At 76.9% G+C, this 57,066-nt stretch carries 49 protein-coding genes, 2 tRNA genes and 1 pseudogene (1 of these 52 only partly in view); 16 read left to right on the top strand and 36 right to left on the bottom strand.

Annotation, left to right across the window (positions count from 1 at the left end; all coding sequences use genetic code 11):
* Positions 1 to 61, top strand: partial view of a lipopolysaccharide biosynthesis protein gene (locus ACI8AC_RS03330; RefSeq protein ID WP_456895165.1) — the 3' portion only. Its footprint begins 1,463 nt before the window's first position; the window shows 61 of its 1,524 coding nt (coding positions 1,464–1,524); its start codon lies off the left edge, out of view; its stop codon occupies positions 59 to 61.
* 40 nt (positions 62 to 101) lie between these two features.
* Here the strand turns inward: ACI8AC_RS03330 and ACI8AC_RS03325 are convergent, their stop codons facing one another.
* The 13 genes from ACI8AC_RS03325 to ACI8AC_RS03265 form a co-directional block, all read right to left on the bottom strand.
* Positions 102 to 830, bottom strand: coding sequence for a polysaccharide deacetylase family protein (locus ACI8AC_RS03325; protein WP_456895163.1), 729 nt, complete (start codon positions 828 to 830; stop codon positions 102 to 104).
* The gene (locus tag ACI8AC_RS03320) at positions 827 to 1,837 is read right to left on the bottom strand and encodes a glycosyltransferase family 2 protein (protein WP_456895161.1); all 1,011 of its coding nucleotides are present in this window, start codon (positions 1,835 to 1,837) and stop codon (positions 827 to 829) included. The genes ACI8AC_RS03325 and ACI8AC_RS03320 overlap by 4 nt, the downstream gene beginning before the upstream one ends.
* Positions 1,838 to 1,842: 5 nt before the next feature.
* Complete coding sequence (locus tag ACI8AC_RS03315) at positions 1,843 to 3,990, bottom strand: glycosyltransferase (protein ID WP_456895159.1); 2,148 nt, start codon at positions 3,988 to 3,990, stop codon at positions 1,843 to 1,845.
* 239 nt (positions 3,991 to 4,229) lie between these two features.
* A complete protein-coding gene (locus ACI8AC_RS03310; RefSeq protein WP_456895158.1) occupies positions 4,230 to 8,495 on the bottom strand; it encodes a PKD domain-containing protein in 4,266 nt (1,421 codons plus the stop codon).
* A gap of 211 nt (positions 8,496 to 8,706) precedes the next feature.
* Positions 8,707 to 9,387: a hypothetical protein gene (locus ACI8AC_RS03305; RefSeq protein ID WP_456895156.1), complete on the bottom strand. Its 681-nt coding sequence runs from the start codon at positions 9,385 to 9,387 to the stop codon at positions 8,707 to 8,709.
* Positions 9,384 to 10,133, bottom strand: a complete 750-nt coding sequence (locus ACI8AC_RS03300) for a CDP-alcohol phosphatidyltransferase family protein (protein WP_456895154.1) — start codon at positions 10,131 to 10,133, stop codon at positions 9,384 to 9,386. The genes ACI8AC_RS03305 and ACI8AC_RS03300 overlap by 4 nt, the downstream gene beginning before the upstream one ends.
* On the bottom strand, positions 10,130 to 11,383 hold the full coding sequence (locus ACI8AC_RS03295) for a DUF1972 domain-containing protein (RefSeq protein ID WP_456895152.1): 1,254 nt from the start codon (positions 11,381 to 11,383) through the stop codon (positions 10,130 to 10,132). Before ACI8AC_RS03295 ends, ACI8AC_RS03300 begins: the two co-directional genes overlap by 4 nt.
* A 147-nt stretch (positions 11,384 to 11,530) precedes the next feature.
* On the bottom strand, positions 11,531 to 12,997 hold the full coding sequence (locus ACI8AC_RS03290) for a sugar transferase (protein WP_456895150.1): 1,467 nt from the start codon (positions 12,995 to 12,997) through the stop codon (positions 11,531 to 11,533).
* Between the two features lie 180 nt (positions 12,998 to 13,177).
* Positions 13,178 to 13,765: an aminoacyl-tRNA hydrolase gene (gene pth, locus ACI8AC_RS03285; protein WP_456895148.1), complete on the bottom strand. Its 588-nt coding sequence runs from the start codon at positions 13,763 to 13,765 to the stop codon at positions 13,178 to 13,180.
* A 62-nt stretch (positions 13,766 to 13,827) separates the two neighbouring features.
* Entirely contained in the window at positions 13,828 to 14,535 is a 708-nt protein-coding gene (locus ACI8AC_RS03280; RefSeq protein WP_456895146.1) for a 50S ribosomal protein L25/general stress protein Ctc, read from the bottom strand.
* Between the two features lie 368 nt (positions 14,536 to 14,903).
* A complete protein-coding gene (locus tag ACI8AC_RS03275; RefSeq protein ID WP_456895144.1) occupies positions 14,904 to 15,887 on the bottom strand; it encodes a ribose-phosphate diphosphokinase in 984 nt (327 codons plus the stop codon).
* A gap of 43 nt (positions 15,888 to 15,930) precedes the next feature.
* A complete protein-coding gene (gene glmU / locus ACI8AC_RS03270; RefSeq protein ID WP_456895142.1) occupies positions 15,931 to 17,406 on the bottom strand; it encodes a bifunctional UDP-N-acetylglucosamine diphosphorylase/glucosamine-1-phosphate N-acetyltransferase GlmU in 1,476 nt (491 codons plus the stop codon).
* A gap of 76 nt (positions 17,407 to 17,482) precedes the next feature.
* A tRNA-Gln gene (locus ACI8AC_RS03265) sits at positions 17,483 to 17,555 on the bottom strand.
* 208 nt (positions 17,556 to 17,763) lie between these two features.
* Between ACI8AC_RS03265 and ACI8AC_RS03260 the strand changes: the two genes are divergently transcribed.
* On the top strand, positions 17,764 to 18,747 hold the full coding sequence (locus tag ACI8AC_RS03260; RefSeq protein ID WP_456895140.1) for an acyl-CoA desaturase: 984 nt from the start codon (positions 17,764 to 17,766) through the stop codon (positions 18,745 to 18,747).
* A gap of 41 nt (positions 18,748 to 18,788) precedes the next feature.
* Positions 18,789 to 19,376: a TetR family transcriptional regulator gene (locus ACI8AC_RS03255; protein ID WP_456895138.1), complete on the top strand. Its 588-nt coding sequence runs from the start codon at positions 18,789 to 18,791 to the stop codon at positions 19,374 to 19,376.
* Between the two features lie 22 nt (positions 19,377 to 19,398).
* Here the strand turns inward: ACI8AC_RS03255 and ACI8AC_RS03250 are convergent, their stop codons facing one another.
* The 7 genes from ACI8AC_RS03250 to ACI8AC_RS03220 form a co-directional block, all read right to left on the bottom strand.
* Positions 19,399 to 20,367: a 4-(cytidine 5'-diphospho)-2-C-methyl-D-erythritol kinase gene (locus ACI8AC_RS03250; RefSeq protein WP_456895136.1), complete on the bottom strand. Its 969-nt coding sequence runs from the start codon at positions 20,365 to 20,367 to the stop codon at positions 19,399 to 19,401.
* Complete coding sequence (gene rsmA / locus ACI8AC_RS03245) at positions 20,364 to 21,095, bottom strand: 16S rRNA (adenine(1518)-N(6)/adenine(1519)-N(6))-dimethyltransferase RsmA (RefSeq protein WP_456895134.1); 732 nt, start codon at positions 21,093 to 21,095, stop codon at positions 20,364 to 20,366. Before rsmA ends, ACI8AC_RS03250 begins: the two co-directional genes overlap by 4 nt.
* Before the next feature lie 142 nt (positions 21,096 to 21,237).
* A complete protein-coding gene (locus ACI8AC_RS03240) occupies positions 21,238 to 22,347 on the bottom strand; it encodes a ubiquitin-like domain-containing protein (protein ID WP_456895132.1) in 1,110 nt (369 codons plus the stop codon).
* Positions 22,348 to 22,695: 348 nt separating this feature from the next.
* A complete protein-coding gene (locus ACI8AC_RS03235) occupies positions 22,696 to 23,535 on the bottom strand; it encodes a hypothetical protein (RefSeq protein ID WP_456895130.1) in 840 nt (279 codons plus the stop codon).
* A gap of 98 nt (positions 23,536 to 23,633) precedes the next feature.
* Positions 23,634 to 24,518 carry a TatD family hydrolase gene (locus tag ACI8AC_RS03230; RefSeq protein WP_456895128.1) on the bottom strand — a complete coding sequence of 295 codons (885 nt, stop codon included), beginning with the start codon at positions 24,516 to 24,518 and terminating at the stop codon, positions 23,634 to 23,636.
* A complete protein-coding gene (gene metG / locus ACI8AC_RS03225) occupies positions 24,515 to 26,317 on the bottom strand; it encodes a methionine--tRNA ligase (RefSeq protein WP_456895126.1) in 1,803 nt (600 codons plus the stop codon). The genes ACI8AC_RS03230 and metG overlap by 4 nt, the downstream gene beginning before the upstream one ends.
* Positions 26,318 to 26,338: 21 nt before the next feature.
* The gene (locus tag ACI8AC_RS03220) at positions 26,339 to 26,977 is read right to left on the bottom strand and encodes a hypothetical protein (RefSeq protein ID WP_456895124.1); all 639 of its coding nucleotides are present in this window, start codon (positions 26,975 to 26,977) and stop codon (positions 26,339 to 26,341) included.
* A gap of 182 nt (positions 26,978 to 27,159) precedes the next feature.
* On the opposite strand from ACI8AC_RS03220, the gene corA reads away from it, so the two are divergent.
* Together corA and ACI8AC_RS03210 are read left to right on the top strand one after the other, a co-directional pair.
* Positions 27,160 to 28,281, top strand: coding sequence for a magnesium/cobalt transporter CorA (gene corA / locus ACI8AC_RS03215; protein ID WP_456895122.1), 1,122 nt, complete (start codon positions 27,160 to 27,162; stop codon positions 28,279 to 28,281).
* Between the two features lie 133 nt (positions 28,282 to 28,414).
* Positions 28,415 to 29,335, top strand: a complete 921-nt coding sequence (locus ACI8AC_RS03210; RefSeq protein WP_456895120.1) for an endonuclease domain-containing protein — start codon at positions 28,415 to 28,417, stop codon at positions 29,333 to 29,335.
* A 32-nt stretch (positions 29,336 to 29,367) separates the two neighbouring features.
* On the opposite strand, the gene rsmI is transcribed toward ACI8AC_RS03210, so the two are convergent.
* Positions 29,368 to 30,207, bottom strand: a complete 840-nt coding sequence (gene rsmI, locus ACI8AC_RS03205) for a 16S rRNA (cytidine(1402)-2'-O)-methyltransferase (protein WP_456895118.1) — start codon at positions 30,205 to 30,207, stop codon at positions 29,368 to 29,370.
* 104 nt (positions 30,208 to 30,311) lie between these two features.
* Between rsmI and ACI8AC_RS03200 the strand changes: the two genes are divergently transcribed.
* From ACI8AC_RS03200 to ACI8AC_RS03190, 3 genes are all read left to right on the top strand, one after another.
* Entirely contained in the window at positions 30,312 to 31,838 is a 1,527-nt protein-coding gene (locus ACI8AC_RS03200; RefSeq protein ID WP_456895116.1) for a dolichyl-phosphate-mannose--protein mannosyltransferase, read from the top strand.
* A gap of 52 nt (positions 31,839 to 31,890) precedes the next feature.
* Positions 31,891 to 32,685, top strand: coding sequence for an enoyl-CoA hydratase/isomerase family protein (locus ACI8AC_RS03195; protein ID WP_456895114.1), 795 nt, complete (start codon positions 31,891 to 31,893; stop codon positions 32,683 to 32,685).
* A 77-nt stretch (positions 32,686 to 32,762) separates the two neighbouring features.
* Positions 32,763 to 33,713 carry a PRC-barrel domain-containing protein gene (locus ACI8AC_RS03190; protein ID WP_456895112.1) on the top strand — a complete coding sequence of 317 codons (951 nt, stop codon included), beginning with the start codon at positions 32,763 to 32,765 and terminating at the stop codon, positions 33,711 to 33,713.
* A gap of 39 nt (positions 33,714 to 33,752) precedes the next feature.
* Here ACI8AC_RS03190 and ACI8AC_RS03185 read toward each other — a convergent pair whose 3' ends face one another.
* Positions 33,753 to 35,168 carry an aminotransferase class V-fold PLP-dependent enzyme gene (locus ACI8AC_RS03185; protein ID WP_456895110.1) on the bottom strand — a complete coding sequence of 472 codons (1,416 nt, stop codon included), beginning with the start codon at positions 35,166 to 35,168 and terminating at the stop codon, positions 33,753 to 33,755.
* Between the two features lie 109 nt (positions 35,169 to 35,277).
* Here ACI8AC_RS03185 and ACI8AC_RS03180 point away from each other — a divergent pair, with 109 nt between their 5' ends.
* Complete coding sequence (locus tag ACI8AC_RS03180; protein ID WP_456895108.1) at positions 35,278 to 37,509, top strand: putative bifunctional diguanylate cyclase/phosphodiesterase; 2,232 nt, start codon at positions 35,278 to 35,280, stop codon at positions 37,507 to 37,509.
* Between the two features lie 103 nt (positions 37,510 to 37,612).
* Here the strand turns inward: ACI8AC_RS03180 and ACI8AC_RS03175 are convergent.
* From ACI8AC_RS03175 to galU, 5 genes are all read right to left on the bottom strand, one after another.
* Positions 37,613 to 37,686, bottom strand: a tRNA-Ala gene (locus tag ACI8AC_RS03175).
* Between the two features lie 104 nt (positions 37,687 to 37,790).
* On the bottom strand, positions 37,791 to 38,516 hold the full coding sequence (locus ACI8AC_RS03170; RefSeq protein ID WP_456895106.1) for a hypothetical protein: 726 nt from the start codon (positions 38,514 to 38,516) through the stop codon (positions 37,791 to 37,793).
* Between the two features lie 156 nt (positions 38,517 to 38,672).
* Complete coding sequence (locus ACI8AC_RS03165) at positions 38,673 to 39,293, bottom strand: GNAT family N-acetyltransferase (protein ID WP_456895104.1); 621 nt, start codon at positions 39,291 to 39,293, stop codon at positions 38,673 to 38,675.
* Complete coding sequence (gene glp / locus ACI8AC_RS03160; RefSeq protein ID WP_456895446.1) at positions 39,293 to 40,687, bottom strand: molybdotransferase-like divisome protein Glp; 1,395 nt, start codon at positions 40,685 to 40,687, stop codon at positions 39,293 to 39,295. The genes ACI8AC_RS03165 and glp overlap by 1 nt, the downstream gene beginning before the upstream one ends.
* Before the next feature lie 40 nt (positions 40,688 to 40,727).
* A complete protein-coding gene (gene galU, locus ACI8AC_RS03155) occupies positions 40,728 to 41,645 on the bottom strand; it encodes a UTP--glucose-1-phosphate uridylyltransferase GalU (protein WP_456895102.1) in 918 nt (305 codons plus the stop codon).
* A 43-nt stretch (positions 41,646 to 41,688) separates the two neighbouring features.
* Between galU and ACI8AC_RS03150 the strand changes: the two genes are divergently transcribed.
* From ACI8AC_RS03150 to ACI8AC_RS03135, 4 genes are all read left to right on the top strand, one after another.
* Positions 41,689 to 42,282: a 5-formyltetrahydrofolate cyclo-ligase gene (locus ACI8AC_RS03150; protein WP_456895100.1), complete on the top strand. Its 594-nt coding sequence runs from the start codon at positions 41,689 to 41,691 to the stop codon at positions 42,280 to 42,282.
* A gap of 44 nt (positions 42,283 to 42,326) precedes the next feature.
* Positions 42,327 to 43,682: an SLC13 family permease gene (locus ACI8AC_RS03145; protein ID WP_456895098.1), complete on the top strand. Its 1,356-nt coding sequence runs from the start codon at positions 42,327 to 42,329 to the stop codon at positions 43,680 to 43,682.
* A gap of 80 nt (positions 43,683 to 43,762) precedes the next feature.
* Positions 43,763 to 44,947: a CaiB/BaiF CoA transferase family protein gene (locus tag ACI8AC_RS03140; RefSeq protein WP_456895096.1), complete on the top strand. Its 1,185-nt coding sequence runs from the start codon at positions 43,763 to 43,765 to the stop codon at positions 44,945 to 44,947.
* Positions 44,926 to 46,479 (top strand): carboxyl transferase domain-containing protein, encoded by a 1,554-nt coding sequence (locus ACI8AC_RS03135; protein WP_456895094.1) that lies wholly within the window; start codon positions 44,926 to 44,928, stop codon positions 46,477 to 46,479. Before ACI8AC_RS03140 ends, ACI8AC_RS03135 begins: the two co-directional genes overlap by 22 nt.
* A gap of 220 nt (positions 46,480 to 46,699) precedes the next feature.
* Here ACI8AC_RS03135 and ACI8AC_RS03130 read toward each other — a convergent pair whose 3' ends face one another.
* From ACI8AC_RS03130 to ACI8AC_RS03100, 7 genes are all read right to left on the bottom strand, one after another.
* On the bottom strand, positions 46,700 to 47,722 hold the full coding sequence (locus ACI8AC_RS03130) for an LLM class flavin-dependent oxidoreductase (protein ID WP_456895092.1): 1,023 nt from the start codon (positions 47,720 to 47,722) through the stop codon (positions 46,700 to 46,702).
* Positions 47,723 to 47,767: 45 nt separating this feature from the next.
* Positions 47,768 to 48,253 carry a MarR family winged helix-turn-helix transcriptional regulator gene (locus ACI8AC_RS03125; protein ID WP_456895090.1) on the bottom strand — a complete coding sequence of 162 codons (486 nt, stop codon included), beginning with the start codon at positions 48,251 to 48,253 and terminating at the stop codon, positions 47,768 to 47,770.
* Between the two features lie 55 nt (positions 48,254 to 48,308).
* Complete coding sequence (locus ACI8AC_RS03120) at positions 48,309 to 49,217, bottom strand: dioxygenase family protein (protein WP_456895088.1); 909 nt, start codon at positions 49,215 to 49,217, stop codon at positions 48,309 to 48,311.
* 75 nt (positions 49,218 to 49,292) lie between these two features.
* Positions 49,293 to 49,982: a TIGR04222 domain-containing membrane protein gene (locus ACI8AC_RS03115; RefSeq protein WP_456895086.1), complete on the bottom strand. Its 690-nt coding sequence runs from the start codon at positions 49,980 to 49,982 to the stop codon at positions 49,293 to 49,295.
* A gap of 102 nt (positions 49,983 to 50,084) precedes the next feature.
* Positions 50,085 to 53,510 (bottom strand): SpoIIE family protein phosphatase, encoded by a 3,426-nt coding sequence (locus ACI8AC_RS03110; protein WP_456895084.1) that lies wholly within the window; start codon positions 53,508 to 53,510, stop codon positions 50,085 to 50,087.
* A 338-nt stretch (positions 53,511 to 53,848) separates the two neighbouring features.
* A complete protein-coding gene (locus ACI8AC_RS03105; RefSeq protein WP_456895082.1) occupies positions 53,849 to 53,986 on the bottom strand; it encodes a hypothetical protein in 138 nt (45 codons plus the stop codon).
* Positions 53,987 to 54,034: 48 nt separating this feature from the next.
* Positions 54,035 to 54,289, bottom strand: a complete 255-nt coding sequence (locus ACI8AC_RS03100) for a hypothetical protein (RefSeq protein WP_456895080.1) — start codon at positions 54,287 to 54,289, stop codon at positions 54,035 to 54,037.
* Between the two features lie 291 nt (positions 54,290 to 54,580).
* Between ACI8AC_RS03100 and ACI8AC_RS03095 the strand changes: the two are divergent.
* Positions 54,581 to 54,724 (top strand): annotated as a pseudogene (locus ACI8AC_RS03095) (FmdB family zinc ribbon protein); the annotation flags it as partial.
* Between the two features lie 62 nt (positions 54,725 to 54,786).
* Here the strand turns inward: ACI8AC_RS03095 and ACI8AC_RS03090 are convergent.
* A complete protein-coding gene (locus tag ACI8AC_RS03090) occupies positions 54,787 to 54,975 on the bottom strand; it encodes a hypothetical protein (RefSeq protein WP_456895448.1) in 189 nt (62 codons plus the stop codon).
* A 112-nt stretch (positions 54,976 to 55,087) separates the two neighbouring features.
* On the opposite strand from ACI8AC_RS03090, the gene cpaB reads away from it, so the two are divergent.
* Positions 55,088 to 55,705, top strand: a complete 618-nt coding sequence (gene cpaB, locus ACI8AC_RS03085; protein ID WP_456895078.1) for a Flp pilus assembly protein CpaB — start codon at positions 55,088 to 55,090, stop codon at positions 55,703 to 55,705.
* 109 nt (positions 55,706 to 55,814) lie between these two features.
* Entirely contained in the window at positions 55,815 to 56,252 is a 438-nt protein-coding gene (gene mscL, locus ACI8AC_RS03080; protein ID WP_456895076.1) for a large conductance mechanosensitive channel protein MscL, read from the top strand.
* Between the two features lies 1 nt (position 56,253).
* On the opposite strand, the gene ACI8AC_RS03075 is transcribed toward mscL, so the two are convergent.
* The gene (locus ACI8AC_RS03075) at positions 56,254 to 56,958 is read right to left on the bottom strand and encodes a YbaK/EbsC family protein (protein ID WP_456895074.1); all 705 of its coding nucleotides are present in this window, start codon (positions 56,956 to 56,958) and stop codon (positions 56,254 to 56,256) included.
* Positions 56,959 to 57,066 lie beyond the last annotated feature (108 nt).

Here is a 57,066-nt window from a genome sequence, read left to right as displayed (position 1 = left end):
CACCGTCCGGGCGGACCTGGCCGGCGTGGTGGTGTGGGGGCGGCAGGTGGTCGGCCGCTGACCGCGCGCTGCCGGACCGATCGGGCCCGGCCGGGGGCTGCTCAGCCCGGGAACCAGGTCTCGCGCACCAACGCGCCCCGCTCCAGCGCGTGCTGCAGGGACCGCGCCGCCAGCCCGCGCTCGGCCCACCCGGCCAGGACGCCGGCGATGAGCTCGCCGCGGTCGAGCACCGGCGGCGGCCCGTCGCCGGCGCCGTCCTCGGGGCCGGCGAAACCGTCGTGCGCCAGCACGATCGCCCCCGGGCGCACGCCCTGCTGGGCCCGGGCGACCCGCTCGGCGTCCGGGACGTCCTTCCAGTCCCAGGTGGTGGGCCCCCAGAGCACCGGGAGCAGCCCGGCCGCGGTGGCCGCCCGCCAGTTGCGCACGGTCTGCCGGCCGTAGGGCGGCCGGGACCAGCGCACCGGCCGGCCGGTGACGTCCTCCAGCTCGGCCTTCCCGTCGCGCAGCGTGCGGGCCACCTCGTCCGCCGGGAGGGTCGGCAGCGCCCGGTGGTCGGCGCCGTGCAGGGCGACCTCGTGCCCCGCGGCGACGACCTCGGCGAGCAGGCCGGGGTGGCGGCGCACGCGGCCGAGCAGGACGAAGAAGGTCGCGGTCGCACGCGCGTCGGCCAGCGCGGCGAGCACTCGGTCGGTGCCGCCGGGCTCGGGGCCGTCGTCGAAGGTCAGCACGACCTCCGGGTGGTCGGTGCGCACCGACACGACCGAGCCGGCCAGCGCGCCGATCCCGCGGCGGACGATCCGGCGGGCACCCTGCACGACGGACGTGCTCATCCGGAGACCTCCCTCGACCACCGCCAGCGGCGCCCGCCGCGGGCGTACTCCTGGAACACCAGCCCGCAGGCCGCACCGCCCATCCCGGCTCCCCGGGCGACGGCGCGCAGGCCGCGGGCCCGGTGCCGATCCGAGTCGCAGGCGGCGCCCCAGGCCCAGCGCAGCGCGCCACCGCCGATCCGCAGCAGCCCGTGCAGCAACCCGCGGGCCCGCAGCCCCAGGCGCGCGGTGCGGCCCGCGGCCAGCCGGAGGTCGGTGCGGACGGCGGCGTTGCCGTGGCTCCAGGCCCGGGTCAGCACCCAGGTGCGGGTCATCCGCTCCCGGGAGACCTGGTCCACCACGACGGACTCGTCGCACCAGATCAGGTGTCCCCCGGCGCGGGTGAGCCGGCGGGTGAAGAGGTTGTCCTCCCCTCCCCCGAACCCAAGGTCGGCCGGGAAGCGGACGCCCAGCGCGCGGACGCGGGAGAGGTCGAGCAGCAGGTTGGAGGTGGCCGCGACCTCGACCGCGGTGCCGGTGGGCAGGCGCCGCCGGGTGAAGAAGCCGCCGGCGGCGATCCACGGGTCCAGCTCCCCGGCGGTCTCGACCCGGACCCGGCCGGCGACCGCCGCGGCGCCGGTCGCGGCCCAGGTGTCGAGCAGGGCGGCCAGCCAGCCCGGCTCGGGACGCTCGTCATCGTCGATGAAGGCCAGCACGTCGGCGTCCCGGGCCTCGTCGAGCGCCCGGTTGCGCACCGCGGCGATGCCGGGCGTGGGCTCGGCCACGTAGCGGAGGCCGGGGGCGGCCGCCGCGGCCGCCACCGCGGCCGCGCCACGTCGGGGATCGTTGTCGACCACGAGGACCTCGACGGCGGTGGCGCCGCCGCTCGCGGCCGCCACCTCGCCGGCCTGGGCCAGCAGCTGCGGCAGGAGCGCGGCGAGCTGCGCCGGACGGCGGTAGGTGGGCACCGCGACGACGACCCGCGCCGGTGCCCCGGCCGGGCGGGGGGGCGCCGCGGGAGCGGGCACGGCCGTCACCGGGAGCCGACCCCGGTCCGCTCCGCGCGTGCGGCCGGGCGGGTGCCGGGCCGGACGACGTCGGCCAGCCGCTCCCGGTAGCGGGCCGGGTCGTGTCGCGCACCGGCGGCGGCGGCGTCGGCCGAGGCCGCGGCGCGGACGGCGTCCCAGTCGGCCACCACCCGCTCGACGGCGTCGGCCCAGGCGGCGGGGCGGCCGGCGGGGACGACCTGCACCGCGGCGTACCCGCCGGCGGCCTCGCGCAGGCCGGGCAGCGCGCTGACCACGACGGGGCGGGCCGCCAGCACCGCCTCGACCGCGACGTTGCCGAAGGACTCGTCGACCACCGAGGGGACGAGCACCACGTCGGCGTCGGCGAGCAGCGGGCCGACGTCGGGACGGAACCCGAGCAGGTCGACCCGGTCGGTCAGCCCGGCGGCGGTGACCGCGGCCCGCAGCTCCGCCTCGAACCACTCGTACCCGGGGTAGACCGACCCGGCCAGCACCAGCCGGGCGTCGACCCCGCGGTCGAGCAGCTCGCGCAGCGCGGCGACCGCCACGTCCGGGCCCTTGCGCGGCGACAGCCGGCCGACGAACAGCAGGCGCACCGAGCCGTCGAGCCGGGCCCGGGCGGGAGTGGCCGCGTCCGGGCCGGTGACCGGGTTGGGGACGACGGCCACCCGCCCGGCGAGCGCCGGCAGCCGCCCCGTCAGCGCCGCGCGGGTGAACCGGCTGTTGGCGACGACCGCGTCGGCGGCGCGCAGGGACGACAGCAGTCCGCGCTGCGCCGCGCGCGGCCCCGGCCACTCGGCCTCGTGCACGTGGCAGACCACGCGGCGGCCGGCGAGCCGCGCCAGCAGCAGCCAGGACGGCAGCACCGTGGTGTTGACCAGCACGCCGTCCCGGCCCGCGCGGCGCACCAGCCGCAGCGCCGGCAGCAGGCCGCGGGCGGCGTCGCGCACCAGCCGCAGCAGCCCGGCCGGCCGCAGCAGCGACCGGCGCAGGACCGGCACCGGGACGACGACCACCCGCGCGCCCCGTCGCTCCAGCTCGGCGACCAGCGGGCCCTCCTCCGGCAGGGCGACGACCACGTCGCAGGTGCCGGTCAGCCCGCCGACCGACTCGAGCAGCACCCGGTCGGAGCCGTACAGCTCCGCGCCGGGGTGGGCGACCAGGAGCGCCGGCCGGCGCACCCGCGGCCGGGGGCCGGTGACCAGCGCCGGGAGCGCGACGGCGAGGCCGGACAGCGTTCCCGCGACCGCGGCCCGCAGCAGCCCCGGCGAGTGCAGCAGCTGCCGCCGCCCGCCGCGCATGAGGATGTCCCAGCTGATCGCCGGCGTGCGCAGGACCCAGCGCAGCAGCCGGCGGCGGTCGAGGTGGCGGGCGGCGAAGGCCAGCCGGTTGCGGCAGTTGTAGCGGTAGTAGAGGGCGGACTTGGCCCGCCCGCGACGGCCGTCGCCGTGGGTGCCGCCCTCGTCGTGCACGGCGGTCAGGTCCTCGCGGAGCACGACCGACCCGCCCGCGGCGACCGCCCGGTAACCGAGGTCGACGTCCTCCCAGTAGAGGAAGTAGCCCTCGTCGAAGCCGCCGATCCGCGTCAGCAGGTCGTCGTGCACCGTGATGCAGGCACCGCAGAGCCAGTCCCCCGGGTCGGGAACCGACGGATCGGCGTCGCGCGGGCGGCTGCGGACCCGGCCGTCGCGCAGGTCGGTGCGCGCCGCGCGGAAGACCACCGCGCCCGCGGAGTCGACCAGGAGCGGGCTGATGAGCGCCATGGGCTCGCGGAGGCTGTGCGCGTGCAGCTCGGCGACGACCGCGGCGCTGATGACGGCGTCGGGGTTGAGGAAGAGGAAGGTCCGGCAGCCCAGCTCCCGGGCGGCGGCCACACCGGCGTTGCAGGCGGCCCCGAAGCCGCGGTTGTCGGGCATGGCCACCACGTGCCAGCCCTGCTCCCGGCCGAGGTCCGCCACGTCGCGCCGGTTCGCGGCGGTGGAGAGGTTGTCGACCACCACGACGGCCACGTCGTCCCCGGCCAGGCGGGCCGGGGCGAGGTTGCGGCGGAGCAGGTCGGCCGACCCGAAGGAGACGACCACGATGCCCAGCCGGTCACCGCGCGCGGGGCCGGCGGGACCGGGCCGGGGCGGCGCCGGGACGACGGCCGTCATGCCGGGCCGCCGGGCCGTGCGGTGCCCACAGCGGTCGAACCAGTCATCGTGTCCCTCCAGCGCGCGGCCGGCGCGTCTCCCCGGGTGGCGTCGATCCGCGACCTGCGCGGTCCGCCACCTGCGCCGCTGATCGTGTCCGGGTCGGGCCCCGGTGTCCTCCCTCGTGCGGGGGACCCCGGGACGACCTCACCCCGGCGGGGAACCGCCGGGGTGAGGTCGTCTCCGGGAGGACCGTGCGGTCAGGCCGCGGGCGGGGTCCGCCCGGGCGCGCCGGCCCACAGGTCGTCCACGCGGACGGTGCCGGCGGCCGTGGCCGAGCGGGCGGTGTAGAGGTCCAGCCGCAGGCCACCGGCCCGCTGCAGCGCCGCGGTGGTGTCGGTCGCCCGCACCTGCCAGCCCTCCGGCTCCGCCGCTCCCTCGACCCAGGCCTTGGCCTGCAGCGAGGTCCCGCTGGCCTCCAGCCGCACGGTCAGCGCCGTGCCCGGCGTGTACCGACCGGGCAGGGTGGTCCCGGCCAGCCACGTCTCGCTCCAGTTGACCACCCGCACCAGGCCCAGCTGCACCGACCCGTCGGCGGCGAAGTACAGCTGCGTCTTGTACCGGGTGCCCCCCACGTTGCGGACACCCAGCGACAGGTAGGCCCCACCGCCGGCGGGTGCGCCGTCCAGGGTGACGTCGGCCTGGACGGTCAGGTCCTGCGCCGAGACGCCGAGCAGCGCGCCGGAGCTGCTGCCGGGTGCCGCGGTCACCCGCGCCTGCCCCCCGGTCACCTGGACGTCGGTCGTCCCGCCGTAGGACGTCCAGGGCCCGCCCACGTCCGCCGTCCCGAGCCCGCTGGTGACCTCACGCTCGAAGGCGTCCGCCGCCAGCGGCTGCACGGCCGGCTCCTCGGCCGGCGGCTCCTCGGTCGGCGGCTCCTCCGCGGGCGGCGGGGTCACCGGCGCGGTGACGGTGACCGCCCGCGTCACGGTCCCGGTCCCGCCGGCGTCGTCGGTGACGGTCAGCCGGACCTGGTAGGTGCCCGCCGCCGCGTAGGTGTGCGACGACGTGGCCCCGGTGCCGCTGCTGCCGTCCCCGAAGTCCCACGCGTGGGAGACGACGCGGCCGTCGGCGTCCGCCGAGCCGGACCCGTCGAGAGCCACGGTCAGGTCGGCGGGCGTGGCGGTGAAGGCCGCGGTCGGCGCCGCGTTCGGCACCGGCTCCGGCGCGGTCGGGACCGTCCCGGGGGCCTCGACGCGCAGGTCGTCGACGCGGACCGCGGTGGCCGCGGTGGCCGACCGGGCGGTGTAGACGTCCAGCCGCAGCCCACCCGGGCGCTGCAGGGCGGCGGAGGCGTCGCTGGCCTGCACCTGCCAGGCGGCCGGCTCGGCGGTGCCCGTGGCCCAGGCCTTGGCCCGCAGCTCGGCCGGCGCGTTCCCGGCGACCTCGAACCGCAGGGACAGCGCCGTCCCCGGCGTGTACCGGCCCGGCAGGTCCACGCCCGTCAGCCAGGTCTCGGCCCAGTCGACCACCCGGACCAGCGCCAGCTGCACGCGCCCGTCCGCGGCGAACCACAGCTGCGCCTTGTACCGGGTGCCGCCGACGTTGCGGCTGCCCAGCGACACCCAGGAGCCACCGCCGGTCGGCGCCCGGTCGAGCACGACGTCGACCTGCTCGGCCACGTCCTGGGCCGAGATCCCCAGCAGCCCGCCGGACGTGGTGCCCGCCGGTGAGGACACCCGGCCCGATCCGCCGGTCACCGAGGCCGTGCCGTAGGTGGTCCAGGGACCGCCCCGGTCGGCCACCCCGAAGCCGTTCGCCACCTCGCGACCGAACGCGTCCGCGGCGATCGCGCCAGGACCGGTCGGCGGCGCGGTGACCGTCACCTCCCGCGTGGTGGTCGCGGTCGCTCCGCGGTCGTCGGTGACGGTGAGACGCACCGTGAACGTGCCGGGGGCGGCGTAGGTGTGCGACGCCGTGGCACCCGTGCCCGTGGTGCCGTCCCCGAAGTCCCAGGCGTACCCGGTCAGCCGGCCGTCGGGATCGGTCGACGCGGAGGCGTCGAGGGCCACGTCGAGCTGGGTCGCCGTGGCGGTGAACGACGCGGTCGGGGCGCTGTTGGGGGCCTGCCCGGTGCGTCCGGCAGCGAGGTGGGCGGCCACCTGCCCGGCGGAGAGCGCGGTCGGGTACACCGCGACCTCGTCGATGCGCCCGGTGAACCAGGCGCTGCCCGACCAGCTGGTGTCCCCGCCGATGCGCCAGTAGCCGGTCAGCTGCTCGGCCGAGGTGACCTCCGGCCGGGTGCCGACCAGCTGGCCGTCGACGTGGAGCGACAGGCCGGCGCGGCTCAGGGTGCCGACGACGTGGTGCCAGCGGCCGTCGTTGTAGGCCGCCGTCGTCCCCACGGTGGACTTGGCGCCGTTGTACACGCCGAAGTGCACGCGTCCCGCGGTGTCCATGTAGACGTGCCGGTCGTACTTGGTGCTGGTGCCGGTCCGGGCGTTGCCGAAACCGACGATCTTGCCGCCGGTGGTCGACGTCGTCTGGAACCAGGCCTCCACGGAGAACGACTGGGGTCCCGGCTGGGCGGACGCCGGGGCGCCGAACCCGGTCGAGGTCCCGTTGAAGGCCGATGCCCGGTCGGCGTCAGCGGTGATGGCACCGGCCTGGTTGCGGGTGACCCCCGCGCCGAGGGTCATGTCGCGGGTGCCGGTGCGGTCGTGGGCGACGGTCCCGGACGCCTCGCCGAGGGGCCAGTGGGCCACCGCCCCGTCGCGGGCGACGAGCTGCGCGTAGGAGCGCGCCGGGCTGCTGTTGGCGGCGCCCACCGTCGCCGTCACCCAGCCGGAGGCCAGCCGGTTGCCGAAGGGGTCGGTCGCCACGACCTGGTAGCGGTGCGCGCCGGCCGTGGCGCCGGTGTCGGAGCAGGCGTAGGTGGGGAGGTCCCACCACCGGGACGGTCGGCTGACCTCGCAGGCCGGGACCGCTGTCTCGCTGTCCCGGTACACCCGGTAGGTGACGTGCTCGTTGTCCCGGTCGAGCGCCGCCGGCCAGGAGACGCGGACCGCCCCCGGGACCATGCCGACGGTCGGTGCGAAGGTCCCGTTGGGCTGCGGGCCCACCCGGTTCGGCGCCGTGGACGGGACGGCGAAGCGCACGAGCCCCTGCTGGTTCACGCCACCGACCCGGGGGAACTCGCCGCCGTAGACGACGTACTGACCGCTGGCCGAGACCGACCAGGCGGCCTGCCACTGCCCGGTGAAGGTGCCGACGGCGAACCGCGGCTCCCACGCCTGCAGCGCCGGCGCGGGCTGACCGACGAGGGAGAGGCTGCCGAGGGCCGTCGAGGTGGCGACGACCTTCCCCGTGGGGACGGCGCTCAGCGCGGCGCCGAACTGGAAGGCGCGCGGGGTCTGCTCCGGGTAGGCCTGGATCGAGCTGCAGTCGTGCGGGTGGCCGGCCACGTAGAGGGCGCCGCCCATGGGCGTGTTGGAGTAGGTGTCACCGCGACAGGGGCTGAACCAGACGACCGCACCGCCGTCGGCCCGGGCGGCGAAGGCGCCCTCGAGGTTGCCGGGGCCGTAGTAGTCGTAACCGGTGCCGTAGACGTTGGTCCCGTCGGTGCTGAGGCTGTAGATCGCCGAGTTGACGCCCTGGTTGGTGATGAGGGAGTTCAGGGCGAACGGCCGCGTCGCGCCGGTCGCACCGTCGAGCGCGCCGACGCCGGTCGCCTTGACGCCGTTCAGCGTGTCGAAGCGGCCGGCGGCCACGACCTGACCGCCGCTGCCGGCCAGGACGAGCGCGAGCACCTCGGTGCTGGTCCGGGCGTTGGCCACCGGGTCGTTGGGCAGCCGGTTCCCGGTCGTCGGGCCGACGCCGGGCTGCGGGGCCCACGGCAGCAGCGCGCCGGTCGCCGCGGACACCGCGGCCAGGCTGCGCCGCGCGGTCGTCCCCACGGCGGTGATGCTGCCGCCGAGGTAGACCGTCGAGTTGCTGGCCGCGATGGCGCGCACCTGGCCGGTGACCGCCGGGCGGAACTCGGCGACGAGCTGCCCGGTCGCGGTGCTGTAGGCCGCGATGCGGCTGCGGACCTGCCCGTTGGCGCGGGTGAAGTCACCGCCGACGTAGATGCGGGAGCCGTCCGGGGACGCCGCGACGGCCACGGCCTGGCCGTTGAGGTCGGGGGCGAAGGACGTGACCAGCTCGCCGGTGCGGATGTCGTAGGCCAGCAGGTTGTTGCGGGTGGTCTCCTGGGTCCCCGCCGCTGCCCCGGCCGGCCTGGCGCTGGAGAACCGCCCGGCCACGTACACGGTGTTGCCGACGACGACCTGTGCCCAGGCGACGCCGTTGATCTGCACGGTCGGCAGCGGGTCCGCGGTGACGGTGGCGGGGGTGGCCGGGTCGGCCGGGTCGAGTGGCGCGCTGTCCGCGAGCGCGCTGGTGGGCGCGAGGACACCAACCCCGAGCAGCAGGCCCACCAGGCCCGCGATGAACGACCGCGACCAGCCGGCCAGGAGTGCAGACAACGTTGTTCCCCCGCTCGTCGAGCACGACAGTGGTCCTGGAGACGGACCAGCGGGCGAACACTAAGCGTGACGACCGAGCGGCCGTATCCCCTGATGTGGTGACACCCCGTGATCGGGGGACCCGAATCGCGGTGACTGCGGACGGGGGCCGGGACGACAGCAGGGCCCCGGCCGGGTGGCCGGGGCCCTGCTGGTGGCGAGGTGGGGGCGGTCAGCCGACCGCACCGGTGAACACGAGGAACGGCGCGCCGGCACGCGGGCTGACGGAGACGGTGACGCTGTCTCGGTCGTCGGCCGGGACCGTGAAGACGTAGACCCCCTCGGCGGAACCCCCCTGCTCGAGGGTCCCCGAGAAGGGCGCCGCCGACGGGTCGTCGAGCGGCGAGGCCGGCAGCCGCTCCCCGCCGTGGGCGAGGTCCACCGCCACCCCGGCCAGGTCCACCGGCTCCGCCGTCCCGTTGCGCAGCAGCACGGTGACCCGCAGCGCCGGACCCGACATGTTGCCCGGGCCGACCCCGGTGCCCTCGATCGCCTCGATGCCCGCGACGGTCGCGCTCAGCCCGTCGGCGGACTCCGCCGGCCGGTCCAGGGGGACGGCCGGCAGGCTCGGGGGCAGCTCGTCCGCCACGACGCCGCCGACCGGCTCGGGCGGCGGTCCGGTGGGGGGATCGGGCTGCTCCGCCGGCGGCTGCGGCCCGGGGGCCGGCGCCGTGGACGGTGCCGTGGGAGCTGCGGAGGTCGCCGCGGCGGCGGTGCCGCGGTGAGGGGACCCGTCCTCACCACCGGTGAGCAGGACCACGGCGGCGACGGCGAGGAGGGCGGCCAGCAGGCCGAGCGCGACCAGGAGCGGCCGGCGCGGGGCCCGGGCCTGCGGCGGGACGTCGGTGCTCATCGGGTCAACCTGCCCATCTCTGCGAACCACCGGACGGAGGCGAGGGCCAGGAACCCGGCCGCCGCCACGAAGAGGGCCGTGTAGGCCGGGAGGAACAGCGCCGGCCAGCCGTACAGCACGAAGGCGCAGGCGAGCAGCCCGTAGTCGGTGGGCAGCGTGAGCAGCGAGCGACCCACGCCGGGCCGCCGGTCGGTCGGCTGCGCACGGGTCGGCGCCCCGTGCCGGGCCCGGAGGGCCTCGTTGAGCATGGTGGCGAAGTAGGTGACGGCGTCGGCGACGCAGTACCCCAGCGGCACCAGCAGCAGCCAGCCGTCGTCCACGGTGCCCGAGCGGTAGAGCCCGATCAGCAGCGCCAGGTGCAGCGCGGAGGCCTTGACCGCGTCGATCACGTGGTCGAGCCACTCCCCGGCCGGGGAGCCACCCCCGCGCAGCCGGGCCAGCTGCCCGTCGGCGGAGTCCAGGCCGTACCCGAGCAGCAGCAGCGCGGTGACGGCCAGGCCGACGGGCACGCTCGGGGAGGCCAGGGCGAGCAGGACCAGCGCGGCGGTGGTGCAGGCGGCGCTCAGCCCGGTCACGGCGTTGGGGGTGAGCCCGGCGGTGTACGCGAGCGCCGCCAGCAGCCGGCCCAGCGGGCGGTTGACGAAGCGGGAGTAGGCCGGCGCCCCGGTGGCGCCCTTCTGCGCGGTGGAGAGCCGGCGCAGGGTGGCGCCCAGCCCCTCCGCGGGGAGCGCCGGCGCGGCGGTCACGGCTGCCCCGCCGGGAGCCGTTCGGCCTCCGGCACCGGCGCCGGCACCGGGACGTCCACCGACGTCCCGGGTGCGGGCGGCGGCGGGGGCAGGAGGGCGTCGGCCGCGGTGGGCCGGCGCCGTCCGGACGGGCGCCGACGAGGGAACCGGCGTCCGGCCAGCCGGGCCGCCAGCTCCTCGTAGCCCGCGGCCACCTCGTCCCAGTCGTAGGCGGCGGCCCGCTCCCGGGCCCGCTCCCCCGCCCGCAGGGTGCCCTCGGGGTCGGCCTCCGCGGCCTCGGTCGCCCGGGCGACGTCGGCCGGCGTGCGGAACCACCGCCCGGACTCCCCGACGACCTCGCGGTTGAAGTCGACGTCGTAGGCGGTGACCGCCGCGCCGGCGCCGATGGCGCGCAGCAGCGAGGGGTTGGTGCCCCCGACCGAGTGCCCGTGCAGGTAGGTGCAGGCGTGCGCGTAGAGCTGGTCGAGCAGCTCCTGGTCCCAGACGCCGCCGAGGAAGCGCACCCGGTCGTCGGCCAGGGCGTGCACGCGCCGGGTGTAGGCGTCCGAGTAGGGCGCCGAGCCCACCACCACGAGCGGGCGCGTCGCCGCGCTGGCCACGTAGCCCTCGACCACCAGGTCGACGTGGTTCTCCGGCTCGAAGCGGGCGACCACCAGGTGGTACCCGCGGGCCTCGAGCCCGACCTCGCCGAGCCGGTGGGCACCGGGCCGGATGCGGGGCGCCCCGTAGGCCAGCAGGGTCGTCGGTGCGGCGAAGGCGTCGCGGTAGTAGTCGGCGATGCCCTGCGCGTCGGCGATCAGGACGTCGGACCAGCGGACGGCGAGCGCCTCGGCGGTCCGGTAGTACCGGCGTCCGGTGGGACCCCACTTGGCCCGCTTCCACTCCAGGCCGTCCACGTGGGTGGCGACCGGGATCCGCGCGGCCCGAAGGAGGGGCAGCAGCGGCGCGTTGGCCGCGTTGAACACGATCGCCACGTCGGTGCGGTGGGTCAGCAGGTGCTGCACCGACAGCGCGGTGTGGCTCAGCGTCTCCAGCGCGCGGCGGCGGGCGGCCGGCAGGTGGACCAGCCGCATGCCCAGGTGCTCGGCCGGGGGCGGCCCGGCGGCGTCCGGCGTGGTGCGGCAGTAGACGACGACGTCGTGACCGCGGTCGGCCAGCCGGCGGCCGACCTCCTCGACGGCGGTCTCGAAGCCGCCGTAGCGCGCGGGCACGCCCCGCGTGCCCACCATGGCGATGCGCAGCCTGTCCACCGTGCCTCCGATCAGGGGCGTCTCTGGAGGGACGTCGTCTCCGACGGGACCGACCGCCGTCCCTCGGGGGTGCATCGGCGGCGGGGGCGGTCCGGGTGAGCCGGGCGGGTGGGACCTCACCCGCACGGGTCACCGGACCGGCGGCGCTCAGTAGGCGCCGGAGCTGGCCAGGACGGCGCGCACCGTCTTGGCGAGGATGAGCAGGTCCAGGGCCAGCGACCAGTTCTCCACGTACCGCAGGTCCAGGCGCACGGCCTCCTCCCACGGCAGGTCGCTGCGGCCGGAGATCTGCCAGAGGCCGGTGAGGCCGGGCTTGACCAGCAGCCGGCGGCTGACCGAGGTGTCGTAGCGCGCCACCTCGCCCGGCAGCGGCGGTCGCGGCCCGACCAGCGACATCGAGCCGGCCAGCACGTTGAACAGCTGCGGCAGCTCGTCGAGGGAGAAGCGGCGCAGCCACCGGCCCACGGGGGTGACGCGCGGGTCGACCCGCATCTTGAACAGCAACCCGTCGGAGATGTTCTGCCCGGCGAGCGCCTCGACCTGGCGGTCGGCGTCGACGACCATGCTGCGGAACTTGAGGATGGTGAACACCCGGCCGTTCGCGCCGACCCGCTCCTGGCGGTAGAGCACCGGGCCGGGGCTGCCGGCCCGCACCGCGACGGCGATGACCAGCAGCACCGGGGCCAGCAGCAGCAGCGCCACGGCGGCGGCGGCGCGGTCGATCCCGCCCTTCACCACGCGCTGCCAGCCCTCGAAGTGCGGCTGCTCCACCGACAGCAGCGGCAGCCCCTCGAAGGGCCGGATGTGCAGCCGGGGGCCGGCGACCTCGATGAGGCCGGGGGCGACGAGCAGCTCCAGGCCCGAGCCCTCCAGCTCCCAGGACAGCTCCCGGAGGTACTGGGCCGCGGTCTCGCTGGCCGAGGTCACCGCGACGGTGTCGGCGCCGGCGCGGCGGGCCACGGCGAGCACCTCGTCCAGGCCGCCCACCGGGAGGGCGGCGGCCTCGGCGACCCGGACCCGGTCGGCGGGGGTGACGCAGGCGGCGACCACGTCCAGGCCCGCGTAGCGCTCCCGGCGCAGCCGGGCGGTGAGCTCCAGCACGGCGGAGCCGCGGCCGACCACGACGACGCGCTTGGTGCACATCCCGCGGGCCCGCAGCCCCCGCAGCGAGCACCGGGCCGCGTAGCGCAGGGCCAGGGTCGCGACGGCGAGGGCGGGGATGGCTCCGACGACCAGCGCCCGGGAGAGGTCGAGCCGGGCGGCGTAGGAGACGAAGCCGGCAGCGGCCAGCAGGAGGAAGCCGGCGCGCAGGACCGCGCGGTACTCGTCGCTACCCGTGCCGAAGAGCCGCTCGGAGTACGCCCCGCACGCCCACAGCAGCACCGGCCACAGCAGCACGAGCCCGGCGGCGGCCGAGGTCAGCGAGGTCGGTGCGTCGTCGTGCACCAGCAGGACGGCGGCGGCGGCCAGCGCGGCGGCCAGGGCCTCCGCGGCGACGAGGGCCACGACGTAGCGGCCCGCCCAGGTCGTCCCGGCCGGGCGCGTCCCGGTCGCGGCGGCGCCGACCGGGGACGTCGTCGTCCCCAGCCCGGCCATGGTGTGGTCCAGCAGCACGGTTCCCCCCGAGCATCACGGTGCGTGGTCGGTCGGGGATCGGGTCCGGGGTGCCGAGGGAGGATTCCTGGGCTTTTCCCCGGTCGGACCGCCCGGCGACCGGCCAACACTCACACTGCGTGACGACAGGAGTCAACGCGGAGCCGGCCGGGTCACCCGATGAGGGGGGCTCGCCGTCCCTCAGGTGCGGGGGTGGACGACGTTCTGCGCGGCCTCGAGGCCGCGGGCGAGGAGCTCCTCGGTGGCGTCGGCCGCCTCGGCGACGAGGAGGTCGAGCTCCTTGCGCTCGGTCGCCGAGAAGTCCCGGAGCACGAAGTCGGCGGGGTCCTGCCGCCCGGGTGGGCGGCCGACGCCCACGCGCACCCGCAGGTAGTCGCGGGTGCCGGTGGAGCGGGAGACCGAGCGCAGCCCGTTGTGCCCGCCCTCGCCGCCGCCGCGCTTGAGTCGCACGCTGGCGAAGGGGATGTCGAGCTCGTCGTGCAGCACGACGAGCTCGGTGGCCGGGATCGAGTGGTAGTCGAGGAGGCCGCGGACCGGGCCGCCCGACTCGTTCATGTAGCAGGTGGGGCGCGCCAGGACGACGCGGCGGCCGGCCAGCCGGCCCTCACCGATGAGGCTGCGGGCGCGCTTGCCCTTGCCGGGCGAGAGCCGCACCCCGGCCCGGGCGGCCAGCTCGTCGAGGACCATCGCCCCGACGTTGTGCCGGTTGCCCGCGTACGAGGGCCCCGGGTTGCCGAGCCCGACGACCAGGTACGGGCCCTCGGGCACGACGGCGGGGGCGCCGGCGGTGCCGGCGCCCCCGCGGGTCGCGTTCTCGCTCAGGACGTGCCTCAGCCGCTCTTCTCGGCGGACTCCATCGACTCGCCGCTGCCCTGGTCCAGCGGCTCGGGGACGACGTCGCCCTCGCCGGTGCCCTCCTCGGCCTCGACGGACTCCTCGCGCTCGATGCCGGCCTCGGCCTCGGCCTCGGCCAGCTCGGCCTCGAGGGCCTCGGCGGTCGGGGCGGCCATGAGGTTGACGACCAGCGCCTCGGGGTCGGTGAGCAGCGTGACGCCGGAGGGCAGCGACAGCTCGCTCGCGTGCACGCCCTGGCCGGCCTCGCGGCCGGTGACGTCGACCTCGACGGTCTCGGGGATCGAGGTGGCGGGGGCCTCGACGGACACGGTGTTGAGCTCGACGCTCACCAGCGTCTCGGCGGCGGCGTCGCCGGTGACGTGGACCGGGATGTCGACGGTCACCTTCTCGCCGCGGCGGACGACGAGGAGGTCGACGTGCTCGTGCACGCGGGTCAGCGGGTCGCGCTGGACGGCCTTGGTCAGCGCCAGGTGCTCCTTGCCGTCGAGGACGACGGTGAGCAGCGCGTTGGTGCCGCCGTTGCGCAGCGCCGCGGCGAACTCGAGGGCCGGCAGGGACAGGTGGACGACGTCCTGGCCGTGCCCGTACAGGACGGCGGGGACGCGCCCGGCCCGGCGGGTACGGCGGGCGCTGCCCTTGCCGAACTCGGTGCGGGCCTCGGCGACGAGGCGGAAGTCAGCCACGGTGGTGTGCTCCTCGGGAGGTGGATCCGGGTCTGCAGCCGGCACGCGACGCGGCACACCTCGGGACAGGCACACGCACGTCGATCACGGAGTACGGCGGACCGTCTCCCTCGCCGGGCAACTCGACCAGCGTACCCGACCGGCGGGAGCCGCCTGCCGGGACGCTGCTGCGGCGGCGTCGTCCCCCTGGCACCGGGCCCGGGCCGCGACTGCGGAGAAGTCGTCACCCAGCAGGTCCGCCCGGCGACGACTTCCCGGCAGTCGGGCTGCCGCCCGGCCGAGTGCGGCGGCAGGGCTCAGCGCCGGCGGGCACGGCACCTGGCCGCGGTGCGGTGCCGTCGAGGAGCGGGGCCCGGAGGGCGACAGCGTCACGACGCCCCGTCGAAGAGGCTCGTGACCGAGCCGTCCTCGAAGACCTCCTTGATCGCCCGCGCCAGCAGGGGGGCGATGGAGAGCACGGTGAGCTTGTCGAACTGGCGGGCCGGCTCGATGGGCAGCGTGTTGGTCACGATGACCTCGCTGACCCGGCTGTTCTTCAGCCGGTCCACGGCCGGCCCGGAGAGGACGCCGTGGGTGGCGGTGACGATGACGTCGGCGGCGCCCGCCTCGAACAACGTCTCGGCGGCCTTCACGATCGTGCCGCCGGTGTCGATCATGTCGTCGACCAGGATGCAGACCCGGCCCTCGACGTTGCCGACCACGCTGTTGGCGACCACGGAGTTCGGCTGCGTCTCGTCGCGGGTCTTGTGGATGAAGGCCAGCGGGGTGCCGCGACCGAGCTTGTTCGTCCAGCGCTCGGCCATGCGCACCCGCCCGGAGTCCGGGGAGACGACCGTGAAGTCCCGGTCACCCCACTTCTCGCAGAGGTGGTTGACGAGCAGGTCCAGGGCGAAGAGGTGGTCGACCGGCCCGTCGAAGAAGCCCTGGATCTGCGCGGTGTGCAGGTCGACGACCATGAGCCGGTCGGCGCCGGCGGTCTTGAACAGGTCGGCCACCAGGCGGGCGGAGATGGGCTCGCGGCCGCGGTGCTTCTTGTCCTGGCGGGCGTAGGGGAAGAAGGGGGCGACGACGGTGATCCGCTTGGCCGACGCACGCTTGAGGGCGTCGACCATGATCAGCTGCTCCATCAGCCAGGTGTTGATGGGCGCGGTGTGGCTCTGCACCACGAAGGCGTCGCAGCCGCGGACCGACTCCTCGAACCGCACGAACAGCTCGCCGTTGGCGAACTCGTACGACGCCGTCGGCGTCGGCGTGACCCCCAGGTGCCCGGCGATCTCCTCGGTCAGCTCCGGGTAGGCCCGGCCGGAGAACAGCATCAGGCTCTTGCTGGTGGTCTGCCGGATGGCGCTCATCGGCTCTCGCCCCTACGTGTCGTCGTCGCTGGTGCCGGCCGTCTCACCCGGCCCCGGCCGTCCCGGGGTCGGCCTCCTCGGCCGCCTCCGCCGCGCGGGCGGAGGCCGTTCCCGGTCGGCGTCGGCCGACCCAGCCTCCCACATTGCGCTGCTTGGCCCGCGCGACGGCCATGGCCCCCGGTGGGACGTCCGACACGATGACCGACCCGGCGGCGGTGTAGGCGCCGTCCCCCACGGTGACCGGCGCCACGAGCATCGTGTCGGAGCCGATCCGCACGTGGTCGCCGACGGTCGTGCGGTGCTTGGCGATGCCGTCGTAGTTGACGAACACCGTCGCCGCGCCGACGTTCGACCCGCGGCCGATGGTGGCGTCGCCCACGTAGGAGAGGTGCGGCACCTTCGAGCCCTCACCCACCTCGGCGTTCTTCGTCTCGACGAAGGCACCCACCTTCGCCCCGCGCGCGAGCCGGCTACCGGGACGCAGGTAGCCGAACGGGCCCACCCAGGCCTCCGGGCCGATCTCGGCGCCCAGGCAGTGCGAGCGCACCACGGTGGCGTCCTCGGCCACGGCGCAGTCGACGAGGGTGGTGTCCGGGCCGACCACCGCGCCGGTGGCCACGGAGGTGGCCCCCCGCAGGTGCACGCCGGGCTCGAGCAGCGCGTCGGGCTCGACGGTGACCGTGACGTCGACCCACGTGGTGGCCGGGTCGACGACGGTGACACCGGCGCGCATCAGCCCGTCGAGGACGCGGTCGTTCAGCGTCCGGCGGCGGGCGGCCAGCTCGCGGCGGTCGTTGCAGCCGAGGACGTCGACCGGGTCCTCGGCGGGCGCCCCGCCGACCGGGTCGCCGTCGCCGGCCAGCAGGGCCAGCACGTCGGTGAGGTACTGCTCGCCCTGGTCGTTGTCCTCACCGAGCCGGCCCAGGGCCCGGCGCAGCGCGGCGGCGTCGCCGACGTAGACCCCGGCGTTGACCTCGCGCACCGCCCGCTGCTCGGGGGTGGCGTCGCGCTCCTCCACGATCGCCCGCACGGCGCCGTCCTCGTCGCGCACGATCCGGCCGAGCCCGGTGGGGTCGTCGACCACGGCGGTGAGCACGGTCAGCGCGTGCCCGGCGGCCACGTGCGCGTCGACCAGCGCGCGCACGGTCTCCGGCCGCAGCAGCGGGGCGTCGCCGTTGACGATCAGCACGGGCCCGTCGAGGTCGGGGACGGCGGCCAGCGCCACGGCGGCCGCGTGCCCGGACCCGCGCTGCTCCTCCTGGACGACGGGCAGCGCGGCCGGCGCGACCTCGGCCAGGTGGGCCTCCACCGCCTCCCGGCCGGCGCCGACCACGACGACGGTCGACCGCGCGGCCAGCGGCTCCGTGGCGGCGAGGACGTGGCCGAGCATGCTGCGCCCCCCGAGGGCGTGCAGCACCTTGGGCGTCGACGACCGCATGCGGGTGCCCTGGCCGGCGGCGAGCACGACGACGCCGGCGATCCCGCCCTCGGGGCCGGTCTGCGGCGGGGATGCGGTCACGGGTCTCCTCCGTAGGGGGCGGTGCGCCGACCCGGGCGGGCGACCGGGTCCGGCGCGACTGCGGTCGGTGCGTCTGCTGGGGGACTCGGACTCGAACCGAGACTTCCCGGCTCCAAAGGCCGGCGGGCTGCCGATTACCCCATCCCCCACCCCGGGTGCCGCCGGTGGCGACGGCACGCGCGGACGCGGTCGGCGTCCCCCGGAGAGTAGGCCGTCACCCGCCGCCGGCACCGCGCGGCACGGCACCCGGCCCCACCGCGCGGGCCTCCCTACGGTGACGTAGGTTACGCACCCAGCAGCCCCGGGTGCCCAGCGACCGGCAGTCTCCGGGCCCTCCCCCACCCTCCTGGAGACCGCGTGCCCGCCCCTGCCGTCACCCGCCCCACCGCGCCGCCCCGGCCGGCCGATCCCGACGCCGGGCTGCCGGCCAACGCCCTCGGCAAGGAGAAGGGCCCCCTGGAGCAGCTCACGCTGTACGTGTTCGTCGTGGTGCCCTTCCTGGCGCTGGCGGCCGTCGTCCCGGCGGTGTGGGGGTGGGGCCTGTCCTGGCTCGACGTCGGCCTGGCCGTCGGCTTCTACTTCCTCACCCTGCTGGGCATCACGGTCGGCTACCACCGGCACTTCACGCACGGGTCGTTCAAGGCCGCCCGGCCGCTGCGCGTCGGCCTGGCCGTGGTCGGCTGCATGGCGATCCAGGGGCCGGTCGTCCAGTGGGTCGCCGACCACCGCCGGCACCACGCCTTCTCCGACCGCGAGGGCGACCCGCACTCGCCGTGGCGCTACGGCAGCGACGCCCGCGCCCTGCTCAGAGGCATGTGGCACGCCCACCTCGGCTGGCTGTTCGACCGGCGGCAGACCAACCCCGAGCGCTACGCCCCGGACCTGCTCAAGGACACCACGCTGCGGCGCACCAGCCGGCTGTTCGTCGTCTGGGCCTTCCTGAGCCTGGCCCTGCCCGCCGTCGTCGGGGGCGTCGTGACCGGCACCTGGACCGGCGCCTGGACGGCGTTCTTCTGGGCCGGCCTGGTGCGCGTGGCGCTGCTGCACCACGTCACCTGGTCGATCAACTCGGTCTGCCACGTCGTCGGCAACCGGCCGTTCGCCTCCCGGGACCGGGCCACGAACTTCTGGCCGCTGGCGATCCTCAGCGCCGGCGAGTCGTGGCACAACCTGCACCACGCCGACCCGACCTGCGCCCGCCACGGGGTGCTGCGCGGGCAGGTCGACATCAGCGCCCGGGTGATCTGGGCGTTCGAGAAGCTGGGGTGGGCCCACTCGGTGCGCTGGCCCGACCCCGTCCGGCTGGCCGCGCGGCGGGTCCCCGCACCGGCGCCGTCCTGACCCCCGTCCCGGCCGCCGCCCCGTCCGGCCGGCGGGCGCGGATGAGCGGCGCCCAGCGCCGTGCCCAGCTGCTCGACGTGGGCCGCGAGCTGTTCGCCCGGCGCGGCTACGCGGCCACCTCGGTCGAGGAGCTCGCCGCCCGCGCCGGGGTCAGCAAGCCGGTCGTGTACGAGCACTTCGGCGGCAAGGAGGCGCTGCACGCCGCCGTCGCCGACCGCGAGCTGCGGCGGCTGCTCGACCGGTTCGGGGCCGCGCTGGCGGCCGGTGGGCCGCCGCGGACCCTGCTGGAGGGGGCGGCCGCGGTGCTGCTGGACTACGTGGCCGACGACACCGACGGCTTCCGGGTGCTCTCCGCCGACTCCCCGGCGAGCGGCGGCGCTCCCCCCGGCCCCGCGCTGCTCGGCGAGCTGGCCGCCCGCGTGGGGCACGTGCTGGCCGCCGAGTACCGCCGCCGGGGCCTCGACCCGGGGCTGGGGGCGCTGCACAGCCAGGCCTTCGTGGGGATGGTGGCCCTGGTCGGCCAGTGGTGGCTGCCCACCCGGTCACCCGGCCGCGCCGAGGTGGTCGGCGCCCTGGTGGACCTCGCCTGGGACGGCCTGGCCCGCCTGCGGCCTCCCGGCACGCCCTGAGCGGGGGCCGGCCGGCGCCTGCTCAGCCCACGAGGCGGGCGCCGTGGACCGGGCCGTGCACCGCGCGCACGGTGCGGTAGACCCCCTCACCGGCCAGGGTGGCGGCCAGCCGGACGGCGGCGTCGGCGTCCTCGACCAGCGCGGCCACGGTGGGCCCCGAGCCGCTCACCAGGGCGCCGACCGCCCCCGCCGCGGTGGGCGCCCGCAGCGCCCGCCGCAGGTCGGGGCGCAGGGACAGCGCGGGGGCCTGCAGGTCGTTGGCCAGCGCGGCGGCCAACGCCTCCGCCGGCCCGGACCGCAGGGCGGCGATCACCGGCTCGGCGGGGTCGAGGTCGGTGCCGGCGGGGACCCGGCCGTCGGCGCGCAGCCGGTCGAGCTCGGCGTACACGGCCGGCGTGGACAGCCCCTCCCCGGCGATGCCGAGCACCCAGTCCCACCGGCGCCGGGCCAGGACCGGCGAGAGCTGCTCGCCGCGCCCGGAGCCCAGCGCCACCCCGCCGTGCAGGCTGAAGGGGACGTCGCTGCCCAGCCGGGCGGCCAGCCCGGCGAGGTCGCCGCGGGTGGCGTGGGTGCCCCACAGGGCGTCGAGCGCGACGAGCGCGGCGGCGGCGTCCGCGCTGCCCCCGGCCAGCCCCGCGGCGGCGGGGATGGACTTGTCGATCGTGATGGCGGCGTCCGCCGCGACGCCGGCGTGCTCGGCGAGCAGCTCGGCGGCCTGCCAGACGAGGTTGCGCCGGTCGGTCGGGACGGCGCCCGCTCCCGGAGCCGCCGTGCTCCCCTCGCCGGTGACGGCCAGCGACAGGCCCCGCCCGCGGCGGACGGTGACCGTGTCGAACAGCGACACCGCGAGGTAGACGGTGCGCAGCTCGTGGAAGCCGTCGGGGCGCAGCGGGCCGACCGCGAGGTGGACGTTCACCTTGGCCGGGGCGCGGGCGGTGACCGTGCCGTCTCCGGTGATGCGGCCGGGGCCCCCGGAGGTCGCCCAGCTCACGGCCGGGTCTCCCCGGCGACGGCCGCGAGGCGGGCGAAGTCGGCCACGGAGAGCTGCTCGCCCCGCGTGGCCGGGTCGATCCCGGCGGCCCGCAGCCGCTCCTCGGCCGCCGCCGGGCCGCCCGCCCAGCGGGCCAGCGCCGCGCGCAGCCCCTTGCGGCGGGTGGCGAAGGCGGCGTCGACGACCGCGAACGTCGCCGCACGGTCCCCCGGCGGCGGGGGCCGCCGGTCGAGGGCGACCAGCCCGGAGTCGACGTTGGGCTCGGGCCAGAACACCCGCCGGCCGACGTTGCCGGCGCGCCGGACCTCGCCGTACCAGGCCGCCTTCACGGAGGGGACCCCGTAGGCCGGGGACCCCGGCGCGGCGGCGAGCCGCTCGGCGACCTCGGCTTGGACGAGGACCAGCGCACGGCGCAGCGAGGGCAGCAGCTCCAGCAGGTGCAGCAGCACGGGCACGGCCACGTTGTACGGCAGGTTGGCCACGAGCGCAGTCGGGAGCGGGCCCGGCAGCTCCCGGACCCGCAGCGCGTCGGCCTCGACGACGGTGAGCCGGTCGGCGAGGTCGGGGCGGCGGGCGGCCACGGTGGCGGGCAGCAGCGCGGCCAGCCGCGGGTCGATCTCCACGGCGGTCACGGCGGCGGCCTCGGGCAGCAGCCCCAGCGTCAGCGAGCCCAGGCCCGGCCCGACCTCGAGGACGACGTCGTCGGCGCGCAGCTCGGCGGTGCGCACGATGCGCCGGATCGTGTTGGCGTCGTGCAGGAAGTTCTGCCCGAGGGTCTTGGTCGGGCGCAGGTCGAGCTGCTGGGCCAGGTCGCGGATGGCGGCCGGGCCCAGCAGCCCGTCGGACGGTGTGCCGGTCAGGAGGACCCGATCAGCTGAACAGCCGGGGTCCGCAGTGCGGCCACTGGCCGGCGCCGGAGCGCTGGTACAGCAGCTGCGCGCGGTAGGTCTGCTCGTCGGCGGAGGCCGCGGCCGGGTCCCCGGTGCCGCCCACCGAGTTCCAGGTGGCCTGGGAGAACTGGTACATGCCGCGGTACCTACCCGTGGAGCTCACCGCGTTCGGCCGCCCGCCGGACTCGCACTGCGCGAGCGCTGCCCAGTTGAGGCCGTCGGCGCTCGGGGTGTTCCCCGAGGAGACGGGGGCGGCCGGGCGCTCCTTGGTGCCCACGCTCACGAGCTCGTCGACCGGCTGGCGGGTCACGGTCTGGGAGAGCTGCTCGCGGCCGGTCTCGACGCCGTCGGTGACGGTGACCCGGAAGACGGTGGCCTGCTCGCCGTCCACGCCCTGCCGGGTGACCGCCTCGTCGCCCTCGAGGCGCTCCGGGTCGGCGGTCTCGACGGTCGCGTGCGGGATCGCGGCGACCTCGGTGACCTCGGTGACCTGGACGCGGAACACCTGCAGCCGCATGCGGTCCAGCAGCGCCTGCTCCGGATAGAGGCTCGTGCGGTCGGTGGGCGCGAGCGCGATGCCCCGCTCGGCGAGGAGGTCGCCGGCGGTCGGTGCGGTGGTGGTGACCACCTGCTCGGTGCCGTCGACGACCAGGGTGACGTCCTTGGGCGTGGTGATCGACAGGGCCATGCCGTCGAGGGGCAGCCGCTCGCTGCGGCTGGCCGAGAGCACGATGTCCTCGGCCCGGTACCCCAGCTGGTCGAGCGCCTCCTCGACCGACAGCGCGGTGACGTGGACCTCGCTGGTGACGCCGTCCACGGTCAGCTGCAGCGGGCGGGCCCGGTTGACCACCACCGTGTCGCCGTCGGCCACCGGCGCCGCCGGCTCCGGCAGGACGACGTCGTGCGCCCGGGTCCGCAGGCCCTCGTCCTCGAGCACCTCGGCGACGGTCGAGGCGTAGGTGCTGACCTCGCGCGCCTGGCCGTCGACGGTGAGCGTCACCGACTTCTGGGCGGCGAAGTAGGCCAGGGAGCCGCCCACCAGTCCGCACAGGACGAGGGCGAAGAGGGCGAGCTTGAGCGTTCGGGCCACGGCACTTCCAGGGGTCTCCGGACCCGGGCAGAGGACCGTTTCCAGCACCCGCACGGCAGCCGATCAGGAGCGGGGACTCCCGGTCGGTGGACGCCGCCCGGGTCGATCCCCACCCCGGCTGGTTCCGACACGTTAACGGACTCGGTGCACCGGACAACGATGCGTGGCGAGTGAACCAGGGCGGCGATGTGTCGACTCGTGGACGCGCCGACACGGAGGGTCAACGGCGCGCCGGGTGAGGCCGGTGTGACGGGTGGGCAGCGTGGGGCCCGCGAGGTGACGAGGGCCACAGCACGATGCCCGGGACCGGGCCGGCGCAGGGCCCGGACCGGGCCGGTGGGTGGCCGCTCAGCCGGTCAGGGCGCGCTCCCCGTTGCGCACCGGGCGCAGCCAGGTGACCAGGAACCCGGCCACGGCGAGCCCGGCGGCCAGCCCCGCGAAGCCGCCGGCCACGAGGGCCACCGGCAGCAGGTCGGCGCCGTCGGTGACGCGGTCGCCGAGGTCGATGCCGGCGGCCAGCAGCAGGGTGCCCAGCGGCAGCAGGGCCAGCACGCTCACGGCGGCGGTCACCAGGTGGGCGGTCCAGGTGCGCAGTGCCTCGTCGACGGGGACGTCGGCACCCTCGGCGGGCATCGGCCGGAGGAGCGAGCGGAGCAGGGCGACCTCCGCGAGCACCCAGGCCAGCAGGGGCACGGCCAGGGCGACCCAGGCGACCGAGTCGGGCAGCTGGTCGCGCTGCCACATGAGCACGGTGACGACGACCTCCGCGGCCACGACCGCACGCATCGTCCACAGCAGCGCCAGGGAGATCTGGTCGCCCTGCCGCGGCCGGCGGGCCGGGGAGCCGGCGCGCCAGCGCGGGCGCGGGCGGGTCGCCTCGGCGAGCACGACGCCGAGCAGCAGGCCGACGACGAGGGCCGGCGCCCAGAGGAAGACCGACGCCTCCGCGAAGAGCACGACGCTGGCGACGATGCCGACGATGCCGAGCAGCAGCCCGAGCCGGCGGACCCGGCGGCCGTGCAGCGCCTGGCGCTGGAGGGTGGTGCTGCCCTCGGGCGTCGGCGTCGCGAACTCCACGGCCGCGGAGGCGACCGCACGGCGCCCGGCGGCCAGCCACCAGGCGCGGGCGAGCAGGACCCCGGGCACCAGGAGGGCGATGAACAGCACGACGGCGATGAGGCGGCCCACGACAGCCAGTGTCCCCCGGTTCGGCGCCCGTGGGGCGCCCGGTCACGGGACCGTCAACTCCCCCGGCCGCGCTGCCGCGACCTCCACCCGCGACGGGGTCACACCTCCCAGGGACCGAAGACCCGCTCGGCGTTCCGGGTCAGCGCGGAGCAGAGCTCCTCGACGTCGACCCCGGTCACCTCGGCCAGCGCCCGCACCGTGTGCGGGAGCAACCGGGAGGCGTTGGGCCGCCCGCGGTGCGGCACCGGGGTGAGGAACGGTGCGTCGGTCTCCACCAGCAGCTGGTCCAGCGGGGTGAGCGCCGCGGCCTCCCGCAGGTACCCGGCGTTGGCGAAGGTCAGCGTCCCCGCGAAGGAGAGGACGTGCCCGCGGGCCACGCAGGCCCGGGCGAACGCAGCGTCCCCGGAGAAGCAGTGGAAGACCGTGTGCTCCGGCGCACCCTCGTCGTCGAGCACCCGGAGGACCTCCTCGTGGGCGTCCCGGTCGTGGATGACGAGGGCGACGCCGCGCTCCTTCGCGATCCGGACGTGCGCCCGGAACGCGGCCTCCTGCGCCGCCCAGCCCCCCGGGCCGGTGCGGTACCGGTCCAGCCCGGTCTCCCCCACCGCCCGCACCCGCGGCAGCGCGGCGAGGCGGTCGATCTCGGCCAGGGCGTCGTCGTCGGCCGCGCCGGCGCCGGCCTCGTTGGGGTGCACGGCGACGGCGGCGAGCACGTTCGGCCGGCGTGCCGCGAGCTCGGCCGACCAGCGCGAGGACGCGACGTCCACCCCGACCTGCACCAGCCGGGGGACGCCGACGGCCACCGCGGCCGCGATCTCGGCGTCGACGTCCGCCTCCGCGGGCGGCTGCCCGTCCTCGGGGCGGAACCCGGTGAGGACGATGTCGAGGTGGGTGTGGCTGTCGACCGCCGGCGCCGGCAGCGGCTCCGGGGACGGCGGCGGCTCACCCCGCCGGTTGGCGCGGGCGCTCGCCGACCGACTCACGCAGAGCTCCCCTTCTCCTCCAGCCTGGCCAGCTCCTCGGCGACGATCGACTCGTCGAGCTTCTTGAACACCGGGGTCGGCGGCGACAGCGGCGTCCCCGGCGGCAGCGGGCGGGAGGCCCACACCGCCTGCCCCTCGTCGTAGTCGCCGGTGATGATCGGGTACGGCGAGCCGTCGTCGAGGTCGGTGACCTCCTCGACCCGCGGCGCCGGCGACCACACACCGGCCCCGCCGAGCAGCTCGTGCACCTTCTGCGCCGAGTGCGGGAGGAACGGGGTGAGCAGCGCGTTGCAGTCGCTGACCGCCTGCAGCGCGGTGTGCAGCACGGTGTCCCGGCGGGCCGGGTCCTCCTTGAGCTTCCACGGCGCCTGGTCGGACAGGTACTTGTTGGCCTCGCCCACCACCCGCATCGCCTCGGCCGCGGCCGCCTTCTGCCGGTTGCGGGACAGCAGGTCGCCGACCGGGCCGAAGGCCCCGGACGTCGCCGCCAGCAGGGCGCGGTCGGCGCCGGTCAGCTCGCCCGGCGTCGGGACGGCGCCGACGTTCTTGGCGGCCATCGAGACCGACCGGTTGACCAGGTTGCCCCAGCCGGCGACCAGCTCGTCGTTGTTGCGCCGGCGGAACTCCGCCCAGGTGAAGTCGGTGTCCTGGGTCTCCGGCCCGGCGGCGGCGATGAAGTAGCGCAGCGCGTCGGCGTCGTACCGGGCGAGGAAGTCGCGCACGTAGATGACGACCTGGCGCGAGGAGGAGAACTTGCGCCCCTCCATGGTCAGGAACTCGCTGGAGACCACCTCGGTGGGCAGGTTCAGCCGGCCCAGGGATCCGGGTGAACCGCCCCGGTCCCCCTCGCCGTTGTAGCCGAGCAGCTGCGCCGGCCAGATCTCGGCGTGGAAGACGATGTTGTCCTTGCCCATGAAGTAGTAGGCGTCGGAGTCCGGGCTCTGCCACCACTGCCGCCAGGCCTCGGGGTCGCCGGAGCGGCGGGCCCACTCGATGGAGGCCGACAGGTAGCCGACCACCGCGTCGAACCACACGTAGATGCGCTTGTCCGGCCGGTCCCGCCAGCCGTCCAGCGGCACCCGCACCCCCCAGTCGATGTCGCGGGTGTAGCTGCGCGGCTTGAGGTCCTCGAGCAGGTTGACGCTGAAGTTGAGCACGTTGGGCCGCCAGCTCTTCCGCGACCCGAGCCAGTCGCCCAGCGCCCGGGTGAAGGCCGGCAGGTCGAGGAAGTAGTGCTCCTCCTCGACGAACCGCGGCGTCTCGCCGTTGATCCGGCTCACCGGGTTGATCAGGTCGACGGGGTCGAGCTGGTTGCCGCAGTTGTCGCACTGGTCGCCGCGGGCGCCGTCGTACCCGCAGATCGGGCAGGTGCCCTCGATGTAGCGGTCGGGCAGGGTCCGCCCGGTCGAGGGGCTGATCGCGCCCAGGGTCTTCTGCGGGAAGACGTACCCGTTCCTGAGCAGGCCCAGGAAGATCTCCTGGCTGACCTGGTGGTGGTTGACCGTCGAGGTCCGGGTGAACAGGTCGTAGGACAGCCCGAGGGACTGCAGGTCGCCGACGATCACCCGGTTGTTGCGGTCGGCGATCTCCCGCGGGGTCACCCCCTCGGCGTCGGCCGCGACGGTGATCGGCGTCCCGTGCTCGTCGGTCCCGCTGACCATCAGCACCCGGTTGCCGGCCATGCGCTGGTAGCGGCTGAAGACGTCGGAGGGGACGCCGAAGCCGGAGACGTGGCCGATGTGCCGCGGGCCGTTGGCGTAGGGCCAGGCGACGGCGGTCAGGATGTGCCGATCACTCACGGGTCGAGGGTACGGACCTCCTCAGGGGGCCCCGGTGACCCCGGCCGGGGCCGGGACGTCCCCGCCGTGCACGGGCGCCGGCGTGGCGAGCGCGACGCCCACCAGCACCAGGCCGATGAGGCCGACGGTCACCGCGCGGGCCCGGGTGCGGACCGGCTCGGGGGCCGGGTGGTGCACCGCCGTCCGCCGCTGCTGCCCGGCCCACGTCGCCGCCGAGGGGGCGCCGGCGAGCAGCAGCTTGCCCACCGGGACGGCCAGCGCGGTGAGCGCGAGCGCCGGCAGCGGCAGCGCGACCGGGAGCGGGTCCAGCAGCGAGGTGAGCAGACCCACGGCGAGCAGGCCGCCGCCGAGGACCAGCTCCCCGCAGGCCACGCCGGTCAGCAGCCGGGCACCGGAGCCGTCGAGGAGCAGCGCGGCGCCCCCGGCGCAGAGCACCACCCAGGTGGCCAGGAGCAGCACGAGGGCCCCGACCAGCAGGCCCGGCGGGTGCAGCGGCGCGGCGAGCAGCCCGTCGAGGCCGGTGAGCGCGCCGGCGACCAGGGCGACCGCCTCCAGCGCGGACACCGCCGCGGCCCCCAGGACGGCCGCCGGGGGGCGCCGCCAGGGCCGCGCCGGGCTGCCGGTGCCGAAGAGGGGACGGTCGAGGACGGTGCTCGCCACGGGGCTGCTCTCCCTGGCCGGGGACGACGGTCACCGGTCGGGTCGGCGGGTCCGGCCGGTGGCTGGACCCCTGCGCGGGTCGCCCTCACCCCCCGGGGGGAGCCGGCCGTGCTGCGGCCGCGGGGCTCGCCGGCCCGGCCCGCCTACGCTGACGCGGGCACCCGGCCCGGAGAGGAGCGTCGATGACCGCCTCGGACACCCCTGCCGGAGCCGCGGGCGCCCGTCCCGCGGCGTCTCCCGCACTGCGCCCGCGCCCGGCCGGCCCGCCCGGGCCACCACCGGCCCGGACCACACCGGCCCGCCCGGAGGGCGTCCCCCCGGTGGTCGACTGCGGCATCTACGTCGACGGGGTGCGGCAGGAGCCGGCCGACCACCGCAACGCGCTGCGCCAGGCCACCGAGCAGGGCGGCTTCGTCTGGCTGGGACTGTACGCACCGCGCGAGGAGGAGCTCGCCGACTTCGCCGAGCAGTACGGCCTGCACCCGCTGGCCGTGGAGGACGCCGTCTACGCGCACCAGCGGCCCAAGCTCGAGCGCTACGACGACGGCCTGTTCATGGTGCTGACCACCGCGACCTACGTGGAGCACGACCGGCTCACGGCGACCAGCGAGGTGGTCGACACCGGCGAGGTCATGGTCTTCCTCGGCGACCACTACGTGATCACCGTGCGGCACGGCGAGCACGGTTCGCTCGGCGACCTCCGGCAGAGCCTGGAGCAGCAGCCGGACCTGCTCTGCCTCGGGCCGGCCGCCGTCCTGTACGCGGTGGCCGACCGGGTCGTCGACGACTTCGTCGACGTGGCCGCCGCGGTGGAGGAGGACGTCGACGAGCTCGAGTCGTCGGTGTTCAGCCCGGAGCGCACCGACGACATCGGCCGGCTGTACCAGCTCAAGCGGGAGCTGATGTCGCTGCGCCGGGCGGTGTCCCCGCTGCTGGTGCCGCTGCAGAAGCTCGCGGAGCGGCAGGTGGACGTCGTCCCGGAGGCCACCCGGTCCTACTTCCGGGACGTCGAGGACCACGCCATCCGGGTCCGCGACCAGGTCGCGGGCCTCGACGAGCTGCTGACCTCGATCCTGCAGGCCTCGCTGGCCCGCACCTCGCAGGCCGACAACGAGGACATGCGCAAGATCAGCGCGTACGCGGGCATCATCGCCGTCCCCACCGCCATCGCCGGCATCTACGGGATGAACTTCGAGTACATGCCCGAGCTGGAGTGGCGGTTCGGCTACCCGCTGGTGCTCCTGGTGATCCTCAGCGCGATCGTGCTGCTCTACCGCGGCTTCAAGCGCAACGGCTGGCTGTAGCGGGGGGCATGGCGCCGGTCGGTGCGCGCAGTCGCACCTCACCGCGCGGGCTGGGAGGTGGATCCCTGCGCAGCCGCTACCGGGCTGTGGACGGACGGGACGGCGTCCGGCCCGCCTGGTGCAACCTTCCCCGGTGCCCCGACCGGCCGCGGTCCCCGACTGCCTGCATCGCGTCCCCTTCCGCGGCTCCGAGGCCGTCCGCAGCGGGTTGCTGAGCCGGCGCCAGCTCGATGGCAGCACCTGGCGCCGGCTCCTGCAGGACGTGTACGTCCACCACGCCGTCCCCGTGACGCACGAGCTGCGGGTGCGGGCCGCGGCGCTCCGTGTACCCCTCGGTGTGGCGACCGGCGCCAGCGCGGCCGTGCTGTGGGGCGTCGCGCTCGCGGGGGACGAGGACGACGTTGAGCTCACCGTCCCCCGCGGGCACCACCACGTCCGGGTCGCCGGCATCCGCGTCCGGAGGGCCGACCTGCCCGCCGGCGAGGTGCTCCGGCGCCGCGGGATCCGGGTGACCACGCCGGAGGCCACCGCGGTGCGGGTGGCCGCGGCGCTGCCCGCTGATGCGGGGGTGGTCGCGGTCGACCAGCTGGTCGCGACCGGGGTCGTCGACCTGGCCACCATCCGCGAGCTGGCCGCGGTGGGCCGGGGCCCGGGATCCGCGCGGGCCCGCGAGGTGGTGGCGCGCGCGGACGGGCTCGCCGAGTCGCCGCAGGAGACACGGCTGCGGTTGCTGATCGGCCGTGGCGGCCTGCCGGTGCCCGTGGCGCAGTACCAGGTGCAGGACGAGCGCGGTGTCGTCGCGCGGGTCGACTTCGCCTGGCCCGACCGGAGGATCGCGGTCGAGTACGACGGCACCTGGCATGCGGAGCCGGGCCAGTTCGCCCGGGACCGCCGACGTCTGAACCGGCTCCAGGCCGCCGGGTGGCGGGTCGTCTTCGTCACGGCCGCGGACCTCCACCGCCCCGATGACCTGATCACGCGCCTCGCCGCCGCCCTGGCCGCAGGCCCCTCGGGCACCGGTGCGCGCACGACCACCACTCCACCCTGCGGGTGAGGTGGTGCGGTGAGCAGCCGCGCCGGCTCCGGTCACGGGTCCTTCGCGGCCACCACCGCGTCGTAGACGGTCCGGCGGGGCAGGCCCGTGCGGACGACGACGGCACGGATGGCGTCCTTGCGGGTCGCGCCCGCGGCCTCCTCGGCGGCCACCTCCGCGGCGAGCTCGGCCGGGGACACCGCCACCGGCCGCGCGGGCGCGCCGCCCACCACCAGGGTGATCTCGCCGCGCACCCCCTCGGCGGCCCAGGCGGCCAGGTCGCCCAGCGGCCCGCGCCGGACCTCCTCGTGGGTCTTGGTGAGCTCCCGGCAGACCGCGGCCGGCCGGTCCTCGCCGAAGGCGGCTACGGCGTCGACGAGCGCGTCGGCCAGCCGGTGCGGGGACTCGAAGAAGACCATCGTGCGGGGTTCCCCGGCCAGGCCCGCCAGGCGCGACCGCCGCTCCCCGGCCTTGCGCGGCAGGAACCCCTCGAAGCAGAAGCGGTCGACCGGCAGCCCGGAGACGGCCAGGGCGGTGGTCACCGCCGACGGCCCGGGCACCGAGGTCACCTCGACGCCGGCCTCGACCGCCGCCCGCACCAGCGTGTAACCGGGGTCGGAGACCGAGGGCATCCCCGCGTCGGTGAGCAGCAGCACGGTCGCACCGGAGCGCAGCGCGTCGAGCAGGCCGGGCAGCCTCGATCGCTCCACCGACTCGTGGAAGGTCACCACCCGCCCGGCCGGGGTCACCTCGAGGTCGGCGGCCAGCCGGTGCAGCCGCCGGGTGTCCTCGACGGCGAGGACGTCGGCCGTCGCCAGGGCCGACCGCAGCCGCGGGCCGACGTCCCCCGGCTGGCCGAGGGGGGCACCGCCGAGCACGAGGCGACCGGTCATGGGGCCGAGCCTGTCACGGCGATCGGCGGAGGCCCGCCGGCAGGGGCCGGCGCGAGCGCGGCAGTGACGGGGGGCGGGCGGGTCCGCTCACTACCCTGGCCCCCATGGCGGTGCTGGCCCCCGAGCGGACCGACCGGGACCCGGACGACGCCGCGCCGCGGGGAGCCGGGCGTCGGCGGGCACCCCGGCCCCGCCGGGACGCCACTCCGCCGCTGCCCGGGGACCGCCGGCTGGCCTGGGTGCTCACCGGGCTGCTCGGGCTCGGCGCGCTGGGCCTGCGCCTGTGGGGCATCGGCTACCCGTCGGACCTGCTGTTCGACGAGGCCTACTACCCGCCCGAGGCGGCCGAGCTGCTGCGCTGGGGCCACGAGTACAACCGCGGCTACACGTTCATCGTCCACCCGCCCCTGGGCAAGTGGCTGATCGCCGCCGGCATCGAGGTGTTCGGCTACGACAGCGTCGGCTGGCGGGTGCCGTCGGCGGTGGCCGGCAGCGTCGCGGTCGTCGTCCTCACCCGGCTGGCCCGGCGGCTCACCGGCTCGACGTTCCTCGGCCTGGTCGCCGGGCTGCTGCTGGCCGTCGACGGCATGTCGTTCACCCTCTCCCGGATCGGCCTGCTCGACGTCTTCCTGCAGGTGTTCGTCGTGGCCGCGGTGGCCTGCCTGGTCGTCGACCGCGACCGGGTGCGGGCCCGGGTGCGCACCGCCGGGGAGGTCGCCGCCGGCGGGTTCCGGCTCGGCCCGCGGGGGTGGCGGATCGCCGCCGGGGTCCTGTTCGGCTGCGCCTGCGCGGTGAAGTGGAGCGGGGTGTGGTTCCTCGCCGGCTTCGCCGTGCTGTCGCTGTTCTGGGACCGCGCCGCCTGGCGGGAGGCCGGCGTCCCCCGGCCCACCGTCGCCGCCGCCCGCCGGGGCCTGCCCGGGGCGCTGTGGGCGCTGGCCGCCGTGCCGGTGCTGACCTACCTGGCCGGCTTCACCGGGTGGTTCCTCGGCGAGACCGCCCAGGGGCGGCACTGGGCGCAGCAGAACCCCGACACGGCCTTCCCCTGGGTCCCGGACGCGCTGCGCTCGCTGTGGCACCAGCACGCCGAGTGGCTGCGCTTCCACAGCGGGCTGTCCAGCCCCCACCCGTGGGAGTCCGGGCCGTGGACCTGGCTGGTCAACGGCCGGCCGATCCTGCTGTGGAACCCGCAGGGGCTCACCGACGCCGCCGGTGACCAGGTGGTCCGGTACATCCTCATGGTGGGGACGCCGACCCTCTGGTTGGCCTTCGCCCCGGCGCTGGTCTGGGTCGCGTGGCGGCTGGTCGCCCGCCGCGACCCGGCCGCCCTCCTGGTCGTCGTCGCGGTCGCCGCGGGGTGGGGCACGTGGTTCCTCAACCCCGAGCGCACGATGTTCGCCTTCTACACCGCCCCGGTGGTGCCGTTCCTCGTGCTCGCGGTGGTGCTCGTCCTCCAGGACGCGCTGGGCCCCCCGGGCGCACCGCCGTGGCGCCGGCAGCTGGGGCTCGGGGTGGTCGGCCTGTACGTCGGCGTGGTCGTGGCGACCTTCTCCTTCTTCCACCCCGTCCTCACCGGGTCGCCGCTCTCGCACGCCGAGTGGCTGGACCGGATGTGGTTCCCCTCCTGGTTCTAGGGATCGGGCGGCGGACCCTACGGTGTCCGCACCGGCACCGGAGGGGACGACGATGACCGACGAGCAGGACCGCCCGCGCGTGCGCACGACCCTGGACGGCGACGTCCACCGGATCACGCTGGACCGGCCCGAGAACGGCAACGCCATCGACCTCGCCATGACCGCCGGGTTCCTCGCCGCGCTGCGGGACCGGCCGGAGGGCGCCCGGGCGGTGCTGGTGCTGGCGGAGGGGCCGCGCTTCTGCGTGGGCGGGGACGTGCAGGGCTTCGCCGCGGCCGCGGACCCCGCCGCGCACATCGCCCGGCTGGCCGCCGCCTGGCACGAGGTGGTGCGGGCGCTGGTGACCTGCCCCGTCCCCGTCGTCGCCGGGGTGCACGGCGCGGTGGCCGGCGCCGGGGTCGGGCTCGTGGGCGCCTGCGACGTGGTCGTCTGCGGCCGCTCGACGAAGATCCGCCCGGCCTACGGGGCGATCGGGCTCTCCCCGGACGGCGGGACGTCGTGGGCGCTGACCCGCGCGCTGGGCGCCCCGCGGGCGCTGGACCTGCTGCTGTCCGACGGGACGCTCAGCGCGGCCGAGGCGCACGCCTGCGGCCTGGTCGCCCGGCTCGTGGCGGACGCGGAGGTGCACGGCGCGGCCACGGCCCTGGCGCACGCGGTGGCCGCCGGGCCGGTGCGGGCCGTGGTGCGCACCCGGGCGCTGGTCCGGCAGGCGGCGGTGCGCTCCCTCGACGAGCAGCTCGACGAGGAGGCCCGGCTGATCGCCGAGTCCGCCGCCGACCCGGAGGGCCGGGAGGGCGTGCGCGCCTTCGTGGAGCGGCGGCCGCCGGACTTCCGCGGCGCAGGCTGAGCCACGCCCGGCCCCCGCGCGGCGGGCGCCGCGGTCGGTCCGGTTTCGGAGCGCCGTCCCGGGTACCCGGCTCCCCCGTGGAGGAGCCCCTCCGCCGTCGTCGCACCCCCGAGGAGGAGACCATGGACCTGCCCGACCGGGACGAGGCCCGCACGTGGGTCGGACTGACCGTCGTGGACCGCGAGGGTGCCGAGATCGGCCGGTGCACCGCGGTGTTCGCCGACGAGGCCACCGGACGACCGGAGTGGGTGTCCGCGGAGCTCGACGGCGCCACCGTCGTCGTCCCCGTGGTGGACGCCACCGAGCAGGCCGGGCAGGTGCGCGTCACGGTCACCCGGGACGCCGTCGCCGCCGCTCCCCACCGCGACGCCGGGCGGCAGCTCAGCGAGGCCGAGGAGGCGGACCTCTACCGCCACTACGGCATCCGGGCGTCGCGGGAGGCCTCGGAGACCCTGCTCCCCGCCGGTGCCGGCGAGGACGGTCCCGGCGAGGACTCTTCCGGCGAGCACGGGGAGCAGCAGGCCGGGACGCCCGTGGCACCGATGCCGGCCGGCGGGACGGCGAGCACGCCGTCGGCACCCCCGGCCGCCCAGCCGAGCAGCACCTCCGACACCGCCCCGGCCGCCCGGAGGAGCCGGCTGCCGGCCGCCCTGGGGGTCGCCGCGGCGCTGGCCGCCCTGGTGGCCGCGGTCCGGGCCGCCCGGCTGCGGGCCCGCGCGCCGTGGGAGCGGCGGCTGGAGGCCCGGCCGCCGTGGGAGCGGCAGCTGCACGCCCGGCCGCCGTGGGAGCGGCGGCTGCGTCCGCGCCGGCCGTGGGAGCGGCGTCCGCCGACCCCGGCCGAGCGGGTGTCCCGCGGGGCCCGGACGGCGTCCGGTGCGGCCCGGCGGGGCACGCGGAAGGCCGGCGCCGTGGCCGTGCCGGCGGCCGCGACCGCCGGGGCCCTGGCCCGGCGGGGGACGCGGGCGGGTACCGAGGCCGGCCTGCGCGCGGCCCGGGCGACCAACCGCCGGGTGAAGCGCCTCCGGTGACCCTCCGGGAGCCCCGGAGCGCGGTCCGGGGCTCCCGGTTCACGCCGCGCTGACGGGCACCAGCGGCACGGCCCTCCCGTGCGCCCCCTCCTGCGGGTCCGGCCCCGGGGTCTCCGCCACCTCCCGCGGGACGTGGTCGCCGTGGGCGTCCACCCGGTAGTGGCGCGCGCCCCCCGGGCTGGCGGCGACGGCCCGCAGCGCCGCGCCGAGCGCGGCGACGTCCTCGACCGTGGTGCCCCGGTGGGCGCTGGCCCGCACGGCCCCGGGGAGCCGGTCGCGGGCGCCGGCACGCACGTCGGAGTGGAACCGGTCGACCTCGGCCTCGCTGAGCCCGAGCAGCCGGCCGACGTAGGGATGGGCGCAGAAGCACCCGCTGCGCACCCCGATCCCGTGCTCGTGCGCGAGCCGCGCGGCGAGCAGTCCGTGCGGGACGCCGTCGAGCGCGAAGGCCGCGACCGGCAGCCGGTCGCCGCCCGCCGGGCCGTAGCGGCGCAGTCCGGGGACGTCGGCCAGCTCGGCGTCCAGGGCCCGGGTGAGCTCGGCCTCGTGCGCCAGCAGGGCGGGCCACCCGAGGCGGGCCCGCTCGTCGAGGGCGGCGGCGAGCGCGACCACCCCCAGGACGTTCGGCGAGCCGGCCTCCTCGCGGTCGGGCGCCTCGGCCCAGACGACGTCGTCGAAGGACACGGCCTGGACGACCCCGCCGCCGAGCAGCAGCGGCTCCCCGTCGGCGAAGAGGTGCCGCGGGGCGACGAGGGCCCCGGCCCCGTAGGGGGCGTAGGTCTTGTGCCCCGAGAAGGCGAGCGCGTCGATGCCCAGGGCGGTCATGTCGACCGGCCGGTGCGGGACCAGCTGGGCGGCGTCGACGACCACCAGCACGCCGCGGGCCCGCGCGGCCGCGGCGATCTCCGCCAGCGCCGGGAGCCACCCGGTGACGTTGGACGCCCCGGTGAGCGCCAGGACGCGCGGGGTCGGGCGCTGGTCGAGCGCCGCCACCACGTCGCCCGGCGTGAAGGTGCCGTCGGGCCCCACCTCGACGACCCGCAGCCGGGCGTGCCGGCGCCACGGCAGCAGGTTGGCGTGGTGCTCCGCCGCGGTGGTGACCACCACGTCGTCGCGGCCGAGGCCCAGCCGGAAGGCCAGGACGTTCAGCGCCTCGGTGGTGTTGCGCGGGAAGAGCGCCAGGTGGGTCGAGGCGTCCGCACCCACGAACCGGAGCACCGTCTCGCGGGCCTGCTCGTAGCGCGCGCTGGAGTACTGCGACTTGGCCCCCGCTCCGCGGTGCACGCTGGAGTACCAGGGCAGGAAGTCCGCCACGGCCCGGGCCACCGCCGTGGACGCCGAGGTGGTCGCGGCGCCGTCCAGGTCGACGTAGCGCCGCAGCCCGCCGCCGAGGACGGGCACCTGCACGTCGGCGCCCACGAGACCCCCACGGTCACCCGGCAGCGTGATCTCCATGTGGGGGACATCGGCGGCCGCGGCCCGTCCTTGAGCCCAGGCGCACCAGCGATGCCCCCCGCTGGGGTGAGTGCGCTCAAGAGCGGGCCGGGGGCACCGATGCAGAGGCGTGACCGTGTTCGAGGCGACCAGCGATCCCGTCCCGCGCCGCCGGAGGGGCCTGCGGCTCACCCGCCGCGTCTTCTGGGACCTCGCCGTCTACATGATCGGCCTCGGGCTCGCCGTCGGGTTGGTGTTCCCGCCCTTCGCCACGGGCCTCGGCGTGCCGGGGTCCTACGCCACCCGGCCCTCCTTCCAGGTCGCCTGCCTGGTGGCCGGCTTCCTCGTGGGGGCGCTGAACTACGCCCTCTGCCGCTGCGTGGTCGGGGGACGTCTCGCCGTCCTCGGCACCCACCTGCGGCGGGTCACCGAGACGATCACCCACGCCAGCCGCACCGGCGACTGGTCCGGGGCCACCACCAACCGGATCGACACCGACTCCGACGACCAGCTGGGCGAGACCGCCCGCGCCTTCAACAGCCTCCTCGACGCACTCGAGTCGGGCGAGCACTTCCGCTCGCTCGTCCGCAACGCCAGCGACGTCATCACCGTGGTGGACGCCGCCGGGCGGATCACCTACCAGACCCCGTCGGTCGGCTGGGTCCTCGGCTACCCGCCGGCCACGCTGATCGGCTGCGACGTCCGGCAACTGCTGCACCCCGAGGACGTGGCCGCCTTCGACCGGTACCTGGCCGGCACCACCGGTGGCCTCGAGCAGGCCACCTCGATCGGGTCGCGCATGCGCCACCGCAACGGCAGCTGGCGCTGGGTCGAGACGGTCACCAACGACCTGCTCGCCGATCCCGCGGTCAACGGCATCGTGCTCACCACCCGCGACGTGAGCGACCGCAAGGAACTGGAGGAGCGGCTCCGCACCCAGGCGTTCCACGACCCGCTCACCGGGCTGCCGAACCGGGCCCTCTTCATGGAGCGGCTGCGTGCGGCCGAGGAGCTGGAGACCCGGCAGGGCACCCCCTCGGCGGTGCTGTTCATCGACCTGGACAACCTCAAGACGGTCAACGACAACCTCGGGCACGAGTGCGGCGACACCCTGCTGCAGGCGGTCGCCGCCCGCATCCGCGGTTGCCTGCGGCCCGAGGACACCCTGGCGCGGCTGGCCGGGGACGAGTTCGCCGTCCTCATCGTGGGCCCGGGCAGCGGGGCGCACGCCGCCGCCGTCGCCGAGCGGGTCCTGTCCGCGCTGCGGCGGCCGGTCGCGCTGGGCGACCAGGCCGTGCACGCGGGCCTGAGCATGGGGCTGGCGACCTCGCAGACCTGCGCCGCGAGCGGGATCGGCCTGCTTCGGGCGGCGGACGTCGCCATGTACGTCGCGAAGACCAGCGGGAAGGGGCGCTGCGAGGTCTTCCAGCCCAGCCACCACTCGGCCCGGCTCGAGCGGGAGGCGCTCCTGGCCGATCTGCACCAGGCCGTCGAGGCCGGGCAGCTGGTGCTGCACTACCAGCCGATCGTGGACCTGGCCTCCGGCGAGCCGGCCGGCGCCGAGGCCCTGCTGCGCTGGCAGCACCCCCACCGCGGGGTCGTCCCACCGCTGCACTTCATCACCCTCGCCGAGGAGAGCGGCCTCATCGTGCCCATCGGCCGGTGGGTGCTCCGGGAGGCCACCCGGCAGGCCGCCGCCTGGGTCGCGGCCGGCGAGGACCGCCACGTGACCGTCAACGTCTCGGTCCGGCAGTTCCAGCACCCGAGCCTGCTCGACGACATCCACGACGCCCTGGACCGCTCCGGGCTCGAGCCGCACCGGCTCACCCTGGAGATCACCGAGTCCCTCTTCGCCCACGACAGCGTGCGCACGGTGGAGAAGCTGCGCGAGGTCAAGGCGATCGGCGTCCGCCTGGCCCTCGACGACTTCGGGACCGGTTACTCCTCGCTGAGCTACCTGCGCCGGTTCCCCATCGACGTCCTGAAGATCGACAAGTCCTTCGTCGACGGGGTCGTGGAGAACGCCGAGGACCGGGCGGTGACCGCGGCGATCGTGCGGCTCGGCCAGGACCTCGCGCTCACCCTCGTCGCCGAGGGCATCGAGACCACCGCCGAGCTCGACGCCCTGCGGGCCCTCGGCGTCCACTACGGCCAGGGCTACCTCCTCGGCCGCCCGGCGGTCGCCGCGGTCCCGACCGGACCGGCGTCCCCGGCGGTCGCGGACCGCCGCAGCCCGACCTCGCCGGGGGCCTCCCTGCGCCTGCCCCCGGCCGCCCGCGTCACGCCGACGCCCCTGGTGCCGCCCCGCCGCGCCGAGGCCGGCGACGAGCAGCGCCACGAGGAGGGTCGGTCGGTCGGCTGACCCCCGCGGGAGACGGGTGCCGCCGCGCCACGGCACCGGCAGGGCCGGGGACGACCGACGCCGCCGGGGCTCGGAGCCCCGACGGCGTCGGTGTCGTGCTGGGTGGAGCTGAGGGGATTTGAACCCCTGACCCCCTCGATGCGAACGAGGTGCGCTACCGGTCTGCGCCACAGCCCCTGACGAACGGCAAGACTACCGTCCGCGCCCCCCGGTGCCGCCACCGGGGGGCGGGCGGCCCTCCTGCAGGGTCCCGCCGCGGTGGGGGGCAGGAGGGCCCTTCTTCACCCGCCGACGACCCTGCGCGGCTGGTAGACGTCGATGTCGGCGAACCCGATGTCGTCGTCGTCCAGGCCGACCACCGCGCTGTCCTGCCAGCCGGCGGGCGCGGCCGCGCGGGCGGCGACGACCCGGCCGGGGCGCAGCGGGTGGACCGGCGCCAGCGGCAGGCTCGGGTGCGGCAGGTCGACGGTGTGGTGCACGACCTCCTCGGCGACCTCCTCCACGACCGGCGCCGGGCGGGGTGCCGGCACCGGGCGCGCGGCCGGGCGGGCCGCCTCCCGGGCGGCGCGGTCGCGGGCGACCCGTGCCGCGGCGCGGGCGGCGCGCCGGGCGGCCAGCCGCTCCCGGCGGGCGACCCGGCGCAGCACCAGCAGGTAGGCGACGAGGGCGGCGTCGAGGACCCCCTGGGCGATCCACACCCACGGGCTCCAGAACAGCGCGCCGACCAGGGCCAGCACGGTGAGGGTCAGCAGCACGCCGAGGGTGCGCCGGCGGGCGGCGTGCACGTCGACCCGGAGCTCCCCCGAGTCCCGCAGGGCGCCGCGGTCGACCGCGACCCGCTCGGTGGCCGCGTGCACGGCGGGGTCGACGCTGCGCCGGCGCTGCAACGTGCGCCCCGCGTCGACCGTGGCCCGCTCGGTGCGGTCACCGCCGCGGGTCACCACCATCGGCACCAGCACGACGAACCACAGCACGACCAGCGCGGCCAGCAGGACGCCCGATCCCATCGAGAACACCACCCGTCACAAGAGTCACTCGCCGGGCGAAGTTAAGGCCTGACCCCACCCGGACGAGGGAGGCGCGCGGGCGTGTCACTGAGCTGTTGTGTGACGGGAGTGCCGCCGGGGCGGCGTGTCGACACGGCGACCGGCTCCGGGCGGCCCTCAGCGTGGTATGCGGGACCGCCACCGGGCGAGCACGCCCTCGGGCGCCTCCTCGGCCAGGAGGGCGTAGCAGAGGTGGTCGCGCCAGTCGCCGTCGATGTCCAGGTACCGGCGGAGCAACCCCTCCTGACGGAACCCCAGCCGCTCGACCAGCCGCCGGCTGGCACCGTTCTCGGGGCGGATGTCGGCCTGCAGCCGGTGCAGCCCGGCCGGGCCGAACGCGTGGTCGCAGACCAGCGCGACGGCCAGCGAGGCCAGCCCCCGCCCGGCCACGGAGCGGTCCACCCAGTAGCCGAGGCTGCCCGAGCGCAGCGCTCCGCGGACCACGTTGTCGACGGTCACCTGGCCGGCCAGCCGGCCCTCGACGCGCAGCACGAACGGCAGCGTCTGCCCCGTGGCGGCCCGGCGCAGCAGCGAGCGGCGCATGGCCCGGTAGGCGGCCGGGGAGTGCCGCGCCGACCAGGAGACCGGCGCGGTCGGCTCCCAGGGGGTCAGCCACGCCTCGTTGGCCAGCCGCAGCCGGCTCCACTCCTCGGCGTCGCGGCGGCGCGGCGGGTGGAGCTCGACGGGGCCGGCCGAGAGGAGGGCCGGCCACCCGGGCCGCTGGGCGGGGTCGGACATCAGCCGCCGAGCAGCAGCGGCATCACCGTGACCAGCCCGCCGGCGGCGACCTCGGTGACGTCCTCGTCGACGACGACGAGGCAGTTGGCGCGGGCCATGCGGGCCAGCAGCGCCTCCTCGCCGTCCCCCAGCGGCTCGACGACGTAGCCGCCGTCGGGGTGGCGCATGACCTGGCCGTGCAGGTACTGCCGGTAACCGAGCGGCGAGAGCAGCCGCTCCGCGGCGATCGCCTGCACCGTGCGGCGGAACAGCTGCCGCTTGCCCAGCATCATCCGGATCGCCGGGCGGACGAACACCTCGAAGGCCACCAGTGCCGCCACCGGCTCACCGGGCACGCAGATCACCGGGACGGCGTCGTGGCCCAGCCGGCCGAAGCCCTGGACGATGCCCGGGTGCATCGTCACCTGCGAGAAGCGCATGTCGCCGAGGTCGCTGAGCACCTCGACGACCGGGTCCCGGTCGGCGAGGGTGCCGGCGATCACGACCAGGTCGCTGCGCAGCAGCTGGGACTCGACCACCTCGCCCAGGCGCCGCCGGTCGGCGGGCAGGACCCCCCAGCGGTAGGCGTCGGCGCCGGCGTCGCGGGCGGCGGCGGCCAGCGCGTAGCTGTTGACGTCGACGACCTGGCCGGGGCCGGGCGGGGTGGTGATGTCGACCAGCTCCGGCCCGGCGGAGAGGACGGCGACCCGCGGACGGGGCCGCACCAGCACCCGGTCGCGGCCGACGGCGGCCAGCAGGCTGATCTGCGCCGGCCCGATCGGCGTCCCGACGCCCACGGCGGTGGTGCCGGGCGCGACGTCGTCGCCCGCGCGCCGCACGAACGACCCGGCCTCGGGACCCGCCTGCACCGCGACGGTCACCGCGCCCTGGTCGGTCCACACCGCCGGGACGACGACGTCCGCGCCGGCCGGGAGCATCGCGCCCGCGGTGACCTTCTGCGCCATCCCGGGGCCGATGCCCGACGGGCCGCTGGGGCCGGCGACGGTCTCCCCCACCACGGACAGCGTGGCCGGCTCCTCGGGCGTGGCCCCCTCGACGTCGAGCGCGCGGGCGGCGTAGCCGTCGAGCACGGCCTGGTCGAAGGCCGGCAGGGCCCGCTCGCTGACCACCTCCTCGGCGCACAGCAGCCCCTGCGCGTCGAGGACCGCGAGCTCGATGGGCTGGGGCTGCGGCACGGCCGCGAGGATCTCGTCGAGGTGCTGCTCGACCGGGCGCGGCGGGGCCGGCTCGGCGGCGGCCGGCGGCGGGGGAACCGCGCCGCGGTCGATCTGGCTGGTCTCGTGCACGGGTGCAGCGGGGGCCGGGACCCCACCGCGCAGGGTCGTCCCCTGGGCGAGGTCCATCGCGGTGGTGTCCCGGTACACCGGGGTCACGGTCTCGCCGTCGTCGGTCATGCGCACCACGGGGGTCGATGCTGCCCCTCGGGGCCCGCGGTCAGGCCTGCGACGCGCCCGTCCCGGGCAGGTCGGCCGCGAACTCGGCCAGCCAGGCGCGGAAGTCCGGACCGAGGTCCTCGCGCTCGCTGGCGAGCCGGACGACGGCCTTGAGGTAGTCCAGCCGGTCGCCGGTGTCGTAGCGGCGGCCGGAGAAGACCACGCCGTGCATCGGCTCGCCGCGCTCGACGAGGGTGGCCATCGCGTCGGTCAGCTGGATCTCACCGCCCCGGCCGGGCTGGGTCTCCCGCAGGACGTCGAAGACCTCGGGCGCCAGCACGTAGCGGCCGATGATGGCCAGCGTGCTGGGCGCCTCGTCGGCCGGCGGCTTCTCGACCATGCCGGTGATCGCGACGACGTCCTCGCTGCCGCCGGGCTCGACCGCCACGGCGCCGTACTTGTCGATGTTCTCCGCGCCGACGTCGAGCAGCGCCACCACCGAGCCGCCCTTCTCGGCCTGCACGGCGAGCATCTGCTCGAGCAGGTGGTCGCGGGCGTCGATGATGTCGTCGCCGAGCAGCACGGCGAACGGCTCGTCGCCGACGAAGGCGGCCGCCTGCAGGACCGCGTGACCGAGCCCGCGGGCCTCGCCCTGGCGGACGAAGTGCACCTGCGCCACCTCGGTCGACTCGTGCACGGCCGCCAGCCGGCCCTCGTCGCCCTTCTTCTCCAGCGCCGTCTCCAGCTCCGGGTGCCGGTCGAAGAAGTCCTCGATCGACGCCTTCCCGCGACCGGTGACCATCAGCACCTCGCCGAGGCCGGCCCGCGCGGCCTCCTCGACGATGTACTGCAGCGCCGGCCGGTCGACGACCGGCAGCAGCTCCTTGGGCACCGCCTTGGTGGCCGGCAGGAACCGGGTGCCCATCCCCGCCACGGGGATGACGGCCTTCCGGGTCGGGCGGGGGCTCTGCGTCGGCATGCGGGGGAGCCTAGCCAGGGCCGCGCGGCTACCCTCCTCCGGCGTGCCGGACCCGGAGGACGTCGCCGCCGCCAAGGCCGCGCTGCGCCGGCGGTTGTCGGCCCGCCGCGCCGCCCGCCCGGGGCCGGAGCGAGCGGCGGCGGCGGACGCGGTCGCGGCCGCGCTGGGCACGGGGTTGCCGGCCGGCGGCACGGTCGCCGCCCACGTGCCGGACCCCGCCGAGCCCGGCGCCGGCCGGCTCCTCGACGCCCTCGCCGGCGCGGCGCGGCGGGTGCTGCTGCCCGTGGTGCCGGCCACCGGCCGGACGCTCGCGTGGGCCGAGCACACCGGGCCCCTCGCCCCGGGCCGGTTCGGGCTGCTGGAGCCGGTCGGGCCGCGGCTGCCCGCGGGGGCGCTGGCCGACGCCGCGGTCGTGGTGGTGCCGGCCCTGGCCGTGGCCCGCACCGGCGCGCGGCTCGGGCGGGGGGCGGGCTTCTACGACCGGGCACTGCGGCACGCCCGGCCCGGCGCGCTCCTGGTGGCCGTGGTCTTCGACGACGAGCTGCTCGACGTCCTGCCCTCCGGGCCGCACGACCGGCCGGTCACCGCGGTGGTGACCCCCTCCGGCGGCTGGCAGGCGCTACCGGCCGGTCACTGAGACGCTGGCTCCCGCCTCGTCCCGCCGCCCCCGCCGGAGCGCCCGTGTCCCCCGAGATCGTCACCATCCTGGCGCTGGTCGCCATCTTCGCGATCGCCACGTTCCTGCCGATCAACATGGGGGCGCTGGCGTTCGTCGCGGCCTTCCTGGTGGGCACCCTGTCGGTGGGCCTGTCCACCGACGACATCCTCGCCGGCTTCCCGGCCGAGCTGGTCGTGACGCTGATCGGCGTCACCTACCTGTTCGCCATCGCGCAGAACAACGGCACCGTGGACCTGCTGGTGCGGGCCGCGGTGCGGCTGGTCGGCGGGCACGTCGCGGCGATCCCCTGGATCATGTTCGGGGTCACCGCGCTGCTCACCGCGATCGGCGCGCTCTCCCCCGCCGCGGTCGCGATCATCGCCCCGATCGCGCTCACCTTCGCGGCCCGGCACGGGATCAACCCGCTGCTCATGGGGATGATGGTGATCCACGGCGCGCAGGGCGGCGGGTTCTCGCCGATCAGCGTCTACGGCGTCACGGTCAACACGATCGTGGAGGGCGAGGGCCTGCCCTCCAGCCCGGTCACCGTCTTCCTCGGCAGCCTGCTGTTCAACATCGCGATCGGGGTCGTCCTCTTCCTCGCCCTCGGCGGCCGGCAGCTGATGGGCCGGAAGGTCGGCGCACAGGTCCCGGCGCACGCCGCGCACGGTGGCGATCCGGTCGTGCGGGGCCACGGGGCGGCGCCCGGGCCCGCGGTGGGCGGCGACGGCGGCGCGGTGGGTGAGGGCGCGGCGGGCGACGACGCGGCCGCCCCGCCGCGGGTCACCGCCGACCAGCTGCTGACGCTGGTCGGGCTGGCCACGGTCGCCGTCCTGGCGCTGGTGTTCGACCTCGACATCGGCTTCGTCTCGATCACCGTCGCCACCGTGCTCGCGCTGTTCGCCGCGGCCCGCCACAAGGGCGCGGTGAGCCAGATCAGCTGGTCCACGGTGCTGCTCATCGCCGGCGTCCTGACCTTCGTCTTCGTGCTGCAGGAGGCCGGCACCATCGACTACGTCGGCGAGGCGGTCATCGGCCTCGGCGTCCCCCTGCTCATCGCGCTGCTGCTCTGCTACATCGGCGGCGTGGTGTCGGCCTTCGCGTCGTCGACCGCGATCATCGGGGTGGCCATCGCGCTGGCCGTGCCGTTCCTCGAGACCGGCGAGATCGGCGCGGTCGGGGTGGTGGTGGCGCTGTCCGTGGCCTCGACCATCGTGGACGTCAGCCCGTTCTCCACGAACGGCGCGCTGGTCCTGGCCAACGCGCAGGACGTGGACCGGGACCGCTTCTACAAGCAGATCCTCGGCTACGCCGCGATCGTCGTCGCCGTGGGGCCGTTCCTCGCCTGGCTGGTGTTCGTCGTCCCCGGCTGGCTCTGACATCCTGGCCGGAGATACCTCAGCGCTGAGAGACTGCACGGACGCCACCGCCCGGTGGCCACCGAGCGAGGGAGAGCACCGTGTCCGGACCCCTGGACGGCATCCTGGTCGTCGACCTCACCCGCGCCCTCGCCGGGCCGCACGCCGGCATGATGCTCGGCGACCTCGGCGCCCGCGTCATCAAGGTGGAGAGCCCCGGCACGGGCGACGACACCCGCGGCTGGGGCCCGCCGTTCGTCCAGCCCGACTCCGGTGACCGCGAGTCCACCTACTTCCTCTGCACCAACCGCAACAAGGAGTCGATCACCCTCGACCTCAAGGACGACGGCGACAAGGAGCTGCTGCGCGAGCTGCTGCGCCGCGCCGACGTGCTGCTGGAGAACTTCCGGCCCGGGACGCTGGCCCGGCTCGGCTTCGGCACCGACGTGCTGGAGCAGCTCAACCCGCGGCTGGTCACCCTGGCGATCTCCGGGTTCGGGCACGACGGGCCCGAGGGCGGCCGCGCCGGCTACGACCAGATCGCGCAGGGCGAGGCCGGGCTGATGTCGCTGACCGGCCCCGGCCCGGAGGACCCGCAGCGGGTCGGCGTCCCGATCGGCGACCTGCTGGCCGGCATGTACGGCGCCTACGGCGTGCTGGCCGCGCTGGTGGAGCGGGAGCGGACCGGCCGCGGCCAGGTGGTGCGCACCTCGCTGCTGGCCGCGATCGTCGGCGTGCACGCCTTCCAGGGGACGGCGTGGACGGTGGCCGGCCAGGTCGGCCGGGCGCAGGGCAACCACCACCCCTCGATCGCCCCGTACGGGCTGTTCCACTGCAAGGGAGGCAGCGTGCAGCTGTCCTGCGGCAACGAGTCGCTGTGGCGGCGGCTGTGCGCGGAGTTCGGCCTGGACCCCGAGGCGCCCGGCATGGCGACCAACGGCGACCGGGTGGGCAACCGGCCGCAGGTGATCGAGCTGCTGGAGCGCACCTTCGCCGACATCGGCCCGGAGGAGCTGCTCGCCCGGCTGGCCGCGGCCGGCATCCCGGCGGGCAAGGTCCGCAGCATCGACGAGGTCTACACCTGGGAGCAGACCCTGTCGCAGGGCCTGCTGGTCGACGTCGAGCACGCCACCCTGGGGCCGCTGCAGCTGCCCGGCCCGCCGCTGCGCTTCTTCACGCCCGGCCCGGACGGCGAGACCGAGACCACCCGCCGCGACCACGCCGCTCCCCCGGTGCTCGGCGCCTCGGACGAGGCGATCCGGGCGTGGCTGGCCGGGGACCGGTGAGCGGCCGGCTCGATGCCCGGGCGCTGCGCGACCTGGTGCTGGACCCCGGCTCCTGGCAGACCTGGGACACCCCGATCGAGGTCGGCGCGGACGTCCCCGCCTACTACGCCGAGGAGCTGGCCTGGGCGGCGGAGAAGACCGGGCAGGACGAGGCGATCGTCACCGGCGAGGGCCGCTTGCGCGGCCGGCGCGTGGCCGTGGTCGCCGGCGAGTTCGGCTTCCTGGCCGGGTCGATCGGCGTGGCGGCCGCCGACCGGCTGATCCGGGCGGTGGAGCGGGCCACCGAGGAGGGGCTGCCGCTGCTGGCCGCGCCGGTCTCCGGCGGCACCCGCATGCAGGAGGGCACGGTCGCCTTCCTGCAGATGATCGGCATCACCGCGGCCATCGCCCGGCACAAGGAGGCCGGGCTGCCCTACCTGGTCTACCTGCGGCACCCGACCTTCGGCGGGGTGCTGGCCTCCTGGGGGTCGACCGGGCACGTGACCATCGCCGAGCCGGGCGCTTCCATCGGCTTCCTCGGTCCGCGGGTCTACGAGGCGCTGTACGGGGAGAAGTTCCCCGAGGGCGTGCAGACCGCCGAGCACCTGGCCGAGCGCGGCATCGTGGACGCCGTCGTCCCGCCCGAGGAGATCGCCGAGCTCGCCGACCGCGCGCTGCGGGTGCTCTCGGCCCGGCGCACCTGGCACCGGGACGTCGCCGACGCCGAGCGCCCGACCGCGGAGGACGGCACCGAGACCGGGCTGGTCGGGGCGGACGGCGCGGACGGGCGCAGCGCCTGGGAGGTCGTCACCGCCTCCCGCCGCCAGGACCGGCCCGGCGTGCGGCGGCTGCTGCGGACGGCGGCCACCGACGTCGTCGGGCTCTCGGGCACCGGCGCGGGCGAGAAGGACCCCGGGCTGCTGCTCGCCCTGGCCCGTTTCGGCGGCGCCCCCTGCGTGGTGCTCGGCCAGGACCGGCGCGGCCAGTCGCTGAGCGCTCCGCTCGGGCCCGCCGCGCTGCGGGAGGCCCGGCGCGGCATGCGGCTGGCCGCCGAGCTGCGCCTGCCGCTGCTCACCCTCATCGACACCCCCGGCGCCGCGCTGTCGGTGGAGGCCGAGGAGGGCGGGCTGGCCGCCGAGATCGCCCGCTGCCTGCAGGACCTGGTGATGCTGCAGGCGCCCACCCTGGCGGTGCTGCTCGGCCAGGGCACCGGTGGCGGGGCGCTGGCGCTGGCCCCGGCCGACCGGGTGCTGGCCGCGGCCAACGGCTGGCTGGGCCCGCTGCCACCGGAGGGCGCCTCGGCGATCGTGCACCGCACCGTCGACCGCGCCGACGAGATGGCCGCCGACCAGGGCGTGCGCGCGACCGACCTGTGGCGGGCCGGCATCGTCGACCGCGTGGTGCCCGAGCGGCCCGATGCCGCCGACGAGCCGGTCGAGTTCTGCCGCCGGCTGGGGCGGGTGCTCGGTGAGGAGCTGGCCGGGCTGCTGGGCCGGGACGACGGCGAGCGCTTCCGCAGTCGCCTGCACCGCTACCGCCACCTCGGCCGCTGAGCGGGCCCGGCACCGGGACCGGGACCGGGACCGGCGATGATCAGCTGACCTGGTCGTTGCCGGTCCTGGCTCACCTCCGGTGGTGAGCCGGGACCGGCGACGGTGAGCCAGGAGGGGCCGGGCCGGTGATCGCCGCCCTCGCCGGGCGCTGCCGCCGTCCTCCCCCCCGCACGGTGCGGACGGCGGCCGGAGGGCGGGGACGGCGGGCGCCGGCCCGCGGTCAGGCGGCCGGGCTCTCCTGCGCGGTCAGCCCCCAGGCGCTCGCGACGAGCTCGAGGCTCGCCACCCGCTCGGCTGCGCCGTGGGTGGACGCCGACAGCATCAGCTCGTCGGCCCCGGTGTCGGCCGCCAGCCCGCGCAGCCGCGCCACGACGGTCGACGGGTCCCCGATGACCGCGTTGCTCGGCATCGCCTCGGCGGCGGCCCGCTCGGGGTCGCGCTCGGCCTCCTCCGGGGTGGGGACCGGGCGCAGCCGGTTGGTGCGGATGGCCAGCCGCATCAGCTGCCCGGGCAGCGCCAGCCGCCGGGCCTCGGCCGCGGTCCCGGCGGCCAGCACGTTCGCGGTGACGATCGCGTACGGCCGCTCGAGCGCCGGCGAGGGGCGGAAGCTGTCGCGGTACAGCTCCACGGCGGTCACGGTGTGCGGGCTGCCGAAGTGGTGGGCGAAGGCGAACGGCAGCCCGAGCTGCCCGGCCAGCTGCGCGGAGAAGCCGCTGGAGCCCAGCAGCACCACCTGCGGTGCCGAGACCGCCGCCGGGGTGGCCCGGAACCGCTCGGCCAGGCCGCCCTCGACGCGGGGGTCGCCGAGCAGCCCGAGCAGGTCGAGCAGGTGCTGGGGGAAGTCGTCGGCCGACAGCGCCGCCGGGTCCCGGCGCAGCGCGAGCGCGGTCTGCGCGTCGGTACCGGGGGCGCGGCCGATGCCCAGGTCGATGCGGCCGGGGTGCAGCGCCTCGAGCAGCGCGAACTGCTCGGCGACGACCAGCGGGGCGTGGTTGGGCAGCATGACCCCGCCCGAGCCGATGCGCAGCCGATCGGTGACGCCGGCGAGGTGGGCCATGAGCACCGGTGGGCTGGTGCTCGCCACCGCCGGCATGTTGTGGTGCTCGGCGACCCACAGGCGCCGGTAGCCCAGCCGGTCGGCGGCCCGGGCGACCGCGGTGGTCGCGGCCAGCGCGTCGGCGGTGGACTGGCCGGAGCCGACCGTGGCCAGCTCGAGCACGGAGAGGGGCAGCGGCTCGGACATCACCGGCCGCAACGCCCGGGCCGGGCCGGGGCTTCCCGCGGCCCGTCAACCGGCGGAGGGGTCCAGCCGCAGGACGTGGTCGGGGTCCAGCGCCTCGACGACGGCCTCGAGGGCCTCCCCGAGGGCGCGGGCCTGCTCGTCGGTGAGCGGGTCGAACAGCGCCGTCCGGACGGCGTCCACGTGGCCGGGGGCGACCGAGCGGACGACGTCCCACCCTGCGTCCGTGAGGACGGCGACGTTGCCGCGACCGTCCTCGGCCGAGCGCTCGCGCCGGACCCAGCCGCGGTCCTCCAGCCGGGCCACGGTGTGCGACAGCCGGCTCTGCGTCTGGTTGGCCCGCCGCGCGAGGTCGCTCATCCGCCGGCTGCGACCCGGCGCCTCGGACAGCATGGCCAGGACGACGTAGGCGGCGTGCGTGAGCCCGGCGTCGCGCTGCAGCTGGGCGTCGAGGGCCCGCGGCAGCAGCTCGGTGGCGGTCAGCCACGCCCGCCAGGTCCGCTGCTGCTCCTCGTCGAGCCACCTCTGCGCCACGGCAGGGACGGTACTTCGGGCGCCCGGAGGCCGGGCCGGGTCGGCTCCGGCCGGGTCAGGCCGCCTGGAAGGACCGCCGGGACAGCCCCAGCGCGTAGCCGTCCAGCGTGGTGGTGACCGGGGCGGCCGGGTCGGTGGCGGCTCCGAGGGCGACGAAGAGCGGGGTGAAGTGCTCGACGGTCGGGTGCGCGTAGGGCATGCCGGGGGCGGCGCTGCGGAAGCGGGCCAGCTCGGCGACGTCACCGCGGGCCAGGGCCTCGGCGGCCCAGGCGTCGAAGTCGGCCGACCAGCCGGGCACGGCCGCGCCGGTGAGCATCTCGCGGGTGAGGAAGGGCAGGCCGTGGGTCATGTGGCCGGACCCGACGACCAGCACGCCCTGCTCGCGCAGCGGGCGCAGCCGCGCGCCGAGGGCCAGCAGCCGGTCGGGGTCGTCGGTGGGCAGGGAGAGCTGCAGCACCGGGACGTCGGCGCCCGGGTACATGATCTTCAGCGGCACCCAGGCCCCGTGGTCGAGGCCGCGGCGGGCGTGCTGGTGCACCTGCTCGGCGTCCGGCAGCAGCGCGCTGACCTGCCGGGCGAGCTCGCCGGCGTCCGGGGTGTCGTAGCGGAAGCCGTGGTAGAGGGGGTCGAAGCCGCCGAAGTCGTAGACCAGCTCGGCCGGCCGGGGGGCGCTGAGTGACAGCGGCGCGGACTCCCAGTGGGCCGAGACGACCAGCACCGCGCGCGGCCGGGGCAGGGAGCGGGCCCAGCCGTGCAGCGGGGTGAGCCAGGCCGGGTCCTGGAAGGGCATCGGCCCGCCGCCGTGGCTGAGGTAGAGGCTCGGGAGCGGCCCGTCGCCGGGGGTCCACGCGCGGTGCGGGCCGGCGGCCGCGGCGCGGCGGAGGTGGGCCGCGAAGGGGTGCGCGGCGGGGATGCGCGCGTCGGCGGCCGCGGTGGCGCTCGGGGTCGTGGTGGACGCGGTCACGGGTGCTCCTCGGCGGTCGGGTGTGCCGCACCGACGCTACGCCGAGATGCTTGAGGCTTCAAGTATCCCGGCGAGTCAGCCCCCGCCGTCCCCCCCGCCTCCGCCGCCGACGTCCCCGCCCCCGACGTCCCCGCCCCCGGCGTCGGCCCCGAGGCCGAGGACGCCGCCGCCGACCGCGGTGGCCCAGGTGCGCTGCGCCGCGGTGGTGGGGTCGGACTCGGCCAGCCGGCGGAGGGCCTCGCGGTCGGCCCGGCGGCTCACGTCGACGGCGGGACCCGGCGGGGCGATCGCGGCGCGCAACCGCTCGTCGCGCGCCGCGGCGGGCCCGTCGAGCGCCACCCGCCAGACGTCGTCGCCGGCGTGCTGGGTGCGCAGCGCGCCGATCAGCCGGCGCCCCTCGCGGGTCGGGACCTCGGCCGGGGCGGCGCCCCGCCGGGCGATGGGGGTCGTGCGGCGGCGGAGGAGGCCCTGCTCCTCCAGCCCGTGGGCCAGGCCGGCGATCCGCGGGTCGGCGACCAGCCGCCACCGGACGGTGTCGACCGACCGGTGGCCCGCGGTGCCGATCCCGTCGAGGACGGCGGCCTCCACCGGGTCCCGCCGGGCGGGCGCCACCACCGCCAGCAGGCCCGGCCCGACCACCCGCACCCGGCCGGCCCGCACCAGCGCCGCCACCGCGGCGTCGACCACGCGGGCGGGCCCGCCGGTGAGGTAGGCGGCCTCGTGGACCCCGAGCGCCGTCCCGGAGCGGTCTGCCGTGGTGCTCATGTCGGGCTCCCCTCCGGCGGGTCCTCGTGGCGTGGACGGTCCCACCGCGGCGTCCGCGGGGACAGGGCCCTCCGGCCCGCTGCCGCGGTCGAGCGACCGCGGTCAGCGCGGCAGCACGTCCCGCTCCCCGCCGGTCAGGACGCCGGCGAGTCCGGACAGGTCCAGCAGCCGGCGCGCCGGCCCGCCGGCGGGGAGCACGACGACCAGCCCGGCGCCGGCCGCTCGGACGGCCTCGAACAGCAGGCCGGCACCGACGCTGGCGACGAACCCGAGCCGGGTCAGGTCGAGGACGGCCGGCCGGCCGCCGGCCACCTCTGCCAGCAGGGCCTCGCGCACGGCGTCCACCCCTTCCAGGTCGAGGTCGCCGGCGAGCTGCAGGTGGCGGCCGTCGGCCTCGACGACCGTCAGGGTCGCCCCGGCGGCCCCGGCCTCGGCCCCCCGCTGTGGCGGTACGACAGCAGCCGCGGCCGCGGGCGGCAGGCGGAACCGCAGCACGGTGCCGGCCGGGCCGTGGTCGACCTCGACGTCGCGGCCGAGCGCGGAGATGATCTGCAGCCCGCGGCCGCGGAAGCCGGGATCGGCCGGCGCGGGCCGCCAGCTGCCGCCGTCACGTACGGCGACCCACACCCCGCCGTCGCGCTCGGCCGCGAGCTCGACGTCCACCGAGCCGGTCCGCTCGCTGTCGCGGTAGGCGTGCTCGACGGCGTTCGCCACGGCCTCCCCGGCCGCCAGCTGCAGGTCCTCGACCGCGTCCGCGCCCAGCGCGGCGCCGACGGCCCATGCGGCGACCGCGCGTCGGACGCGCTCCAGCTGGGCAGGGTCGGCGGGCAGCCGCAGGTGCAGCGGCTCCGGCAGCGGGCGCACGGCGACCACCACGACGTCGTCGGCCCCGGCCGGGCCGACCAGCGCGGCGAGCACGCTGTCGACCAGGACGCCCAGCGGCGCCTCCCGGTGGGCGGCGACCGCTGCGGCCAGCCGGCGCAGGCCGTGGTCGAGGTCGGCGCCGCGGGCCTCGACCAGCCCGTCGGTGAACAGGAGCAGGGTGGCCCCGGCCGGCAGGGTGGTGGCCGCTTCGGGTCGGGCACCGGTACCGGACAGCCCCAGCGCCGGCCCGAGCCCGCCGTCGAGGAAGGTGATCCCGGCCGGGTCCGCGACCAGCGGCGGCAGGTGCCCGGCCCGGCTGTAGGCGAGCTCGCCCGTGGCGGGGTCCAGCAGCAGGCAGGCGGCGGTGCTCACCCGGGCGCCGGCGATCGATGCAGCGAAGCCGTCGAGCAGCTCCAGGGCCCGGCAGGGGGAGAACCCGGCCATCAGCAGGGTGGTCAACGAGCTGCGCAGCTGACCCATCACCGCCGCAGCCGGTGCGCCGTGGCCGACGACGTCGCCGACCGCGAGGGCGACCCGCCCGTCGGGGAGGGCCAGCACGTCGAACCAGTCCCCGCCGGCCGACGTGCCGGCCACGGCGGGCAGGTAGCGGACGGCGACCGCCAGCCGCTCCGGCTGCGGCAACGTGGCGGGCAGCAGGCTGCGCTGCAGCGTCTCGGCCATCTCCCGGCGCACGTCGGCCAGCGCGGCCCGCTCCAGCGCCGCAGCGGCCTGCGCGGCCACGGTGAGCAGGAAGGCCCGCTCGGCGGCGTCGAAGCGTCGCGGCCGGGCGAACACCACGCCGAGGGCGCCCACGAGCCGCTGCCCGGCCAGCAGCGGCAGGGAGGCCGTGGCCTGGGTCCGCGCCTGCAGGAACGGCTCGACGTCCGGGTAGCGCGCGAGCAGGGTCTGCCGGTCGGGCAGCCACACCGGGCGGCGGGTGCGGGCGGCATCGGCGATCGGCACGGATGCGGACAACCGGATGGTGGCGAACTGGGTCGTCCAGCCGGGCGAGTGCCCGTCGATGTCGATGGTGTGCAGCTGGCCGTCCCCACCGAGGGTGCACACGGCCACGACCGAGGCGTCCAGCGCCTCGCGCAGGCTGGCGGTGAGCGCGGCGCCGGCCTCGGCGGCGGTGCCGGCCGCGGCCAGTGCGGCGGTGAGCGCCTGCAGCTGCCGCTGCCGCGCGGCGAGCCGCTCGGCAGCCACCATCGTGGCGATCCGCTGGCCGAGGTCGGCGGCGAAGGCGACATCGGCGTCGTCGTAGCCGGGGCGGCGTTCGGTGGCGACGGTGAGCAGCCCGACCGCCTCGCCGGCGGTGCGCAGGGCGGCGGCCAGCCACGCCCGGCCGCCCAGCGCGGCCAGCCTGGCGTACTGGTCCTCGTCCGCGGCGGCCTCGCGCAGCACCTGCTCGGTGACCGCCGGCACCGCGAACGCCCGCCCGGCGTCGACCAGGTCGGTGAACTCCTGGGGCACGCGCAGCGGCCCGACCGCCAGCACCCGGTCGGCCACGTCGGCGGGTGCGGCGGCGACCGGCCGGTAGCGGTCGTCGTCGCCGCGCAGCCACACCGCCGCCCAGTCGCCGAGCTCGCCGGCCAGCAGCCCGGCCACCGCGGCCAGCCGCTCCTCGAGGCCGCCGGGATCGGTCAGCGCGCGTCCGGCCGCGGCCAGCAGGCTGGTGGCCTGCTCACGGCGTCGGGCCGCGGTGACGTCGAAGAGCACCGCGTGCAGGGTCCGTGGGTCACCGGTCCGGTCGCGGGTGATGTGACCGAGGTGCTGCAGCCACACCCAGCGGCCGTCGGCGGCACGCACCCGGTAGGTCAGCGTGAAGTCCACGCCGTCGCCGGCGATCTCGGCCCGGACGCGGGCCAGGACCTCGTCGCGGTCGTCGGGGTGCAGGATCCGGGTCCACAACCCCTCCTCGGTCAACCACCGGGCGGCCGAGTAGCCCAGCAGCTCCTCGACGCGCTCGTTGACGAACGTCAACCTCAGCGTGGCCGGGTCGCGCTCCCAGACGATGGCGTTCAGCCCGGCGACGGTGGCCTGCAGCCGGGCGACGCTGGCCTCGGCGGCCCGCCGGGCGACCTGCTCGGCGGCCGCGGCGGCGTGGGCGGCCTCGGCCTCCCGCCGGGCGGTGATGTCCTGGATGCTGCCCCGGACCAGGCGCCGGTCGCGGTCCGGCAGACGGAGCAGGGTCATCTCGCAGGACACGTCGGTGCCGTCGGCGCGGCGGTGGGTCCACTCGAACCGGGGCCGCTCCCCGGCCAGCGCCCGGGCCAGGTACTCCGCCGCCGCGGTCTCCGAGGACCTGCCGTCGGGCTGCACCGGCGGGCTGACCTCCACCGGGCCGACCCGCAGCAGCGCGGTACGGGTCATGCCGAACAGTCGCTCGGCGGCCGCGTTCACCGTGACGAAGTGCCCGGCGTCGAGGTCGAGGATGACGATCGCGTCGGGCGCGTACTCCACGAGCGCCTGGTAGCGCCGGAGTTCGGAGCAGTCCTCCTCGCCGTCGCTCCCGGCGAGGCCGGACGGGGCCGCACCGGGACCGCGCTCCGGCGCCTGCCGGGGTTCCGGCCCGGCCCCGGTGGCACGGGGCGCACGGCTTCGCCGCGCCGGCCGTTCGACGCTCTCTCCCGGCCCACGCCGGGCTGCAGCGGACGCGTTCACCACGCCTCCCGCACCATCCGGTGGCGCCCCACGGCTGGAGCCGGCCGCGCCCAGTATCCCGCCGTCGAGGTCGTCCGCGAAGGCCGGACCGCGCGGAACCTGCCGGGCACCGGCAACCGCCGCGGACGACCGCACGCCCGTGGCGGACGGAGCTCACGCCCCGGCAGGGGGTGTCGGCGAGCGGCACGTCCGCGCGCTCCACGAGCGCGACCGCGATCTCGGGGTGTGCCGAGCTGCGCGCGCGTGCGCGGTCGCGAACGAGCCGTGCGCGTGACTGCGGTCGCCTGCGGGGGATCGGCCGCGGGCCGCTACCTCTCGGCCCCGGGTGACCGACGTCCTCAGCGGATCGCTGTCACCGCGCCGAGCGCTGCGCCGGGGGGCCGATCCCACTCCAGGCCACCGCGCAGCAGCGCCGGCAGGCCCCGGTAGAGCTCGCCGTGGCAACCGCCGAAGCCCTCGTACGACGCGCGCACCACGTCGTCGCCGACGACCGCGCGGCCGAACCGGGTGAGCCGCCACGAGGGCTACCCGGTGACCAGCCCGGCGGCGGCGAGCACGCGGAGGTGGGCGGCCAGCCGCTCGTGGTCGACCACATCCAGGCGCCCGGCCAGCTGCCCGGTGCCGGCCGGGCCCTCGCCGAGCGCGTCGAGCAGGCCCAGGTCGAGTGCAGCGGCGACCAGCTGCAGCCGGACCCCGGTCAGACCCTCACGTGCGGCGCGCAGCCGCGTGCGGAGGTTCCCGCTGCGCGGCACCTCGGCGAGCACTCGCGGGTCGGGCATCCTCGCCATCGGGCACGTCCTGGGCCCAGCGGGCGCGACGGTAGCGGACCTCGACCGCCCGGTTCGCGGTCTCGTCGGACCACCTGCAGCCGGCACCCCGGCCATCCACCACTGCGCTCCGCGGCCGCGCACCGAGCCGGCGCCGGAGCCGGTTCCGCACTCCCACGCACACCGCTGCAGGGCGACGCACGGCTGCCACCGCGATCCCACGCTCGCGCGCCACGAGCGTGACGCCGGCCGACAGGGAGATGGACGGACGGGCGCGCAGCGCGCATCATTGGCAGTCGCCGGGTGAGAGTGCCAACCCGGCCCGTCCCCACGAGGAGTGCTCCCGCCGTGCCCACCTACCAGTACGCCTGCACCAACACCGACGGCAGGCACGAGTTCGAGGTCGTGCAGTCCTTCACCGACGCCCCGGTCGCCGAGTGCCCGACGTGCGGCAGCACGGTCCGCAAGGTGTACGGCTCGGTGGGCGTGGTCTTCAAGGGCTCCGGCTTCTACCGCACCGACAGCCGGAAGAGCGGCTCGGGCGAGAGCAGCACGTCCTCGTCGGGCGGGGAGTCGGGCGGGTCGACGTCGTCCTCGTCGACGTCGTCCGGCTCGTCCTCGAACGCCTCGTCCTCGAACGCCTCGTCCCCGGGGTCGAAGGCGTCCGCCTCGTCCTCGTCCTCGTCCTCGTCGAGCAAGGCCGCCTCGGCCTGACGACGGTCTGACGGCGGCCGGTCCACAGCCCGGACGCCCCTCCACAGCCCCGCTCCCGCGCCCCCGCGCCGGCCCCCGTCGGGTCAGCGTGGGGGCGTGGTCCGTCTGCGCCGTCCCCGGTCCCTGCGGCACACCGCCCGCCAGGTGCTCGCCGCCCTGCTGGCCGGTGCCGCGCTGGTCCTCGCGCTCCGCCCCGCACCGCCGCCCGGGGGCGCGCAGGGCCCGGCGCCGGTCCCGGTGGTCGTGGCCGCCCGGGACCTGCCCCCGGGGACGCTGCTGGGTGCGGCGGAACTCTCCGTCGCCCGGTGGCCGCCGCGGCTGGTCCCGGCCGGGGCGGTGCCCGCCGCCGAGGTGACCGGCCGGGTGCTGGCCGCCGGCCTGCGCGCGGGCGAGCCGGTGACCGACGTCCGCCTGGTCGGGAGCGGGCTCACCGCGCTCCTGGCCGAGGGGCAGGTCGCCGCGCCGGTGCGCCCGGCCGACCTCGCGGTCAGCGCGCTGGCCTCCCCCGGCGACCGCGTCGACGTGCTCGCCACCGCTCCCGGCGAGGCCCGCGCGGTCGTCGTCGCCGCCGGTGCGCTGGTCCTCGCCGCGCCGGGGCCGGAGGGAGCCGCCGAGGGGCTGCTGCTGCTCGCCGTGGACGCCGGGACCGCCGCCGATCTCGCCGCGGCGGCGACGGCGGCCACCCTGACCCTCAGCCTCCCACCGCCCGCGTGATCGGGCGCCGCCGGCCTGATCGACCCGCCGTCCGGGCTGATCGCCCTCGCCGTCCGGGCTGATCGACGCAGCGTGGACCGGTCAGCACGTGGTGTGGCTGGATGGGCGCATGCTCACGGGCTTCAAGGACTTCCTGCTGCGCGGCAACGTGGTCGACCTCGCGGTCGCCGTCGTCATCGGCACCGCCTTCACCGCGGTGGTCAACTCCTTCGCCGAGTCGTTCCTGACCCCGCTGATCGGCCTGGTCGGCGGGGGTGGCGAGCTCGGCGGGACGTTCACCGTCAACGGTCAGACGTTCACCTGGGGTGCGTTCGTCAGCCAGGTGATCACCTTCGTGCTCACCGCGGCGGTCGTCTACTTCCTCGTCGTGCTCCCGATGAGGACGATGATCGAGCGGCGCCGGCGCGGCGAGGAGGCGGGGCCGGCCGAGCCGACCCAGGTCGAGCTGCTGGCCGAGATCCGCGACCTGCTGCGTTCCCAGCAGGGCCTCGGTGGCGGTCCCGACCGCTCCGGCCCGGGAACCACCACCCTGCCGGGGCAGCTGTAGGTCAGTCGCTGCCCCAGTGCGGGGGCCGGTCCTCCAGGTAGCGGCGGTCGCCGGCGGTGGGGTCCTCGGGCCGCTCCCCCCAGCCGAGGTCACGGTCGTCGGGGGCCCGGCCCCCGGCCGGGGCCGGCGGCGACGCCGCGGCCGGCGGGGCGGGATCGGCCTCGACCGGGCGGCCCAGGCCCTCGAGCACCTGCACGGCCGGCAGCGCCCCCAGCACCGCGCCGGGGACGGCCAGCTTGCTCCCGCGCGTGCCGGAGCCCACGACGACGAGCTCGGCGGCGACCACGGTGGGGTCGACCAGCACCGGCCAGGAGTCCGGCAACCCGATCGGCGTGATGCCGCCGTAGGCCATGCCGCTCTCGGCGACCGCGACGTCCTGCGGGGCGAAGGAGGCCTTGCGGGCGCCGAGGTGCCGCCGGACCAGGCCGTTGACGTCCGCGCGGGTGGTCGCCGGCACCAGGCAGGCCGCCAGCGCGGTCTGACCGGCGCGCCGGGTCGCCACGACCACGCAGTTGGCCGAGACCTCCAGCGGGACGCCGTAGGCCTCGGTGAAGGCGGCGGTGTCGGCCAGGGCGTCGTCGATCTCGGCCACCCACACCGGTCCGGCCAGCCCGGGGAGGGCCGCGGCCACCGGGGGGCCGAGCAGCTCCGGCCGGTCGGTCGCGGGGAGCCAGGTCAGCGAGCCGAGGGCGGGCGTCGGGTGCACGCCGCCGATCCTCCCCCGCGGCCCCGGGGCCGCGGCGGGGGGGGCGGGGTGGTGGGCGGCCGGGGCCGCCGCTCCCGGAAGGCCGCCAAGATAGGGCACCTCCAAACC

It is taken from the genome of Geodermatophilus sp. SYSU D00758 (genome assembly GCF_054049955.1).
Note: the sequence above shows the minus strand (reverse complement) of the source record. Positions and strands in the feature narration are given on the sequence as shown.

What these genes read in the sequence shown, in the direction of transcription:
- ACI8AC_RS03325 (WP_456895163.1), bottom strand. Translation starts at nt 830, where the DNA reads ATGAGCACGTCCGTCGTGCAGGGTGCCCGCCGGATCGTCCGCCGCGGG.
- ACI8AC_RS03315 (WP_456895159.1), bottom strand. Translation starts at nt 3,990, where the DNA reads ATGACGGCCGTCGTCCCGGCGCCGCCCCGGCCCGGTCCCGCCGGCCCC.
- ACI8AC_RS03305 (WP_456895156.1), bottom strand. Translation starts at nt 9,387, where the DNA reads ATGAGCACCGACGTCCCGCCGCAGGCCCGGGCCCCGCGCCGGCCGCTC.
- ACI8AC_RS03275 (WP_456895144.1), bottom strand. Translation starts at nt 15,887, where the DNA reads ATGAGCGCCATCCGGCAGACCACCAGCAAGAGCCTGATGCTGTTCTCC.
- ACI8AC_RS03255 (WP_456895138.1), top strand. Translation starts at nt 18,789, where the DNA reads ATGAGCGGCGCCCAGCGCCGTGCCCAGCTGCTCGACGTGGGCCGCGAG.
- corA (WP_456895122.1), top strand. Translation starts at nt 27,160, where the DNA reads ATGACCGCCTCGGACACCCCTGCCGGAGCCGCGGGCGCCCGTCCCGCG.
- rsmI (WP_456895118.1), bottom strand. Translation starts at nt 30,207, where the DNA reads ATGACCGGTCGCCTCGTGCTCGGCGGTGCCCCCCTCGGCCAGCCGGGG.
- ACI8AC_RS03200 (WP_456895116.1), top strand. Translation starts at nt 30,312, where the DNA reads ATGGCGGTGCTGGCCCCCGAGCGGACCGACCGGGACCCGGACGACGCC.
- ACI8AC_RS03195 (WP_456895114.1), top strand. Translation starts at nt 31,891, where the DNA reads ATGACCGACGAGCAGGACCGCCCGCGCGTGCGCACGACCCTGGACGGC.
- ACI8AC_RS03185 (WP_456895110.1), bottom strand. Translation starts at nt 35,168, where the DNA reads ATGGAGATCACGCTGCCGGGTGACCGTGGGGGTCTCGTGGGCGCCGAC.
- ACI8AC_RS03170 (WP_456895106.1), bottom strand. Translation starts at nt 38,516, where the DNA reads ATGGGATCGGGCGTCCTGCTGGCCGCGCTGGTCGTGCTGTGGTTCGTC.
- ACI8AC_RS03165 (WP_456895104.1), bottom strand. Translation starts at nt 39,293, where the DNA reads ATGTCCGACCCCGCCCAGCGGCCCGGGTGGCCGGCCCTCCTCTCGGCC.
- glp (WP_456895446.1), bottom strand. Translation starts at nt 40,687, where the DNA reads ATGACCGACGACGGCGAGACCGTGACCCCGGTGTACCGGGACACCACC.
- galU (WP_456895102.1), bottom strand. Translation starts at nt 41,645, where the DNA reads ATGCCGACGCAGAGCCCCCGCCCGACCCGGAAGGCCGTCATCCCCGTG.
- ACI8AC_RS03130 (WP_456895092.1), bottom strand. Translation starts at nt 47,722, where the DNA reads ATGTCCGAGCCGCTGCCCCTCTCCGTGCTCGAGCTGGCCACGGTCGGC.
- ACI8AC_RS03115 (WP_456895086.1), bottom strand. Translation starts at nt 49,982, where the DNA reads ATGAGCACCACGGCAGACCGCTCCGGGACGGCGCTCGGGGTCCACGAG.
- ACI8AC_RS03100 (WP_456895080.1), bottom strand. Translation starts at nt 54,289, where the DNA reads ATGCCCGACCCGCGAGTGCTCGCCGAGGTGCCGCGCAGCGGGAACCTC.
- mscL (WP_456895076.1), top strand. Translation starts at nt 55,815, where the DNA reads ATGCTCACGGGCTTCAAGGACTTCCTGCTGCGCGGCAACGTGGTCGAC.